36 protein-coding genes and 2 tRNA genes are annotated in these 48462 nt (G+C 67.6%); 21 read left to right on the plus strand and 17 right to left on the minus strand.

Going from position 1 to position 48462, the window contains the following annotated elements:
- Positions 1–4270, minus strand: a 4270-nt coding sequence (locus EX88_RS0109350) for an Ig-like domain-containing protein (RefSeq protein ID WP_161786096.1), incomplete at its 3' end; no start/stop codon positions are given.
- A gap of 524 nt (positions 4271–4794) precedes the next feature.
- Between EX88_RS0109350 and EX88_RS0109355 the strand changes: the two genes are divergently transcribed.
- From EX88_RS0109355 to EX88_RS0109365, 3 genes are all read left to right on the plus strand, one after another.
- Positions 4795–5088: a hypothetical protein gene (locus EX88_RS0109355; protein ID WP_031371736.1), complete on the plus strand. Its 294-nt coding sequence runs from the start codon at positions 4795–4797 to the stop codon at positions 5086–5088.
- A gap of 278 nt (positions 5089–5366) precedes the next feature.
- Entirely contained in the window at positions 5367–6782 is a 1416-nt protein-coding gene (radA, locus tag EX88_RS0109360) for a DNA repair protein RadA (RefSeq protein ID WP_031371737.1), read from the plus strand.
- Entirely contained in the window at positions 6779–7369 is a 591-nt protein-coding gene (locus tag EX88_RS0109365; RefSeq protein WP_051884826.1) for a hypothetical protein, read from the plus strand. The genes radA and EX88_RS0109365 overlap by 4 nt, the downstream gene beginning before the upstream one ends.
- Before the next feature lie 45 nt (positions 7370–7414).
- On the opposite strand, the gene EX88_RS24455 is transcribed toward EX88_RS0109365, so the two are convergent.
- Positions 7415–7840 carry a glutaredoxin family protein gene (locus EX88_RS24455; protein WP_051884828.1) on the minus strand — a complete coding sequence of 142 codons (426 nt, stop codon included), beginning with the start codon at positions 7838–7840 and terminating at the stop codon, positions 7415–7417.
- A 490-nt stretch (positions 7841–8330) separates the two neighbouring features.
- A complete protein-coding gene (locus tag EX88_RS25865; RefSeq protein WP_152566189.1) occupies positions 8331–8879 on the minus strand; it encodes a hypothetical protein in 549 nt (182 codons plus the stop codon).
- A gap of 44 nt (positions 8880–8923) precedes the next feature.
- On the opposite strand from EX88_RS25865, the gene EX88_RS0109380 reads away from it, so the two are divergent.
- A complete protein-coding gene (locus EX88_RS0109380; RefSeq protein ID WP_200875817.1) occupies positions 8924–10639 on the plus strand; it encodes a hydrogenase maturation protein in 1716 nt (571 codons plus the stop codon).
- Positions 10640–10786: 147 nt separating this feature from the next.
- On the opposite strand, the gene EX88_RS0109385 is transcribed toward EX88_RS0109380, so the two are convergent.
- The 6 genes from EX88_RS0109385 to EX88_RS0109410 all read right to left on the minus strand — a co-directional run bounded on the left by EX88_RS0109385 (position 10787) and on the right by EX88_RS0109410 (position 17524).
- A complete protein-coding gene (locus EX88_RS0109385; protein WP_031371742.1) occupies positions 10787–12367 on the minus strand; it encodes a DHA2 family efflux MFS transporter permease subunit in 1581 nt (526 codons plus the stop codon).
- Positions 12368–12644: 277 nt separating this feature from the next.
- Positions 12645–13838: an efflux RND transporter periplasmic adaptor subunit gene (locus tag EX88_RS0109390; protein WP_031371743.1), complete on the minus strand. Its 1194-nt coding sequence runs from the start codon at positions 13836–13838 to the stop codon at positions 12645–12647.
- Complete coding sequence (locus EX88_RS0109395; protein ID WP_031371744.1) at positions 13835–15370, minus strand: efflux transporter outer membrane subunit; 1536 nt, start codon at positions 15368–15370, stop codon at positions 13835–13837. Before EX88_RS0109395 ends, EX88_RS0109390 begins: the two co-directional genes overlap by 4 nt.
- Before the next feature lie 3 nt (positions 15371–15373).
- Entirely contained in the window at positions 15374–15832 is a 459-nt protein-coding gene (locus EX88_RS0109400; protein ID WP_031371745.1) for a MarR family winged helix-turn-helix transcriptional regulator, read from the minus strand.
- A 204-nt stretch (positions 15833–16036) separates the two neighbouring features.
- Complete coding sequence (locus EX88_RS0109405; protein ID WP_051884831.1) at positions 16037–16702, minus strand: CPBP family intramembrane glutamic endopeptidase; 666 nt, start codon at positions 16700–16702, stop codon at positions 16037–16039.
- Between the two features lie 30 nt (positions 16703–16732).
- A complete protein-coding gene (locus EX88_RS0109410; protein WP_031371747.1) occupies positions 16733–17524 on the minus strand; it encodes a cytochrome C assembly family protein in 792 nt (263 codons plus the stop codon).
- 151 nt (positions 17525–17675) lie between these two features.
- Between EX88_RS0109410 and ffh the strand changes: the two genes are divergently transcribed.
- From ffh to EX88_RS0109440, 6 genes are all read left to right on the plus strand, one after another.
- Positions 17676–19043, plus strand: coding sequence for a signal recognition particle protein (gene ffh / locus EX88_RS0109415; protein WP_031371748.1), 1368 nt, complete (start codon positions 17676–17678; stop codon positions 19041–19043).
- Between the two features lie 306 nt (positions 19044–19349).
- Entirely contained in the window at positions 19350–19607 is a 258-nt protein-coding gene (gene rpsP / locus EX88_RS0109420; RefSeq protein ID WP_031371749.1) for a 30S ribosomal protein S16, read from the plus strand.
- A 44-nt stretch (positions 19608–19651) separates the two neighbouring features.
- Positions 19652–20167, plus strand: a complete 516-nt coding sequence (gene rimM, locus EX88_RS0109425; protein WP_031371750.1) for a ribosome maturation factor RimM — start codon at positions 19652–19654, stop codon at positions 20165–20167.
- 112 nt (positions 20168–20279) lie between these two features.
- Positions 20280–21116: a tRNA (guanosine(37)-N1)-methyltransferase TrmD gene (trmD, locus tag EX88_RS0109430; protein ID WP_081930802.1), complete on the plus strand. Its 837-nt coding sequence runs from the start codon at positions 20280–20282 to the stop codon at positions 21114–21116.
- A 136-nt stretch (positions 21117–21252) separates the two neighbouring features.
- On the plus strand, positions 21253–21660 hold the full coding sequence (gene rplS, locus EX88_RS0109435) for a 50S ribosomal protein L19 (RefSeq protein ID WP_031371752.1): 408 nt from the start codon (positions 21253–21255) through the stop codon (positions 21658–21660).
- A 294-nt stretch (positions 21661–21954) separates the two neighbouring features.
- Positions 21955–22320, plus strand: coding sequence for a hypothetical protein (locus tag EX88_RS0109440; protein ID WP_152566190.1), 366 nt, complete (start codon positions 21955–21957; stop codon positions 22318–22320).
- Positions 22321–22389: 69 nt separating this feature from the next.
- Here EX88_RS0109440 and EX88_RS0109445 read toward each other — a convergent pair whose 3' ends face one another.
- On the minus strand, positions 22390–23943 hold the full coding sequence (locus tag EX88_RS0109445) for an MATE family efflux transporter (protein ID WP_031371754.1): 1554 nt from the start codon (positions 23941–23943) through the stop codon (positions 22390–22392).
- Positions 23944–24080: 137 nt separating this feature from the next.
- On the opposite strand from EX88_RS0109445, the gene EX88_RS0109450 reads away from it, so the two are divergent.
- Entirely contained in the window at positions 24081–24500 is a 420-nt protein-coding gene (locus tag EX88_RS0109450; RefSeq protein ID WP_036148455.1) for an RNA-binding S4 domain-containing protein, read from the plus strand.
- 108 nt (positions 24501–24608) lie between these two features.
- On the opposite strand, the gene EX88_RS0109455 is transcribed toward EX88_RS0109450, so the two are convergent.
- The 6 genes from EX88_RS0109455 to EX88_RS24460 form a co-directional block, all read right to left on the minus strand.
- Positions 24609–25241 carry a DUF937 domain-containing protein gene (locus EX88_RS0109455; protein WP_031371756.1) on the minus strand — a complete coding sequence of 211 codons (633 nt, stop codon included), beginning with the start codon at positions 25239–25241 and terminating at the stop codon, positions 24609–24611.
- Positions 25242–25497: 256 nt separating this feature from the next.
- Positions 25498–27678 carry a catalase/peroxidase HPI gene (gene katG / locus EX88_RS0109460; protein ID WP_031371757.1) on the minus strand — a complete coding sequence of 727 codons (2181 nt, stop codon included), beginning with the start codon at positions 27676–27678 and terminating at the stop codon, positions 25498–25500.
- Positions 27679–28272: 594 nt separating this feature from the next.
- Positions 28273–31410 (minus strand): AAA family ATPase, encoded by a 3138-nt coding sequence (locus EX88_RS0109465; RefSeq protein ID WP_235186227.1) that lies wholly within the window; start codon positions 31408–31410, stop codon positions 28273–28275.
- Between the two features lie 476 nt (positions 31411–31886).
- Entirely contained in the window at positions 31887–34430 is a 2544-nt protein-coding gene (gene mutS / locus EX88_RS0109470) for a DNA mismatch repair protein MutS (RefSeq protein ID WP_031371759.1), read from the minus strand.
- A 195-nt stretch (positions 34431–34625) separates the two neighbouring features.
- A complete protein-coding gene (locus EX88_RS0109475) occupies positions 34626–35336 on the minus strand; it encodes a hypothetical protein (protein ID WP_152566191.1) in 711 nt (236 codons plus the stop codon).
- A 46-nt stretch (positions 35337–35382) separates the two neighbouring features.
- Complete coding sequence (locus EX88_RS24460) at positions 35383–36402, minus strand: M15 family metallopeptidase (RefSeq protein WP_051884833.1); 1020 nt, start codon at positions 36400–36402, stop codon at positions 35383–35385.
- Positions 36403–36949: 547 nt separating this feature from the next.
- Between EX88_RS24460 and EX88_RS0109485 the strand changes: the two genes are divergently transcribed.
- Complete coding sequence (locus EX88_RS0109485) at positions 36950–39478, plus strand: TonB-dependent receptor (RefSeq protein ID WP_031371762.1); 2529 nt, start codon at positions 36950–36952, stop codon at positions 39476–39478.
- Positions 39479–39847: 369 nt separating this feature from the next.
- Positions 39848–40348, plus strand: a complete 501-nt coding sequence (locus EX88_RS0109490; RefSeq protein WP_031371763.1) for a CinA family protein — start codon at positions 39848–39850, stop codon at positions 40346–40348.
- A 174-nt stretch (positions 40349–40522) separates the two neighbouring features.
- On the opposite strand, the gene EX88_RS0109495 is transcribed toward EX88_RS0109490, so the two are convergent.
- Positions 40523–41464, minus strand: a complete 942-nt coding sequence (locus EX88_RS0109495) for a bifunctional helix-turn-helix transcriptional regulator/GNAT family N-acetyltransferase (RefSeq protein ID WP_031371764.1) — start codon at positions 41462–41464, stop codon at positions 40523–40525.
- A gap of 120 nt (positions 41465–41584) precedes the next feature.
- Between EX88_RS0109495 and lexA the strand changes: the two genes are divergently transcribed.
- From lexA to EX88_RS0109535, 8 genes are all read left to right on the plus strand, one after another.
- Positions 41585–42241 carry a transcriptional repressor LexA gene (gene lexA / locus EX88_RS0109500; RefSeq protein WP_031371765.1) on the plus strand — a complete coding sequence of 219 codons (657 nt, stop codon included), beginning with the start codon at positions 41585–41587 and terminating at the stop codon, positions 42239–42241.
- Complete coding sequence (locus EX88_RS0109505; protein WP_031371766.1) at positions 42241–42474, plus strand: hypothetical protein; 234 nt, start codon at positions 42241–42243, stop codon at positions 42472–42474. Before lexA ends, EX88_RS0109505 begins: the two co-directional genes overlap by 1 nt.
- 37 nt (positions 42475–42511) lie before the next feature.
- On the plus strand, positions 42512–43537 hold the full coding sequence (gene recA, locus EX88_RS0109510; RefSeq protein ID WP_031371767.1) for a recombinase RecA: 1026 nt from the start codon (positions 42512–42514) through the stop codon (positions 43535–43537).
- 617 nt (positions 43538–44154) lie between these two features.
- Positions 44155–44664, plus strand: coding sequence for a recombination regulator RecX (recX, locus tag EX88_RS27090; RefSeq protein ID WP_031371768.1), 510 nt, complete (start codon positions 44155–44157; stop codon positions 44662–44664).
- Positions 44665–44828: 164 nt separating this feature from the next.
- Positions 44829–47462 (plus strand): alanine--tRNA ligase, encoded by a 2634-nt coding sequence (alaS, locus tag EX88_RS0109520; RefSeq protein ID WP_031371769.1) that lies wholly within the window; start codon positions 44829–44831, stop codon positions 47460–47462.
- A 144-nt stretch (positions 47463–47606) separates the two neighbouring features.
- On the plus strand, positions 47607–47810 hold the full coding sequence (csrA, locus tag EX88_RS0109525) for a carbon storage regulator CsrA (RefSeq protein ID WP_031371770.1): 204 nt from the start codon (positions 47607–47609) through the stop codon (positions 47808–47810).
- 66 nt (positions 47811–47876) lie between these two features.
- Positions 47877–47969, plus strand: a tRNA-Ser gene (locus EX88_RS0109530).
- Positions 47970–48100: 131 nt separating this feature from the next.
- A tRNA-Arg gene (locus EX88_RS0109535) sits at positions 48101–48177 on the plus strand.
- Positions 48178–48462 lie beyond the last annotated feature (285 nt).

Consider the following 48462-nt stretch of genomic DNA (forward strand, 5'->3'; position numbering starts at 1 on the left):
TCAGGTAGTTCAGGTTGAAGGTCGCGGCCTCGTTGGCGTTGCCGCTCGACACCACCAGTCCGCCGGTCGGCGTCTGGACGCCATAGCCGACGACGCTTCCCGTGGGAGCGGTCGATTGGCCGGCGACTTTCAGCAGCAGCTTTTGTCCCGCGACCACAGGCAGGGTCATTCGCATGACTTGGCCGTGGCGTGGAATCGTCACGGTCTGCGGCTGGTCGAGGCTCAAGGTTCCGGAGAGTTCGCGGCTGAGGGTCGCGGTGGTGCTGAAGGGGTTGTAGCGGTCGGGGTCCTGCCAGTACGGCTCCAGGGCGACCAGATAACGGCCGGCCGCGAGGTCCTTCAGACGCATGCTGCAGGGACCTTGCATGACGCAGTAACCCTCGCGCGTGGGGCCGTCGGCCAGCGGAACCACGAAGATCCTGTAGTCGCCCGAAGAGCCGTCGAGCTGGAACTCGCTCAAGCCCAGGTCGAGGTATTCGCCCTGCGCCGCATCGAAGGTGAAATACAGCGACTGACCGTGAAGCTGAGTGGCGAAGTTGACCGGATCGCCGTCGGCGACGATATGGCCGCTTTCTCCGAGCACGAGTTCGATCTTGCCGCTCAACTGCATCGCCTTGGATGGATCGACGAACAGCATGTATTCGCCGGTCACCGCAAGCGCGTCCAGGTTGAAGGTGTAACCCTTTTGCGACCTGCCGGTGCGCTGACTGCCATCGGGCAGATACAAGGTGTAATCGACATCCCCGAACGCCGGCACGGTCGCGACATTGGAGATCGTCAGTGCCAGGTTCTGTCCGGCCACCGCATTGAAACGGTAGCGGCCATTGAGGCCCGGGCGGTTCAAGGAGATCGTGGTCGTGGCGTTCGCGCCCACGCTGCCTTCCAGGTCCGAGCTCAGTGTCGCGAGCAGCGAGCGGGCCGGCGGCGGTGGAGCGCTATCGGAAATCCGGACCGTGTAGATGCCCGCATCCAGGTTCTTGAAGTTCATGCTGCAGCCCGGCGGTGCGCACGACTGCGAATGCAGTTGAGTACCATCCGGCCGGTAAGCATTGAGCAAGGCCGCACGCGATGTCGAGCCGCTCAATTCCGAAATGCCGAGGCCCAGGTTGGCGCCCTGTTGCGCTTCGAAACTCAGGTGGATTTCCTGGCCCGCGGCCTGGGTCGACAGCGGCACGGAATCGCCGTCGACCGTCAATACACCGGTCTTGGGTGTGTGCAGGATCAGTTGCGCGCTGGCGGTTTCGCCTTCGGTGGGGTCGATTCTGATCGTATAGGCGCCTGCGGCGAGACCTGGCAGAAAGAGCGATTGGTCGGCATCGACCGAACGCTGCAGGATCAGGCTGCCATCGGGCTTGTAGACGCTGTAGGCGACGCTGCGGCCAACCGGCTGGGTCGCGTGTTGGTAAACGCCCAAGGCCACGTCCTGTGCCTGGGGCAGGTTGAAGCCGAGCAGGGCGTCCTGGCCAGGGCGGGTAATGGCAAGGGCGAATGGAGCTTCCCCGAGCAGCGACCCGGTGAGCTGGGTACTGGCGGTCGCGCGCAGGCTCAGTTTCTGCTGGCCCAGCGGTTCGACGACGATGCTGTAGTTGCCGCTGGCGAGATTCGTCAGGTTGAGGTCGCAACCGCCCAGCGAAAGGCTGCACTCTTCCGTATGCACGCTGGCGCCGCCGCTGGACAGGACATTGACCTTGACGCGGCCGTTGCCGAGGTCCGGGGCCGACAGTTCGCTGAAGCCGAGGCCGATATTGCCGGTCTGCGGGTTCGACATGCGGAAGTAGAAATTCTGTCCGGCGTTCTGTGCCGCGGCGTCGATGCTGTTGCCATCGAGCGCAAGGCTTTCATTGACGCCGTTCGCCAGCCACAGGTCCATCGACACCGTGGCACCGAGTTCGGTGTCGATCAACACCGAATAGCGTCCGGTCGCCGGCAGGCTGGGCAGATTGAGGGTAGCCGCCGGCGAGCGCGAGCTGTTGGTTTTCAAGGCGATTCCGTCGGGCCGGTACACGGTGATCGCGACCGCCCGGTTGGCCGGGGCGCTGAGCAACTGCGAATACGCCAGTGCCACGGTTTGCCCGGCGCTGGCATCGAACCACAGACGCGCATTCTGACCACGACGATCCAACGCGAACGGCGTCGGGGTCGAAGGCAGGGGACCTGTTTTGTCGTTGCTCAAGGTCGCGGTGACCGAGACCGGGGCCGTGGCCGAATACGAGCCGAGCCGGATGTTGTGCATGCCGGCCGCCAGGCCGCTGAGATTGAAGTCGCAACCACCGTTGGCGACGAAACAATTGCCCAGCGTGCTTTGGCTGCCATCGGGCTTGGTCAGCACTGCGATCGCCGGGTCTCCCGCTGGCGCACCGGTAAGGGCCAGGTTGCTGAAGCCCAAGCCCAGCTTGGTGCCCGCGGTGACGTAGAAATCGACCGCCGCCGATTTGCCTTCGGTCGGCGAGGCCAGGTCCATCGAATCGCCGTCGGCGACCAGCACGTCGCTGAAGCCCTGGGTCAGGGTGAGCTGGACGTTCGCGGTTTCGCCATAGAGCGGGTCGACCAGGACGGTGTAGCGTCCGGTGCTCGGCAGCACGAGGTTGATCGCGGCGGTCGCCGCGGAGATCACGCTGGTCTTGATGGCCGTGCCGGCCGGGTTGTAGACGACGTAGCTGATGTCGCGACCGGCCGGCAGCGTGGCTTGCCCGGCGATGCGCAGGCTGACTTGCTGATTGGCGCTGCCGTTGAACACCGGACGGCCGTTCTGGCCGCGATAGCTCAGGCTCAGCGGATAGGCGGCGCCGGGCTGAAGCAGCGTTCCCGCGTCGCGACTCAGCGTGGCCTTGAACTTGATCGTTGCGGTACTCGAGGTCGGACGCGCGCTCAATACATAGCTGCCCGTGCCGAGTTTGGCCAGGTTGAGCGCGCATCCCGCGTATTGAGCCGTGCAGTTGGTGCTGACCACGGTGCTGCCGCTGCGGGTGACTTTCACGGTCGCCGAGGTGCCTGCGCTCAAGTTCAGCTCGCTGACGCCCAGGCCGTAGTCGCCGGTTTGCGAGATCGTGAACGGCACGGTGATCTCTTGCCCCGGCGTCTGCGACTCGACGTCCACCGGGTTGCCGTCGGGTGCGAGCGTGCCGCTGACCGATGCCGTCGTCGAAGCGGCCGCCATGCGCGGTGCGGTCGCGGCGGAAGCTGCGGGGTGCGGCGATGGGCGCGGGCCGGCCGTCCCGGTTTCAAAATCGATCAGCGTCGTCGCCAGCGATTTGCCGTTGCGCGCGTGCACGCCGTCGACCAACAGCGAATACGCTGCGTTGGGTTGCATCGGTTGCCGCGGCGTCACGAACAGCAAGCGGCCGGCCTCGGCCGGAGTGACCTGGACGGCGGCGAAGCCGCGCGGGCCGAGCAGGGTGACGCTGGCGGCGTTCAATTCCGCCACGCGCAAGGGTTGGTCGAAGCGCAGCGACAGTCGCGAGTCCGGCGCAACACCCTGAGCCAGGTCCTGCGGGAAAGCCGCCATCAACTTGGGGGCCCGGCCGTTGTCGGTGGCCTGGGCAGAAGCTACGCCGGCGGCCTCGAAGCTCTGCCGAGCCGGGTCGTAGCGTTGATCCCGGGCGATAGGGCGGCCTTGGCCGTCGACGCCGCCGGAAAGACGCACACGGCCGTCGTTCTCGATCCGGCTGCGATGGCCGATGCGCGGCGGAGTCGAGAGCCCCTTCGGCACCGATACCGAAGCGCTGCGTTCGTCCCACAGCTCGGCCTGGGCGATGCCGACGCTGCCCGGGGTCCAACCGCCGGTGAGCAGCAGGCGGCCGTCGCTGAGTACGGTGGCGGCATGGCCGGCACGCGGCAGCAGCTTGAGCGGGCCGCTGCTGCTCAAGCTGCGCGATGCCGGGTCGAACCACAGACCGCCTTGATGTACATGACCCTTGCCGTCGACGCCGCCCCAGATCAATACCCGTCCGCTCGGCAGCAGGCTCAGGCTGGCCCAGCGGCGCGGCGAGGAAAGCGGCCAGCGACGCAGGGCTGCGCCGCCTTCGCGGTCCTCCATCAAGACCAATGCGGCGCCGCTGCGCTCAAGCACCAGCCAGCGGCCGTCCGGCAATTGCGCGCGGCCTTCGCGCGCATCGGCCGCCAAGCGGTGAGCGAGCGTTTGCGGCAGTGGCTCCGAAGCGGCCCCGGCGCTGCTCGACAGCAGGGCCGACGATCCCATCGTCAGGGTCAGGGCCAAGGCCGCTGCGCTCCAACGCCAATTCCTGCGAACTTCCTGTTGCTTGGGCCTCATGGCGGGTTCCTTGTGTAGAGACGTTTCGATGGAGGCGGGCAGCCACCTTGGCGATGACGCACGAGCGAACCGAGACGGAACACGGTCGGTCCGAATGCGTGCGTGCATGTCGCGGGTGCTCTCCCCAGAGCGACCCCGGAGAAAACGGGGCCTTGAACTAATGACGGATGGATGGCGGCCGGCATGGGTTCGGATGCCAAGCGAAGCTCGCTGTGCACCGACCGAGCGACGGGTCGCGCCGCTATTTAACCCGAAGCCCGGGCGCGACGGTAGACGGGTGAATGTGCTTCATCCTCGCCGTGGCGTTCAGTTTGAAACGCTTGCGTCGCAATGCCTGAGACCTTGTCTTGTCAAGCTGCAGGGCAGCACGGAGTCCTGCGTTTCTGTCATCAACTTGCATAGATCTTGAATCCAAGATCAGCAACCCGCGGCGCTTCTGCAAATCGCTAATTCCTTCTTCACCTTTTTTTATCGGGCCGATCGACACCATGCGCCGGCTTGCAGCAAATACAGCAAAGGCACTGATGAAAATGCGCGTAGACGTATTCGTGGTGGGTGAGGACGAGGGTTATGTGGTCGCACCTGCCGACAGCTGGTTGCCGCTGGACGAAATGAAGGCCCTCGGCGCCTTGCGCTTCGGTTGGACCATCGACACCTCGATGGCGATGCCGAAGCTGGACTGGCATACGATCGCCAAGGACATCGATGCGCGCGGCTACAGCATCGTCGCCTCGCACGACGTCGGCGGTCTGCTGGCCATCCCGCAGCAGAATCTGCGCGCGATCTATCCCGAACACCACCAGCCCTTCGCGGCCTGAGCTCTCGGCGCCGCGGGGTCTCCTGCGGGCGGTCTTCGGGCGCGTTCGGCGAAGCGAACGCTGGCTCGATCGATTCAGGTGGGGCGGCGAGGCTCCGGCGCCGTTTGGAGCGGCGCGCCTTTGGTTCTGTCGGCTCATCGATCCTCGGCGAAGCCGCGGACCGTGTCGCTTGCCTCGGCGGATCAATGAGTTGCGCGGCCAATCTCGCAGCATGCGACTGCGAGCGGCTACAGTGCGGCTTCGTGCCGCATCGTTGTCAATCGCCACCCATGTCGAATATGTCCAAATCGCCCGGCAAGTCCGCCGCCAAGGCCGCCCGCACCGCCTACGTCTGTTCGGAGTGCGGCGCCGACTACAACAAATGGCAGGGGCAGTGCGGCGAATGCGGCGGCTGGAACACCCTAAGCGAGTTCATCGTCGAACCGGCGGCCAAGGCCGGCGCGGGCGGCGGCGTGGCCGCCAGCCGCCGTTCGAGTTGGGCCGGACGCGTCGATGCGCCCGCGGTGACCGCCTTGAAGGACGTGCGCCATAGCGAGGAATCGCGGGTCAGCACCGGCATCGGCGAGTTCGACCGCGTTCTCGGCGGCGGCCTGGTGCACGGCGCGGTCGTGCTGGTCGGCGGCGACCCCGGCATCGGCAAGTCGACCCTGTTGCTGCAGGCGATCACGCGCATGGCCCAGACCCTGCCGGGTTTGTATGTCACCGGCGAAGAATCGCTGTCGCAAGTCGCCGGCCGGGCCGCGCGCCTCGGCCTGCCGCTCGACGGCGTGCATGCGCTGGCCGAGACCGGCGTGGAGCGCATTCTCGAACACGCCGCCGCGACCAAGCCGGCGCTGATCGTTGCCGACTCGGTGCAGACCCTGTGGACCGAACAACTCGGCGCTGCGCCGGGATCGGTCAGCCAGGTCCGCGAAAGCGCGGCACGCCTGGTGCGCTACGCCAAGGAAACCGGCACCGCGGTGTTCCTGGTCGGCCACGTGACCAAGGAGGGCGGCATCGCCGGCCCGCGCGTGCTCGAACACATGGTCGATGCGGTGCTGTATTTCGAAGGCGAGAGCGGCAGCCGTTTCCGCGTGCTGCGCGCATTCAAGAACCGCTTCGGCGCGGTCAACGAGCTCGGCGTGTTCGCGATGAGCGACAAGGGCCTGCGCGAAGTGCCGAACCCTTCGGCGATCTTCCTGTCGGGCAGCCGCAGCCCGCAGCCGGGCAGCTGCGTGATGGTGACGCGCGAAGGCACCCGGCCGCTGCTGGTCGAAGTGCAGGCCCTGGTCGATTCCTCGCCCTTGTCGAATCCGCGCCGGGTCGCGGTCGGCATGGAGCAGAACCGTCTGGCGATGCTGCTCGCTGTGCTGCATCGCCACGGCGGCATTTCGGTCGGCGACCAGGACGTGTTCGTCAACGTGGTCGGCGGCATCCGGGTGCAGGAAACCGCGGCCGACCTGCCGGTGCTGCTGGCGGTGCTGTCCTCGCTGCGCGATCAGCCCTTGGCCGAGCACACCGTCGCCTTCGGCGAAGTCGGCCTGTCCGGCGAGATCCGCCCGGTGCCGAACGGCGAGGACCGTCTCAAGGAAGCCGCGACCCACGGCTTCAAACGCGCCATCGTGGCCAAGGGCAACGCCCCGCGCGGCGGCCGCATCGGCGAGATGGAAGTGATCGCGGTCGAACGCTTGTCCGAGGCCTTGGACGCGGCGTGAGCGGCAGCGAGCGCGAACTCGGCAAACCCGGCGGGTTCGCCCGCTGGATTTCGATCGTCCTGCATCCGTTCGCGGTGTTCATCGCCTTGACGATGGTCAGCGTGCGGGTGCTCGCGCCGCAGGCGTTCTGGTCGGCGGTGTGCGGGGTCGCGGTGGCGGTGTCGGTGAGCTGGGCTTTCGTGGTCCAGCGTCGCCGGAGCGGGCAGTGGTCGACCGTGGATGCCTCGCATCGCAGCGAGCGGCCGCTGCTGTATGCGGTGTTGCTCGCGGTGCTGGCGATCTGTTGGTGGTGGATGCGCGAACGCGCGGCACCGATGGGGCAGGGGATACTCGCGGTCGCGGCGATGCTGGTCGCAGCGGCCTTGCTCAATCGCTGGATCAAACTGTCCCTGCACATGGCGAGCCTGGCGTTCGCCGGGGTGTCGCTGTTTTCGCTGCGGCCGACGCTGGCAACCGTTGCGCTGTTGCTGCTGCCGTTGTTGGCGTGGTCGCGCCTGAAACTGGCGCGACACACCCTGGCCGAAGTGATCGGCGGAACGCTGCTCGGCGCAGCGTTCGCCTGCGGCCTGCAGGTCCTCGCCGGCTAAGCCGGTGGAGGCCGGGCCGGCGAGGTAAGTCGAACCGCGCCGGCCTCAGGCCGCCGGCTTGGCCGCCTTGCCGTGCGCATTGATCAGTTCGACCAGCTTGGCTTCGTCGTAGCCCTGCAAGCTCTGGTCGCCGATGTACAAGGTCGGCACGCTCTTGATCTTCAGGCCGTCGGCCTCGACCTTGGCATCCTTGTCCTGGTCGATGATGCGTTCGACGAACTTGACGTTCTGTTTCTCGAGCACGGCGCGCGCCTGTTTGCAGAAGGGGCAGGTCGACAACGAATACATCACCACCTCGCCGCCGGCGTTGGCGTAGACCGACGAGTAATCGCCCTGGGTCACCACCGCACCGCCGCCGCCTCCGCCGTTGCCGAGCAGGCCGCTGTTGCGGACCAGGTAGCCGGCACCAACGCCGAGGCCGAGCGCCAGCGCCACGACCAGGATCGTCGTCAGGATCGATTTGAAGTTCATTCCATGTCCTCGTAGAGCCGGAGCGTGCGCGGGCCGGCGGTGGCTGTGATGGGGTGATCGCGCAGGCCAGCGAGCGCGGCCGCTGCAGGGCGGATGCGTTCGCCGACAGGCGATGGGGGTATGCGGGTAGCGGCCAGTACGGCGATCCGGGCGGGTGCCGGGCTTCGGGAGCGGTGTAACGGAAGCGATGCGGCCTGCGGAGATAAGCCGGTGGAGGGCGTCAACGTCACTGTTGCTCCTGGTCCGTCACTGGACGCTCGGAGTTATAGCACCGTCGCGATCCGGCGCGATGGCCCGGCCGCTCTGCCGATGTGATCGGCGTTGCTAAACACCGCTCCGGTCGCCAGTTGGAGCGTTCGGCGCGTTCGTGGCGAACGTTCCGACTGCCGCGCCCGGTGCGCCGAAGACGGTCTTCGCTGCGATGCATCACGATCTTGCGCATCGAACGCGGCCGGCAGGCGTGTTGGCGCCTGCCGGCCGCGCGAGCGGCTCAGGGGATCGGGCAACCGCAGGAAATGCCGCAGCTGCGCCAGGTGATCTGGCAATTTTGCGCGGGGTAGCCGGCGTCGATGCAGTAATCGAACTCCGCCTGGCAAGCATCCCAACAGCTCTGGCAACCGCCGGAGCCGATGGCGCTCAACGAAAACGCCATGCCGAAACAGAACGCGCAGATGGCGAACAGCTTGGTGGTCGTGCGCTTCAACATCAGTCCTCTCCTTGAGCCCGTCATGGGCGATGAGGCCGCGATCGCGGCCGTTCCTGGACGCTCCACGAGAACAGGCGGCGTTGCGTCCCCGGCGCCGCGCGTGCAACGGATCCGCCGTCGCCTGGCGAGGATGCCGAATCGGCGCGGCGCGCGCCGGGCAACTGTCAAAACAGACGGTCGTCGCCCGTAGCCAAACGTAGCGTGGCAGCCGCGACGGTCAACGAAAGCACCTGTTTTCCGCAGTTCTTCCTGGAACGGCGATGGCCGTCGAGAATTCGCGATCCCGCTGCGGCGCAGCAGAAATTTGTGATCGCCGCTCAGGAATATGAACATGCGATGGCACAAATTCGACGCTTCGTCGTGACATGGAGCGTGCGATGGCGCTGCGTATCCTGTTCCTGTGCACCGCGTACAACGGCCTTGCGCAGCGCGCCTGGGTCGAGCTGACCGATCTCGGCCATGAGGTCAGCGTGCAAGTCGCCGCCGATGCCGACACGATGCGTGCCGCGGTCGCGCGCGAGCGGCCGCAGCTGATCGTCGCGCCGATGCTCAAGTCGGCGATTCCCGACGACATCTGGACCCACCACACCTGCCTGATTGTCCACCCCGGCATCGTCGGCGACCGTGGGCCGTCCTCGCTGGACTGGGCGATCCTCGACGGCGAACACGACTGGGGGGTAACGGTGTTGCAGGCGGCGGCCGAGATGGACGCCGGCGACATCTGGGCCAGCGCCGGCTTCGCCATGCGCGGCGCGTCCAAGAGCCAGCTGTATCGGCACGAAGTCACCGATGCCGCGATCCGTGCTTTGCTGCAGGCGGTGGAACGCTACGCCGAGGGCGGCTATCGCCCGCAGCCGCTCGACTACGGTAGGGCCGAGGTGCGCGGACGCCTGCGCGCCTCGATGCGCCCCTCCGAACGATCGATCGACTGGCAGCTCGACACCGCGTCGGTGCTGGCGCGCGTGCGCTGCGCCGACAGCTATCCGGGCGCGCGCGCCGAACTGGCCGGACTGCGTTGCCAAGTGTTCGGCGCCCACCCCGAGCGCGCCTTGCGCGGCCGTCCGGGCGAGCTGCTCGGATGGCGCGAAGGCGCGGTCTGTGTGGCGACCGGCGACGGCGCGGTCTGGCTCAGCCATCTGCGCGAGAAGGACGGAATCAAGCTGCCGGCGACCCAGGTGCTCGGCGAGCGGCGCATGCAGGGGGTGATCGAGCGAGCGTCGAGGCCGGCCATGTCGGTCGCCGGGCGGCGCGACCACGGCTACCGGCAGATCCGTTACCGCGAAGTCGGCGCCATCGGCTACCTGCATTTCGACTTCTACAACGGCGCGATGTCGACCGCGCAATGCGATCGGTTACGCACCGCTTTCCTGCAGGCGCGGCAGCGTCCGACCCGGGCGATCGTGTTGATGGGCGGCGCCGACCTGTGGTCGAACGGCATCCACCTCAACACCATTCAGGCCTCGAACGATCCGGCGCTGGAGTCGTGGCGCAACATCCTGGCGATGAACGCTCTGGTGCGCGAGATTGTGCTGACCGACAGCCACCTGGTGATCTCGGCGATGCAGGGCAATGCCGGTGCCGGCGGGGTGATCCTGGCCTTGGCTGCGGACCAGGTGTGGGCGCGGCGTGGCGTGGTGATGAATCCGCACTACAAGAGCATGGGCGGGCTATACGGCTCGGAGTATTGGACCTATCTGTTGCCGCGTCGGGTCGGCGACACCTTGGCCCAGGAGCTGACCGAGGGCCTGCGTCCCATCGGCGCCGCCGGTGCCGAGCGCATCGGCCTGATCGACGCCGCGTTCGGTTCGAGTGCAGCCGATTTCGTCGCCCATGTCGAACAGCGCGCGGAGCGCGCGGCCGATCCGGCGAGTTGCCGCAAGGCCTTGGCGCTCAAGCGTCGCCGCCGCGCCGCCGACGAACGCCGCAAGCCGCTGGAAAGTTACGGTGCCGAAGAGCTCGCGCACATGTACCGCAATTTCTTCGGCGCCGATCGCAGCTACCACGAGGCGCGGCAGCGTTTCGTATTGAAGTGCGCGGCGGAGGTTTGCGAGGCGGCGCCGGTGGCGCAGCCCACGGTGCGGGTGCCGGCCTGAGCCCGGCATCGATACGGCTGCGGCCGTGAGGGAACAAGACGCGAAACGCGACAGGCCGGACGAACCCGGCCTGTCGTTGATAGCATCCGCTGCGGCGTTACCAGTGCGGCAAGGTGCTGGATCGTGGGGTGGAGCGATTCGCCGCGATCAATGTCCGCCGGCTGCGGCCGCGCCGCCGCCGAGCTTGGCGGTGAACGGCGGCTTGGCGAACCAGACGATGACGATCACCGCCAGGAACAGGATGCCGAGCAGGTGGAAGATCTCGTTGAAGCCGATCTGGGCGGCCTGCTGCGAAATCATCTGGTTCAGGCTGACCGCGCCGCGTTGCAGGTCGCCGCGGCCGAGCGTATCGACGGTCTGCAGCACCGCCGGGTCGTAGGCGCCGATGTGCTCGGTGAGTTGTGCATGGTGGATAGTGCTGCGCTGGTTCCAGCCCCAGGTGGTCAACGAGGCGGCGAAGCTGCCGCCGAGGGTGCGCACGAAGGTGGCCAGGCCCGAGCCCGCGGCGATCTCGTGCGGCTCCAGGTCCGACAACAGGATCGTCAGCACCGGCATGAAGAACAGTGCCACGCCCAGGCCTTGCCACAGCTGCACCATCGCGACGTGGTTGAAGTCGACGTCGAGGTTGAAGCCTGAGCGGATGAAGCTGGTGAAGGCCATCGCGATGAAGGCGAAGCTGGCGACCATGCGCAGATCGAAGCGGGTCGCGTACAGGCCGACGAAAGGCGTCAGCAACACAGGCAGGATGCCGATCGGCGCGGTGGCGAAACCGGCCCAGATCGGGGTATAGCCCAGGTTGCGCTGCAGCCACAGCGGCACCAGCAGGCCGACCGCGAAGAACGCCGAGTAGGCCAGCACCATCGCCGCGGTGCCGGCGGCGAAGTTGCGATGGCGGAACAGGCGCAGGTTGACGATCGGGTCGCGCTCGGTCAGCTCCCAGATCACGAACACGGTCAGCGCGATCACCGAGACGATCGCCAGGATCACGATCTTGGTCGAGTTGAACCAGTCTTCGTCGTTGCCCAGGTCGAGCAGGACCTGCAGCGCGCCCACGCCGACGATCAGGGTCATCAGCCCCATGTAGTCCATCTTCGGGCGTTCGAGTTTCTCCGGGCGGCCGCGCAACTGGCTGCCGACCACCAGGCTGGCGAAGATGCCGATGGGAATGTTGATGAAGAAGATCCATTCCCAGCTGTAGTTGTCGGTGATCCAACCGCCCAGGATAGGGCCGGCGATCGGCGCCACCACCGTGACCATCGCCAGCAGCGCGATCGCTTGCCCGCGTTTGTGCGGTGGGTAGATCGAGATCAGCAGCGCCTGGGTCACCGGATACATCGGGCCGGCGACGAAGCCCTGCAGGGCGCGCGCGGTGACCAGCAGGCCCATGCTGCTGGCCAGGCCGCACAGCAGGGACGCGACCACGAACGCCAGCGTCGCCCACATGAACAATTTGCGCTCGCCGAAGCGGCGGGTGAAGAAACCGGTCAGCGGCAGGGCGATCGCATTGCTGACCGCGAACGAGGTGATGACCCAGGTCGCCTGGCTGCTGCTGCCGCCGAGGTTGCCGGCGATGGTCGGCAACGAGACGTTGGCGATGGTGATGTCGAGCACCTGCATGAACGACGCCAGGGCCAGGCCCAGCGTGGTCAGCGCGATGTTCGGCGGGCGGAAGCCCGCTTGCGTGGGCGCTGCGGGGGCGGCGCCGGCATTGGCCGTGGTGGCGGACATGGATCTGCCTGTCTGTTCGGTTGGGCCGCGCGGGCGCGGGACCAAAAGCGGGAACCAAAGCGTCCGATTCCCGCCATTCCGGCGTGTGCCGGAATGGCGGTCTCAGAGCTCGCGGCGCATCGCCGGGGGAGGGGACGAAGCGGCGCCGATGGCGCGGCTGCTTCGATGCGATGCGTCGCGACAGACGAAGAACGACGTGGGGGAGGCGCTTCGTCTTTGCTGCGGGGTAGTTGCGTGACCGGATCGCGCCTGAGATGCGGATCCGGTCGCGCGTTCGTCAACCGTGCTGCGTGCCGGGCAAATTCTCGCGGACGATGTTCGCGATCACCGCATCGGCTTCGGACAGCTGCTTGGCATAGGCTTGCGTGCTCAGCAGCGGCTTTGCCGGCGGCGCGGCGGCGAGCACGGCGCCGCCGCGTTCGCGGATGCCGACGTCGACGTGCATGCTCAGGCCCAGGCGCAACGGGTGTTCGACGAGTTGCTTGGGCTCGACTTCGATGCGCACCGGCACGCGTTGGATGATCTTGATCCAGTTGCCGCTGGCGTTCTGCGCCGGCAACAGCGAGAAAGCGCTGCCGGTGCCCATGCCGAGGCTGACCAGCTTGCCCTGGTAGGTCACGTCGCTGCCGTACAGGTCCGAGTGCAGTTCGACCGGCTGGCCGATGCGCATGTCGGCGAGCTGGGTTTCCTTGAAGTTGGCTTCGATCCAGACCTGCTCCAGCGGCACGATCGTCATCAAGGCGGTGCCGGGCTGGACGCGTTGGCCGAGCTGCACGCTGCGCTTGGCGACGTAGCCGTCGACCGGGGCAAGGATCGCCGCGCGCTGCAGGTTCAGATAGGCCTGGCGCAATTGCGCGGCGGCCGCGGCGACCTGCGGCTGCTTGGCGACGGTGGTGGCGTCGACCAAGGCGCGATTGCGCGCCAGCGAACCGCGCGAAGACGACAGCGCCGCTTCGGCCGCGGCGAGTTCGTCGCGGGCGTGGGCGAGCTCTTCGGCCGAGACCGCGCCGCCGGCGACCAGGCCTTCGCGGCGCTTCACGTCGGCACGCGCCTTCTGCACCGCGACTTGGCGTGCCGACAGATCGGCTTGGCCGGCATCGACGGCGCTGAACAGACCGCGCACTTGGCGCACGGTGTTGGCGAGGTTGGCGGTGGCCTGGTCGTAGGCGACCTGGGCGTCGTTCGGATCGAGCTGGACCAGCACTTGGCCGGCGCTCACCTTCATGCCGTCGTCGGCGCCGATGCTGACCACGGTGCCCAGGGTCTGCGGGGTGATGCTGACGACGTTGCCCTGTACGTAGGCGTCGTCGGTGTCCTGATGCCAACGCAGCACCAGCATGTAGTACAGGCCCCAGGCTATCGCGGCGACCGCGACTACGCTGAGCAGGATCAACAGCGCCTTGCGGCGCTTGCCGTTGGACGGCGGGGCGGCGGCTGCGGCCGCGGCTTGCGGATTGATTTCGGTGGTCATGGCGTGGAGGCCTTGGCGATAACGCTGGAATCGGAAATGACGACGGGGTGCTTCGCGGCGACCGGGTCGGGCGCGCGCAGTTCGAGACCGCCGCCGAGCGCGCGGTCGAGGTCGATCGCCGCGGCCAGGCGTTGTGCGCGCAAACCGGCGAGCTGTTGGTCGAGCTGCAGCAGCGGGCGCTGCGCCGACAGCACGTCGAGCTGCGTGCCCAGGCCGGCGCGGTAGCGGGTGCTGGCGATCTGCCAGGCCTGTTGCGCGGCGTCGCGCGCCTGCTGCGCCGAAACCAACTGCGTATCGAGCGAACGCGAGGCCTGCAGGGCATCGGCGACTTCGCGCAAGGCCGCGACCAGGTTCTGGTTGTAGTTGGCGACGGCGAGGTCGTACTCGGCATCGCTTTCGGCGAGTTGGTTGCGCAGGCGGCCGCCGTCGAAGATCGGCAGGCTGATGGCCGGGCCGCCCTGGATCAGCACGGCATCGCTGCCGAACAGATCCGACAGGCCGCCCGAGGCCAGCCCGAGCATGGCGCTGAGATTCACGCTCGGATAGAACTCTGCTTTGGCGGCCTTGATCCCGTGCGATGCGGCTTCCACGCGCCAACGCGCGGCGACCACGTCGGGACGATGGCCGAGCAATTCGCTCGAGGTCACCGCCGGCACCGCCGGCGATTTCGCGCTGAGTAGGGACGGGCGCGCGATGTCGAGGCCGCGGTCTGGGCCCTTGCCGAGCAAGGCGGCGATGGCGTTGCGGGTGGCATCGATCTGCTGCTGCGCCGATTGCATCTGCTGATCGGCGGCGGCGCTGGCGCTTTCGGCGTTGCGGATCTGCAGTTGATTGTCGAGACCGGCCTTGACCCGCTGGCGGCCGAGGCCGAGCAGATGCTCGGAGCGTTGCTTCTCGGCCTGGGCGACGTCGAACCCGGCATAAGCCTGCGCCAGCGAGACGTAGGCGCGGGCGATGTTCGACGACAGGGTCAGGCGCGCGGCCTGGGACTCCACTTCGGCGGCGCGGGCCTGGCCGAGTGCGGCATGCCAGCGCGCGCGTTTGCCGCCCCACAGATCGGGGCTGTACTTGAAGCTCAGCGACAGCACTTCCACGCCGCTGTATTTGCCGCCGAGCGGTTCGGGGGCGACCGTCTCGGGCAGTTGCAGGCCGGAATACTGGGCGCTGCCGCCGAGGGTGGCCTTGCGCGCGGCATCGGCGAGGCCGGCCTGGGCGACGGCCTGGCGCACGCGCGCGTCGGCGGCGTCCAGGCCCGGCGTGCCGGCCAGGGCTTCGTCGATCAAGCCATTCAATTGCGCGTCGCCGAGCGAGGTCCACCAGTCGCGCTTGGGGAACGTAGCCTCGGATAGCGACGTCTCGGACCGCGGGGCGCCGGCGAAGCTGCGCTGGGTCGCCAGGTCGTCGGCGTCGAGCGCGCGCCCTTCGGGGACGAGGCCGCGGGTGCTGGCGCAGCCGGCGAGGATCAAGGCCGCGGCGAGCGGCGCGAGCACGAGGAGCAGCCCGCGGCGCGGGCGAGTGTCGATGGGTGACATGGTTCAGGAACCGGAAAGGGAGAGGTTGTCGCGAACCTGTTCGAGCAGACGGTAAAGCTGGTCGCGGTCGTCTTCGCTCAGGCCGGCCATCGCGCGTTCGCGCACGCGTCGGCCGCATTGGTCGATATCGCTCCAGATCGCCGAACCGGCCTCGGTCAGGTGGATGTTGATGGCGCGGCGATCGTCGGGATCGGCGACGCGCGCGACCAGGCCGCGGCTTTCCAGCTTGTCGAGCAGGCGCGTCATCGCCCCGGGATTGAGCTGGGCGGCGCGGGCCAGCTCGGTCACGCCGGCGGTGCCGATCGCGAGTTCCTTGAGGGTGATGAACTGGCTGAAGGTCAGATCGTGGCCGGCCTGCGCCAGCTCGCGTTCCATCTGTGCCCACATCGCGTCGCGGACCTGGCGGAACAGCAGGCCGAGGTTCGAGGTCGAGCAGGGCTGGTTCGGATTGGGGGTGGTCATGGCGCCGAATAATCTGCGCCCAGGCAATAGTTGTCAAGGCAAATATTGTTCCGGCAAGCGCCGGTTAAGCCAAGTCGACGAATCGTGCACACAGGCGCTGTCCGCCTCATGCTCGCCGGCAGGTGGCTGATTTGTTGGGTTATTACCTGGCAAGAGCTGGTTCGACGGGGCAGGCGGTGGGGCGCCGGCTGCCGCCGGGAACGCTTAGCTCGGAAGGCTCAGTGCCCAAACATCCAGGACGATATGGGCCACCACCAGTGGCCAGAGCCGGCCGGTGCGGGCGTACAGCCAGGCGTACAGCAAGCCCATCGGCACGATCGAGATCACCCCGACGCTGCCCTGGTAGAGGTGGTAGGCGGTGCGGATCGCGGTGCTCAGGTGGATCGCGGTCCAGGTGCTGCGGCGCTCGCGCATCGCCGTGATCAGATAACCGCACACCAGGGCTTCCTCGTAAAAGCCGTTCACCACCGAGGCCGCGAGCCGCATCGGCCAGCCGATGTCGCTGGCGACCGGCACCGCTTCGTCGACCGGCGGCAGGCTCAGGCCGAACGCGAGCGCCAGGGCCTGCAGCAGCCAGAACAGCATCGCGGTCAGTACGGCCAGGGCCAGGCCCAGCGGCAGGTCGGTTTTCGCCGGTGCCGGGCCGAGCCTGGCCAGGTTCCAGCCGCGCAGCGACAGGAACACCGCGAGCACCGCCAACACCGGGATTTCCAGGCTCAGGATCGAAGCCAGCCCGGCGCCGTCGATCGGTGTCGGCGGTTGCGGGTAGGCGACGGCGGTCAGGCTGCCGAGGACCGGCCAGGCGAACGCCAGCACCAGCACGAAGACGAATTCGTTGCGCGCCGAAAGCGACTTGATCCAGCGGTCCATGCCTGTGCCGGTCGTGAGTGAGGCGGTGACTCAGGTCCTGCGCAGGACCAGTTCGAGGACGAACTTACTGCCGAAGAAGGCCAGCACCAACAGGATCATCGCCGCCAGGGTCCAGCGCACCGCGGTGGTCCCGCGCCAGCCGTAACGCCAGCGCCCCAGCAGCAGGCCGCCGAAGGCCAGCCAGGACAGCACGCTGAGCACGGTCTTGTGCACCAGATGCTGGGCGAACAGGTTCTCGACGAACAGCACCCCGGTCAGCAGGGTCGCGGTCAACAGGGCGAAGCCGACCGCGATGGTGCGGAACAACAGGCTTTCCAGCTCGACCAGCGGCGGCAAGGCGCGTAACCAACCGTGGAACTCGCGCCGGCGCAGGGCGCGTTCCTGCAGCCACAGCATCAGCGCGAACAGGGCGGCGACGGCCAGGGTGGCGTAGGCGAGCAGGGCGAACCAGGCGTGCAACTGCAGGCGCCAGTCCAGCGGCGCGGGGTGCTGGACGTGGCCGGTGAACTGATAGGCGCCGAGCATCAGCGCGGCGAGCGGGAACACCACCACCCCGAGCGCGGCCATGCGCCCGGAGGCGCCGACGATCGCGGTCAGCGCAGCCATGCCCAGGCCGACCAGGGACAGCGCGGCGAAGAAATGCAGGTCGGCGCCGCCGGCGGCGCGCCAGGCGAGAAAGTGGGCGGCGCCGTGCAACAGCACCGCCAGATTGGCCGGCAGCAGCCACAACCGCGCCTGTCGCCCACCGTCGTGGCGCACCGCTGCGATCAGCAACCCGCTGGCGACGAGGTAGAGCGCGACCGCGATGAGAACGATTGTCATCGCGGCAGTGTGGCATAGCGGCATGGCGATCTGCAGCGGCCGGATGGCGGATTCGCGCGCCGGGCTATACTTCGCGGTCTTATCAGACCCATACGGCAAGGCCGCCCGGCATCGTCCCGGTCGCGCCGGCCCCAACGCAGGTAGCGCGCGCATGTTCGAATCCCTGACCCAACGCCTCTCCGGCACCATCGAGCGCCTGCGTGGCCGCGGCCGTCTGACCGAGGAAAACATCCGCGAATCGCTGCGCGAGGTCCGCATCGCCCTGCTCGAGGCCGACGTGGCCCTGCCGGTGGTGCAGGCCCTGATCGAGCGCATCAAGATCCGCGCGGTCGGCCAGGAAGTGTTGAAGAGCCTGACCCCGGGCCAGGCCCTGATCAAGGTGGTGCGCGACGAGCTGACCACGGTCATGGGCTCGCAGGCCGCCGATCTCAATCTCAACGTGCCGGCGCCGGCGGTGATCCTGATGGCCGGCCTGCAAGGCGCCGGCAAGACCACCACCGTCGGCAAGCTCGCCAAGCATCTGCGCGAGCGCCGCAAGAAGAAGGTCATGGTGGTCTCGGCCGACGTCTACCGCCCGGCCGCGATCGAGCAGCTCAAGCAGCTCGCCGAGCAGGTCGAGGTGTTGTTCTTCGCCTCGGACGCGTCGCAGAAGCCCGTGGACATCGTCCGCGCGGCGATCGCCGACGCGCGCAAGTCGTACGTCGACGTGCTGCTGGTCGATACCGCCGGCCGCCTCGCCATCGACGAAGCGATGATGAGCGAGATCAAGGCGCTGCACGCCGCCGCCGCGCCGGTCGAGACCCTGTTCGTGGTCGACTCGATGACCGGCCAGGACGCCGCGATCACCGCCAAGGCCTTCAGCGAAGCCCTGCCGTTGACCGGCGTGGTGCTGACCAAGACCGACGGCGACGCCCGCGGCGGCGCGGCCTTGTCGGTGCGCTACGTCACCGGCCGCCCGATCAAGTTCATCGGCGTCGGCGAGAAGCCCGACGGCCTCGACGTGTTCCACCCCGACCGCGTCGCCAGCCGCATTCTCGACATGGGCGACGTGCTGTCGCTGGTCGAGCAGGTCGAACAGCAGGTCGACAAGGACAAGGCGCAGAAGCTCGCCGAGAAGGTCGCCAAGGGCAAGAAATTCGACCTCAACGACATGAAGGACCAGCTCGAGCAGATGCAGAACATGGGCGGCCTGCACGGCCTCATGGACAAGCTGCCGGGCATGGGCCAGATCCCCGAGTCGGTCAAGAACCAGGTCACCGGCAAGGAAGTGCCGCGCATGGTCGCGATCATCAATTCGATGACCAAGAAAGAGCGCCGTAACCCGGGCCTGCTCAACGGTTCGCGCCGCGCGCGCATCGCCAAGGGCGCGGGCCTGACCCCGGCCGACGTCAACAAGCTGATGAAGCAGTATCAGCAGATGGAAAAGATGATGAGCAAGCTGTCCGGCGGCGGCATGAAGGGTTTGATGCGCGGCATGAAGGGCATGATGGGCGGCCGCGGCGGTATGCCGTTCCGCTGATCGTGCGTCGCGCGTGCCGATAAAAAACGGCGGCCGTTCGGTCGCCGTTTTGGTTTTATGCGGATTCGATGTGCAACGAGTTCGGCCTGAGCCGAGCCGGCGGCCTGACCTCTGCGACAGCCGGCTCAGCTGCAGCCACTACGGGGCTGGAAGCGGCTTTGTTCAGGAATGAGGCCCCGGAAGCCCACGATTCGGCCCGATTCGGGCTTGGGGCAGGGCCCGGGTTTGCCCAAGCCGCGGAATCGGTTAGACTTTCCGGCTTACCCCGTCATTCCGACGGCTGGGCAACACAGGAAAGCAGACCCCATGGTCAAGATTCGACTGACCCGCGGCGGCGCCAAGAAGCGTCCGTTCTACCACATCATCGTCACCGACAGCCGCAGCGCCCGCGACGGCCGCAACATCGAGCGCGTCGGTTTCTACAACCCGGTGGCCGCCGGCGCCGAAAAGCGCGTCGAGCTCAACGTCGAGCGCGTGAAGCACTGGGTCTCCCAGGGCGCGCAGCTGACCGAAAAGGTCGCCGACCTGTACAAGCAGGCCGTCAAGGCCGCTCCGGCCGCCTGAGCCGGCGGGCCGCGCGCCTGGCGCGCGGCCCGATTACCGCACCGATGACAGATTCCACGCGCCGCATCCTGCTGGGCAGGGTGCTTGGCGCTTTCGGTCTTCGCGGCGAAGCCAAGCTCGAGTCCTGGACCGAGCCGCGCGTTGCGATCTTCCGCTACCAGCCCTGGATCGTGCGCGACCCGCAGGGCCGCGAGCGCGAGCTTTCGGGCGTGCGCGGGCGCGAAAGCGGCAAGTACCTGATCGCCAATTTCCCCGAAGTCACCGATCGCGACACGGTCGAGGCCATGCACGGCACCGAGATCTACGTGCCGCGTTCGGCGCTGCCGCCGCCCAAGGCCGGCGAATACTACTGGGTCGACCTGGAAGGCCTGCGCGTGGTCACGACCGAGGGCGTTTCGCTCGGCACGGTCTCGCACCTGTTTTCCACCGGCGCTAACGACGTGCTGGTCGCCCGCGACGACACCCGCGAGCGCATGATTCCGTTCGTACTCCCGCAGTACGTCACTTCGGTCGATTTCGACAACAATACGGTCACGGTCGACTGGGATCCCGAGTTCTAGGAACGAGTGAAGAGGAACGAGGAACGAATGCGTTCCCGTCTCTCTCGCAGCGTTTCGGCAGTTCCCGCATTGCCACTCGTTTTTCTTTACTGGGCACTCGTTCCTCGCTCCCATGCGCATCGACGTCATCAGCCTGTTCCCCGAATTCGTCGCCCAGTGCGCCGCGTTCGGCGTGGTCGGCCGTGCCGGCGAACGCGGGCTGCTGTCGCTGCACGGCTGGAATCCGCGCGATTACGCCGAGGGCAACTACCGCCGCGTCGACGAACGTCCGTTCGGCGGCGGTCCCGGCATGGTGATGCTGATCGAGCCGCTGCGTGCCGCGATCCGCGCCGCGCGCGCGGCCGATCCGACCCCGGCGCGGGTGGTCTATATGAGCCCGCAAGGCGTGCGCCTGGACCAGGCCAAGGTCCGCGAACTGGCCGCCCACGAGCGCCTGATCCTGTTGTGCGGCCGCTATGAAGGCGTCGACGAGCGCCTGATCCAGGCCGAGGTCGACGAGGAAGTCTCGATCGGCGACTACGTCCTGTCCGGCGGCGAACTCGCTGCGGCGGTGATCGTCGACGCGGTCGCCCGGCTCCAGGACGGCGCCCTCAACGACGCCGAGTCGGCGGTCCAGGACAGTTTCGAGGACGGCCTGCTCGACTGCCCGCATTACACCCGCCCGGTCGAGCACGAGCTCGGCGGCGTGCCGGCGGTGCTGATGTCGGGCAACCACGCCCATATCGCGCGCTGGCGCCGGCAGCAGTCGCTGGGCCGGACCTGGCAGCGCCGGCCCGACCTGCTCGACGAGGCGGCTCTGTCCAAAGCCGACCGCAAGCTGCTGGAGGCCTACCGGGCCGAGCTGGCCGCCTCGCAGGCCGCCGCAGAGCCGGGCGAGGGCGGGGCTGGAAGCGTTTCCAGTGCCGATCAGGCCCCGGCCAAGGCTCCCGGCCCGGGTCGGACGGCCTGAGACGGGCAGCCCAAGCTGGCAACCCGATAAAAAATGCCGCTATAATTAGCCGCTTAGCCGTACCCATTTGCTGTACCGATGCCATGACGCGGGTCCACGTGCACTCGCGCAACAACTAATCCAACAGGCCGCACCCATGAACAAGCCCTCTATCCACACCCTGCTGCAGAACTTCGAAGCCGAACAGATCCAGCGCAAGCTGCCCGACTTCAGCCCCGGCGACACCGTCGTGGTCAACGTCAAGGTCAAGGAAGGCAACCGCGAGCGCGTCCAGGCCTATGAAGGCGTGGTCATCGCCAAGAAGAACGGCGGCCTGAACTCCTCGTTCACCGTCCGCAAGATTTCGCACGGCTTCGGCGTCGAGCGCGTCTTCCAGACCCACAGCGCGATCATCGACTCGGTCGACGTCAAGCGCCGCGGTAAGGTTCGCGCCGGCAAGCTGTACTACCTGCGCGGCCTGGAAGGCAAGAAGGCCCGCATCAAGGAAGACCTCGCTGCCTACGCGCGCGCCAAGAGCGCTGCCGCGGCTGCCGCAGCCGAGTAATCCCGTCGCCGCGCCTCACCGCGCAGCGCATCGAACGGCCGCCGTAAGGCGGCCGTTTTCGTTTCCGGCGGCGTCAGGCCGAAGCGAAACGGCGGCGGCTGGAACGGGCCGGTTCTCGCCGGCTTTCGACGTCGCCGCCGCGCTGCTGACGCAGCCGCCGAGCGCGTCCGCGACATAGGCCGCAACGGCCCCGCTTTTCGACCGCTCCCGGAATATACGCCGGGGCCGGTTCGCGCTAGATTCCCGACGCGGCGCCGCCCGCACGATGCCGCCCCCGCGGCAGGAGAGCGCAACGTGAATCCCGGTTTGTCCGAAGGCGATATCTGCACCTATCTGCGCAGCGACGGCGCATGGGGATTCTTCTGGGTGCAGCGTATCGATGCCTTGCCCGACGGCCGCGACGCCTTGTCGCTGCGCAAGTTCGACACCCACACCGCCGAGGAAGTGCTGCGCGAGCACGTCGACGAGGTCGCCGAACTCAAGAGCCTGCGCCTACTCGGCCATTTCCCCATCGTCGGCACGCGCGTGGCCGAGGTCGAGCCGCGGGTGATCGGCCATCTGCCGGTACGCGAGAGCGACCTGGAGGGCTACCGCATCTGGCGCGAGGCCTTCGACAAGGGCGAGGCTGGGGTGTTTACCTTGCCGTTGCAGGACATCTGACCCCGCCCGCGGGCATGGCGGCGCACGAATCTGCAGCGTCTACGCGCCGCAATGCCGACCGGCGCGGCGTCAGCGAACAGGGCGCTCGCGCGCAGGCGTGCCGACGATGTCGATCTCGCCGATCTCGCCGATCTCGTCGGTCTCCTCAGGACTCGCATCGGCCACCGGCGCCGACGGCGACGCGGCGATTTCGGCCGGGGTGGCGATGGTTTGGGCAGCGATCGGCGCGACGACGCGCTCGGGCGCGGCCATCATCCGCGAACGTCGCCAGCCACCCCAGCGGTAGTAGGCGATCGACATCAGCATCGAGCACAGCGCGCTGACCGGGAAACTCCACCACAGCGCATCGGTGCCGATCGCCGGCTGCAGCAAGGTCGCGAACGGCACGCGGATGCCCCATAGCGCGAAACCGAGGATCAACAGCGGCGGCACCACCGCGCCCGTCGCGCGCACCACGCCGGAAATCACGAAGGTCACGCCGAAGAACAGGAACGACCAGATCGCGATATGGTTGAGATGGCGCGCGATTTCGAACGAAGCGCTGCCTTCCGGCAGGAACAGCGCCAGGGTGTAGCGGTCGAACAGGATCAGCGGCACGATCAGCGCGCCGGTCATGAGGAAGTTGAAACCGGTGCCGGTGCGCGCGGTCGCGTCGACGCGGTCCCAACGCCCGGCGCCGACGCTCTGCGCGGCGATCGACGAACAGGCCGCGCCGATCGCCATCGCCGGCATCTGCACATAGGTCCACAACTGCAGCGCGGCGCCATAGCCGGCCGCGGTGCCGGTGCCGTGGGCATTGACCAGGCTGATCATCGCGATCATCGCCAACGAGATCAGCACCATCTGCAAACCCATCGGCACGCCCTTGACGATCAACGCGCGCAACACGGTCGGGTCGATCTTCAGCAGATGCGCGTCCTGGCGGCCGAGCCAGAGCACGTGGCGCTTGCGTCGCAGATACAGCAGCATCGCCATCAGACCCAGGCCCTGGGCGAAGAAGGTCGAAGCGGCCGAGCCGGCGATGCCGAGCGCGGGGATCGGCCCCCAGCCGAAGATCAGCAAGGGGTTGAAGGCGATGTCGAGCACCACCGCCATCAGCAGGAAGCGGAACGGCGTGCGCGAATCGCCGGCGCCGCGCAGGGCCGCCGAGATGAAGGCGAAGGCGTACAGGAACGGCATCGACAGGAAGATCACCCGCAGGTAGTCCTCGGCCAGCGGCAGCGCCGCCGCGGGCGTGCCCATCGCGCGCAACACCGGATCGGCCATGAACCAACCGGCCGCGGCGATCAGCGCCGACAGGCCGATGAAGAAGGTCGCGCTGGTGCCCATGACCCGGCGCGCGCGCGCGGTGTCCTTGGCGCCGATCGCCTGGCCGATCAGGATCGTCGCGGCCATGCCGATGCCGAAGATCGAACCGATCAGGAAGAACATAATGTTGTTGGCGTTCGCGGTCGCGGTCAGCGCGGCTTCGCCGAGATAACGCCCGACCCAGATCGAGTTGATCGAGCCGTTGAGCGACTGCGCGGCGTTACCGGCCATGATCGGCAGCGCGAAAGCGATCATCGTGCGTCCGATCGGACCTTCGGTCAGCAGATGGCTGCCGCGTGAGGGGCTGGGGGCCATGACGGGATCCGTGCGGAGTCGGCGCAGTATGCCGGCTGATCGGTGAGCGGGTCGTCGCCCTACCTGCGTCGGCAGCGGGAACGTCGGCCCGCGGCCCTCAGTTGCCGTGTAGGAACGCAGTGGTATCTTTCGCGCCGATGAGCAAGCAAGAGATTCCTTCGCCACCGCCGCAGGCCTCGGTCCGTCTGGATCTGTGGTTGTGGGCGGCGCGTTTCTTCAAGACCCGCAGCCTGGCGCGGCAGGCGGTCGAGACCGGCAAGGTCGAGATCGGCGGTCAGCGCGGCAAGGCCTCGCGCGCGCTGCGCGTCGGCGACGCCTTGCGCATCGCGCGGGGCGAGGAAATGTTCGAGGTCGCCGTGACCAGGCTCAGCGATACGCGCGGGCCGGCAAGCGTCGCCCAGACTCTGTACGCGGAAACCGAAGCCTCGCGCCTTGCCCGCGAGCAGGCACGGGCGATGCGCGTGGCCGAACGCAATGGCTATCGCGCGCCGGAGACCAAGCCCGACAAGCGCGCGCGGCGCTTGATCAAAGCCCTGGGCGATATCGACGCTCTGTGAGTTGCGCGCGTGTCGCCGTTCGATAACGGCGAATCGATGGCGGCGAAAACGAAAACGGCTGCGCCTGGGCGCAGCCGTCGTCGATACATCGGGAAAACCAGCCTGGATTCAGCGCTGGCCGCCGCCGAGCAGGCCGCCGCCGATCTTGAGCAGATCGCCCAGGCCCAACTGGCCGTCGCCGTCCTGGTCGAGCACCGCGCCGAGCAGGCCGCCGCCGAGGCCGCCCTGCTGGGAAATACGCTGCTCTTCCTGGCCGAGCACCTGGCCGAGCGCCTGCGGCGATGCCGCCTGGTTGCCGCCCGACATCATGCGTTGGGCGAGATAGGACAGCACGATCGGCGCCAGTACCTTCAACAGCGTATTGGCCTGGCTGCCGCCGAGACCGGTGGCCTGGCCGAGACCTTCCGCCGCGGTTTCCTGGCGGCCGCCGAAGATGTGGCCGAGGATGCCGGCGCCGTCGGTCTGCCGGCTTGCGCCGCCGCCGCCGAGCACCGCACCGAGCACGCTGCCGATGTCGAGACCGCTGCCGGCGCCGGCGTGGTCGCGTTGCAGCGCGCCGAACAGCGCCTCGGCGCCCTGCGGCTGGCTGGCGTTGCGGCCGAGCGCGCCGAGCAGCAAGGGCAGGGCGGCGCTCACCGCGTTCTGCGTCTGCGGTTGCGACAGCCCGAGCTGGCTGCCCAGTTGCGCCAGCGGCTGGCCCTGGAGTTGGTTGAGAAGGTCGTCGGTCAGCGAAGCGCTCATCGGGGTCGGTCCGTTGCAAGGAACCCAGATGCTAGCGCCGGCCGGTGAGCTTGGGGTGAGATTCGCGGGTTTTTTTCGATAGCACACTTACCCGCCGATAAGCGGGCGATAGAAGGGCGATAAACGAAGATTCATGCGCTCCATGGCGATCCGTCGCTCGGGCCGCGAGGCGCCGACTCGCGCAGCTACCGGCTCGGAAACGCAACGGGCCGGCCATCCGGCCGACCCGTTCGAGTGGAAGCCGTGCTGGCCAGGCTCAGGCGAGGTCGAAGCGATCCGCGTTCATCACCTTGTTCCAGGCGGCGACGAAGTCGTGGACGAACTTCTCCTGCGCGTCCGAGCTCGCATACACCTCGGCCAGCGCGCGCAACTGCGAGTGCGAGCCGAACACCAGGTCGACGCGGGTCGCCGTCCACTTCAGTTCGCCGCTCTTGCGGTCGCGCCCTTCGAACACGTCCTTGGCGTTCGAAACCGGCTTCCACACCGTGCTCATGTCGAGCAGGTTGACGAAGAAGTCGTTGCTCAGCGCATCGGCGCGATGGGTGAACACGCCGTGCCGGCTCGGGCCGACGTTGGTGCCGAGCATGCGCAGGCCGCCGACCAGCACGGTCAGTTCCGGTGCGCTCAGATCGAGCAACTGGGCCTTGTCGATCAGCAACGATTCGGCGCTGACCTCGTACTTGCCCTTGAGGTAGTTGCGGAAGCCGTCGGCGATGGGTTCGAGCACGGCGAAGGAATCGACGTCGGTCTGCGCGGCCGTGGCGTCGGTGCGTCCCGGAGCGAACGGCACCTTGACCGGATGGCCGGCGTTCTTCGCCGCCTGCTCGACGCCGGCGGCGCCGGCCAGCACGATCAGGTCGGCCAGCGAAACCTTCTTGCCGCCGGATTGCGCGGCGTCGAAGTCTTGCCGGATCGCTTCCAGGGCCGACAGCACCTTGGCGAGTTGCGCCGGCTGGTTGACCTCCCAATCCTTCTGCGGGGCCAGGCGGATGCGCGCGCCGTTGGCGCCGCCGCGCTTGTCGGAGCCGCGGAAGGTCGAGGCCGAAGCCCAGGCGGTCGAGACCAATTGCGAGAGCGGCAGGCCCGAAGCCAGGATCTTGCTCTTGAGCGCGGCGATGTCCTGCTCGTCGATCAGCGGATGGTCGACGGCCGGAACCGGGTCCTGCCAGATCAGTTCTTCGGCCGGGACTTCCGGGCCGAGGTAGCGCGCGCGCGGGCCCATGTCGCGATGGGTCAGCTTGAACCAGGCGCGGGCGAAGGCGTCGGCGAGTTGATCCGGGTTTTCCAGGAAGCGGCGCGAGATCTTTTCGTAGGCCGGATCGAAGCGCAGCGACAGGTCGGTGGTCAGCATGGTCGGCGCGCGGCGCTTGTTCGGGTCGTGCGCGTCGGGAATGGTGCCAGCGCCGGCGCCGTCCTTCGCGATCCACTGGTGCGCGCCGGCCGGGCTCTTGCTCAGTTCCCATTCGTAGCCGAACAGGTTTTCGAAGAACTGGTTGCTCCACTGCGTCGGCGTGCTGGTCCAGGTGACTTCCAGGCCGCTGGTGATCGAATCGCCGCCGAGACCGCTGCCGAAGCTGCTGGCCCAGCCCAGGCCCTGCTGTTCGAGATCGCCGCCTTCGGGCTCGCGGCCGACGTGCGATTCGGGACCGGCACCGTGGGTCTTGCCGAAGCTGTGGCCGCCGGCGATCAGAGCGACGGTTTCCTCATCGTCCATGGCCATGCGCGCGAAGGTCTCGCGGATGTCGCGAGCCGCCGCGAGCGGGTCGGGGTTGCCGTTCGGGCCCTGCGGATTGACGTAGATCAGGCCCATCTGCACGGCGCCGAGCGGGTTCTCCAGGACGCGGTCGCCGGAGTAGCGCTTGTCGCCGAGCCAGGTGGTTTCGGTGCCCCAGTAAACGTGTTCTTCCGGCTCCCACACGTCGGCGCGGCCGCCGGCGAAGCCGAAGGTCTTGAAGCCCATCGACTCCAGGGCGACGTTGCCGGTGAGGATCATCAAGTCGGCCCAGGAAATCTTGTTGCCGTACTTCTGCTTGATCGGCCACAGCAGGCGGCGGGCCTTGTCGAGGTTGCCGTTGTCCGGCCAGCTGTTGAGCGGGGCGAAACGCTGTTGGCCGGCGCCCGCGCCGCCGCGGCCGTCGAAGGTGCGGTAAGTGCCGGCGCTGTGCCAGGCCATGCGGATGAACAAGGGGCCGTAATGGCCGAAGTCGGCCGGCCACCACTCCTGCGAGTCGGTCATCAGCGCGTGCAGATCGTTCTTGACCGCGGCCAGGTCGAGGCTCTTGAAGGCTTCCGCGTAGTCGAAGCCCTCGCTCATCGGGTCGGCATGCGGGGTCTGTTGGTGCAGGACCTTGAGGTTGAGCTGGTTAGGCCACCAGTCGCGGTTGGAGGTGCCGCCACCGGCGGTGTGATTGAAGGGGCATTTGCTTTCGTTTGACATGGCTACGTGCCTTTGAGGATGTGGATCCGGCGACTGGGGACGTGGGGCTGGGTGGCGCAACGATGTGCGCACGGGCCGCCCTGGAGCGGCTCGTGCAAGTTCTTCAGGAGGGGGGCGACGGATCGGTCGATCGATCGTCGTGCGATGAAAGCGATCCGTGCGAGTGCGCCGAGGCAAGATGCGGACGTTCGCGTACCGGACCGTCGAGGGCGATGGTCGGCGACATCGGGTGTGGTTCGTCCTGTTGGCTCATCGCTGGCGTTCCGTGTCACGAAGGGACGAGGGAACGATAGGCCGGGACCATCCGCATGTGAAATCGATCCTTTCGACTTATCCGATAGGGAACGGCTATGGACGGCGATGCGCGACGGCGGCACCGCCGTTCCATCCAAGACGGATCATGGAAGGCTTATCGCTGCGAGGCCGTGACCGCCTGACGGATTCGGAAGGGTCGTACAGCCGGCCGATTCGATCGCGGCCGACGGCCGGGAGGAGCAGGAGCGACTCGAGCCGCGACCGCGTGGGCACGGCCGGTGATGCTCTCGCGGCTTGCGCCGCTCCTACCCATGAGATGTGCGGCGCATCAGGCGCCCATCAGCCGCCCTGCATGACGTCGAACTCGCCGCCGAGCACGCGGTCGAGGCGGCCGCTGCGCCAGCCGCGCACGCCGTCGCGGACCAAGGGCGAGGGCGACTCGCGGTAACGCCGGCTGATGCGCCGCTCGCCTTCGGCCGCGGCCTGGGCGACGCGCGCACGGCCCGGCAGGTCCGGTGCCACCTGCACCGACAACGAGACGCGGCGGGTGACGCCGTCCTCCTGGTCTTCGAGCACGTGCAGGCCGGACTCGGCCTGCAGCAGGTCGAAGGCGCCGAAACCGCTCACCGCCAGCCAGGCCTTGCAGCGCTCGGCGTCCTGGCGCAGCACTTCCACGCGCATGTTGCGGCGCTGCGCCCAGGCCAGGTACATCGCCAGCAGGCGCTGCCACCACAAGCGCAGGTCGGGGCCGTGGCGCAGGTGCGCGGCTTCGTCGGTATCGATTTCGATCAAGGCATCCTGCGGGCGCTGTTCGCGAACGGCGTCGACCGCCAGGCCGAGCAGGAACAGCAACTGGGCGATGCGGCCGGCGAATTCGTCGTTGCCGCCGTCCTCGCGCAAACGATGGTGCATGCGATGGGCGGTATCGAGCGCGCTCTCGATGCGGTCGCGACGTTCGATGCGGTCGAGCACCAGATGGCGGTCGCCGGCGTTCCAGAAATCGGCCTCGGCCATGCGCGCGTAATCGGCTTCGCGCGCCGAGACCCAGTCTTGCGAGGTCACGGTGAGGTCGAGCTGCTGCAGGCGGGCATCGAGCCGCGCCACCGACGCCGCCGCAGCCGACGGCGCATGCACCAGATCGCGCAGGTCGCCGGCGTCGGCGGGCGCGGCGACTTCGGCCACGGCGCCGTCGTTGCGCCGCGACGCGTCGGGATCGATGAACTGCACGTCGAGCTGGTCGCCGGCGCTGCGCACGAACAGGAACTGGTCGCCCTGCGGAGCGCGGTGTTCGACGATGCTGCGCGCCAGGGGGGCGAGCAGGTAGTGCTCGATCGCGCGGCGCAGCGGCCGCGCGCCGAGGTCGGGGGTGAAGCCGCGGTCGAGCAGGAACTCGATCGCCGAGGGCTCCCATTCCACCGCCCAGTCGCGATTGCGCAGGCCGCGCCGGGTCAGCACGCGCTTGAGCTCCTTGTGCAGGATCTCGCGCATCAGGCTGCGGTCGAGCGGATTGAACAGCACGATGCGGTCGAGACGGTTGAGGAACTCGCGGCGGAAGGTCTCGAACAGCGCCTTCTCGACCGCGTCGCGCGAATAACCGCCGCGCGCCGAGGTGAAACCCGGGCCGGCGCTGCGCGAAATGGTCGAGCCGACGTTGCTGGTCAGGATGATGATGCTGTGGCGGAAGTCGGCGGTGTGGCCGCTGCGGTCGCTCAGGCGCGCATCGTCGAACACCTGCAGGAACAGGTCCCAGACTTTCGGATGGGCCTTCTCGAACTCGTCCAGCAACACCACCGAGAACGGCTGCTCGCGGATGCGCGAGGTCAGCGAACGCACGCCGCTCTGGCCGCCTTCGTCGGCGGTCAGGCGCCAGGCCGAGTCCTCGGACTGGAACTCGCTCATGTCCAGACGAAGGAGGCGTTCGTCGCTGCCGAACAAGAGCTCGCCGAGCGCTTTGGCCAGTTCGGTCTTGCCGGTGCCGGTGGGGCCGGCGAACAGGAACACGCCGATCGGGCGGCTGCTGTCGATCAGCCCGGCCTTGAGCATGGCGATGCGGTCGAGCAGGGCGTCGACGGCTTCGTCCTGGCCGATCACGCGCTGACGGAAAAACGCGCGCAGACGGTCGAGGTCGAGGCTCTGGCGGTCGTCGATGACGTCGAGCGGCAGGCCGCTGCGCTGGGCGATGGTCGCCAGCAGGCGCTCGGCGTCGAGCGGCAAGGCCGGCGGCGTTTCCGCCAGCGCGCTCTGCAGCGCATCGTTGAGCAGGCGCAGCAGGCGGCCGGGTTCTTGCTGCTCGGGGAAATACTGGGCGGCCATGCGCGCGCCCTCTGCCAGCGCGCGCGGGTCGGCGACCGGGCGACCGAGGCGTTCGCCTTCCAAACGCGCCCACTCGGCGGCGATCGCCTCCAGCGCATCGGCTTCGGTCGGCAACAGCGGCACGATTTCGACGTGGTGCTTGATGACCGGACGCGCGATCAGCAACTGCGCCAACTGGCGCGGGGTGATCTCGCCGATCACCCGCAACTGGCCGCGCTCGATTGCCGGCAGCACCAGGTCGAGCAGGCCGCGCGGGTCGCGCGAGTGCGAGCCCTTGGCGAGCAGGTCGAAGAACTCCGGTGCGCGCCACACCGCGCGCTTGCGGTTGAGCACGCCGAGCATCTCGCGCACCCGCTCTTCGAGTTCGCCGATATAACTCTGGCCGGACAGGATCTCGGCCGCCGAGGCCTCGAACACCAGCCAACCTTCGGCCTGCAGACGCTCGGCCAACAGGTCGATCAGCACGGTCTTGCCGACGCCATGTTCGCCGGAGACCAGCACCGAGGCGGCGTCGTCGCCCGACAGCAGTTCGTGCAGGCGTTCGAGTTGGCGGGCGAGGGCGTCGTGGACGATGCGCGCCTGCGCCTTGGCGCTGGCGTTGACCCGGCCGAAGGCGCCTAGCACGCGGCTTTCGCGGCGCGCATTGGTGGCGTGTTCGGCCTGCTCGATCAGCGGTTCCAGCAGCGGCGACTGGAAGCGCTTCAGGGTGTCGCGTAACTGCGTCGCGGCGTGCTCCTCCAGTTCCTCCAGCACCGGCGCGGCCGGCGCCGGCCCGAATTGTTCGGCCCATTGCAGGTAGTCGCGCAGTTGCTGGCGCACCGGGGCGAAGTCCCACCACCACGGCTGGGCATGGCGCAGCAGCTTGGGCAGCTCGCTGGCGTCGGGGCGGGTGCGCAGGTACTCGACCAGGAAGTGCAGCGGGTAACCGCCGAACTGGCCGACGTGCTCGAACACCGGGTCGAGCGCGACGTCGCTGCGGTGCGGCAGGGCCTTGGTGATCATCGATTGCAGTACGTAGCCGGTGCCGCTGAGCTGGCGCACCAGGTCGGCGGCGCTGAAGGCTTCGCTCGCGACCAGATCGACGCCTTGGTGGAACTCGGGCAGGGCGAGCAGGTCCTGCGGACGCTGGATGCGTTCGTCGACCGCATCGATGGAACGGACCAACCGAAGTAATCGATCCTCTGGTGCTTCGGCCGTTTCCGAAGTCGATTCAATCGGTGCTTCGGCTTCGTTTTGGATTTGCTCGACAGCCGGCGTGTTTTCCGTATCCGCCCGCGGCGTATCCGTCGAGGCAGCGACGATCGCCGCCTGCGGCCGATACAGGCGCGCGAGAATCAGGCCGGCGATCAGGCCGACGACGAGTAATAGGGCTTCCACATGCGCTCCGGTGTCCGTTCCGGGCATTAGTTTAGCGGTTCGTCCGATAGGGACCGTGCGCTATGACTGTCGGCGGCGATGCCGTTCGATGCCGCTATCGATCTCTCAGTCGTTGTCCCCGCGAAGGCGGGGATCCAGAGACTTCAGAGTGATGCCGCGGTAGAGCCCTGGATCCCCGCCTTCGCGGGGATGACGGGATTATCGGGGCGGACCGCGGCGGGCAACCAAGCGGCACCCGTCTGCGTCGTCACCGCACTCTGCGCTCAGGCCAGCGCCTTGATCCGGTACAACGCTTCCAGCGCCTGCTTCGGCGTCAGTTCGTCCGGATCGACTTCGGCAAGCGCATCCAACGCGGCGGACGAGGTCGCGAACAGGCCGAACTGCTGCGGCTGGTCGAGCGCAGCGGTGGCGAACGAGGGCTTGGGCGTCTCGCGACCTTGTTGTTCCAGCTCGATCAAACGCCCGCGCGCCTGCTTGACCACCGACTTCGGCAGGCCGGCCAACGCGGCGACCTGCAAGCCGAAGCTGCGATCGGCCGGGCCGTCCTTGACCGCATGCATGAACACCAGTTGGTCGCCGTGCTCGACCGCGTCCAGGTGGACGTTGGCGATGCCGTTGCCGGGCTCGGCCAATGCGGTGAGCTCGAAGTAATGCGTCGCGAACAAGGTGTAGGCGCGGTTGCTGTGGGCCAGGTGGCGCGCGCAGGCCTCGGCCAGGGCCAGGCCGTCGTAGGTCGAGGTGCCGCGGCCGATCTCGTCCATCAGCACCAGCGACTGGTCGGTGGCGTGATGCAGGATGTAGCTGGTCTCGCTCATCTCGACCATGAAGGTCGACTGGCCGCGGGCGAGGTCGTCGCCGGCGCCGATGCGGGTCAGGATGCGGTCGATCGGGCCGATCAGCGCGCGCGAAGCGGGCACGAAGCTGCCGATGTGGGCGAGCAGCACGATCAGCGCGTTCTGGCGCATGTAGGTCGACTTACCGCCCATGTTCGGGCCGGTGATCACCAGCATGCGGCGGCCATTGTCCTCATCGAGAATCAGGTCGTTGGGCTCGAACGGGTCCTTGCGCACCGCCTCGACCACCGGGTGGCGGCCGCGTTCGATGCGCAGGCCGGGCGTGTCGCCGAGTTCCGGCTGCGACCAGTCCAGCGCCTGCGCGCGTTCGGCGAAACCGCACAGCACGTCGAGCTCGGCCAGGGCCGCGGCGCAATGCTTGAGCGGCTCCAGGCGTTCGTTGAGGGCATCGAGCAATTGTTCGTACAGCAGCCGCTCACGCGCGAGCGAGCGCTCGCGCGCCGACAACACCTTGTCCTCGAACTGCTTGAGTTCCTCGGTGATGTAGCGCTCGGCGTTGCTGAGCGTCTGCCGCCGGGTGTAGTGGGTCGGCGCCTTGTCGGCTTGGCCCTTGCTGATTTCGAGGTAGTAACCGTGGACGCGGTTGTAGCCGACCTTGAGCGTGGCGATGCCGCTGCTGGCGCGTTCGCGCGCTTCCAGGTCGACCAGGAACTGATCGGCGTTGGTCGACAAGGTGCGCAGCTCGTCGAGCTCGGCGTCGTAGCCGGTGGCGAATACGCCGCCGTCGCGGGCCAGCACCGGCGGCTGCGGCACGATGGCCTCGGCCAGCAGATGCGCGTGGGCGTCGTGTTCGCCGAGTTCGGCGCCCAGCGCGTTGAGGCGCGGCGCATCGAGCGGCGCCAGAGTGGCGCGCACGTCCGGCAACAGGCCGAGGCCGTCGCGCAGAGTCGACAGGTCGCGCGGGCGCGCGCTGCGCAGGGCGATGCGCGAGAGGATGCGTTCCAGATCGCCGAGCGCGCGGAAGCGTTCGCGGATGTCGTCGCCGGCGCGGCTTTCGATCAAGGTCGCGACCGCCTGGTGGCGATGACGCAGGACGCTGCGGTCGCGCAGCGGGCGGTGCAGCCAACGCCGCAGCAGGCGCCCGCCCATCGGCGTCACGGTGCTGTCGAGCACGCCGAGCAGGGTGGTGCGGCTGTCGCCGTCGACGCGGCTGTCGAGTTCGAGATGGCGGCGGGTGGCCGCGTTCATCGCGATCGCGCCGTCGCCGGATTCGATCGCGATCGAAGTCAGGTGCGGCAGGCGTTGCTTCTGGGTTTCCTCGACATAGCCGAGCAGGGCCGCGGCGGCGGCGATCGCCAGCGGCTTGTCTTCCAGGCCGAAGCCGCTGAGATCGTGCAGGCCGAAGAAACGCAGCAACTGGCGGCGGCCGCTGTCGACGTCGAACAGCCACGGCGGACGACGGCGCATGCCGTTGCGTTCGGCCACGAACGGCGGCCAGCCGTCTTCGTCGGCGACCAACAGTTCGGCCGGCTCCAGCCGGGCCAGTTCGGCTTCCAGCGCGTCTTCGCTGGCGACTTCGTTGACCAGGAAGCGGCCCGAGGCCAGATCGGCCCAGGCCACGCCGTAAGCGTGCTTGCCGCGAGCGACCGCCAGCAACAAGGTGTCGCGGCGTTCGTTGAGCAGGGCCTCGTCGGTGACCGTGCCCGGGGTGATGATGCGCACCACCTTGCGTTCGACGATGCCCTTGGCCAGGGCCGGGTCGCCGATCTGTTCGCAGATCGCCACCGACTCGCCGAGCGCGACCAGGCGGGCGAGATAGCCTTCGGCCGAATGGTGCGGCACGCCGGCCATCGGGATCGGTTGCCCGGCCGAGTTGCCGCGCTGGGTCAGGGTGATGTCGAGCAGTCGCGCCGCCTTGCGGGCGTCGTCGTAGAACAGCTCGTAGAAATCGCCCATGCGGAAGAACATCAGTACGTCCGGATGCTCCGCCTTGGCGGCGAAGAACTGGCGCATGAGCGGGGTATGGGCGTCGAGATTGCGGGCGCTGGAGGAGTCTGGGGCGGACACGAAATACCGGGTGTTCTGATGCGGGAGGAGCCGGCGCGCTGGGGCTGCAGGCGGGCGCACAGTATGCCAGCCGGGCTGAGGGCCCGCGCCGCGCTGGCCTGTGTTGCCGGGGCGGGACTGGCCCGCGTGCGATGCGCACGCTCAGCGGCCGTTCGCGGTCCGATACAGCAGCAATCGTCCGGCGTCCTCGCCGACCCACCAATGGCCGTCGTGCGACACCGCGACCGGCTTGGCCGAGCTGTCGGCCGGGGCGACGAATCCGGCCGGCACGGCGCGCGGCGGTTGCGTGCGTTTGCCGGCGACGCCGCCCGGGTCGCTGGCGGCATCGGCGACGCCGGCCGGTAACGGCTCGGCCGGATAGCGGGTGAGACCGCAGTGCAGGTCGATCCAGACCGGATGGCGCAAGGGCCCGACGCCGTCGGAATGGCCGTAGCCGGCGGCAGCGAGGCCGTCGCCCGCGGTGCCGAGCGCGCGGCTGAGGTCGGCGGCTTCGCTGCGGCAGCCGAGGCCGCCGTCGCGCCAGCGCTCGGCATGGTCGCCGACCAGCCACAGGTCGCCGTCGGGCGCGTAGGCGAGGTCGGCGATCTCGCTGTCGCCGGCGAAGTCGGCGACGCGGTCGGTGTGCAGGTCGAGCACGTGCCAGCGTTTGCCGTCGCTCCAGGCGAGCAGCGGCCGGCTCGGGTGAAACGCGACCGCGCCGGCTCCGGCGAGCAGACGCGGCGGTGCGGCTTCGGCGGTGGCCGACGCGGTGGGCGATGCAAGGGCAGGGCGTGCGGCGCCGGCCCGGCAGGCCGGCAACAGGGCGACCGCACAGGCGAGCGCGAGACAAAGGCGGTGCGCGTGGCGACTCATGTGCGGACCAGTCTAGCCATCGCGAGGCGAGGCGCCGCGGCCTGGGTCACGGTACCTGGCCGATGCCCATGCGATCCCAGACCGCCTCCAGCCCGCCCTGGCGATGGCTTTGCATCATGTTGCGCGCATCGCCGGCGTCGAAGCCGGGGTGGTATTCGACGTGCGGACGGTCGGTAAACCCTTGCCAGTTGCCGCCCCATTCCAGGCCCTGGGCGACGGCGATTTCGCCGTAACGGTCCCAGTTGTTGGTCTCGGCCCAGCTCGGCCGGCCGTTGGCGTCGTTGAAGACCAGGTCGACCGCGACACCGTAGTTGTGCCAGGACTGGCCGGCGCGCGCGTTGGTGACCCGGTTGCCTGGCGCGGTGCGGCCCTGCGCGTACAGCGTGTCCTGTTCGGCGAAGGTGCGATAGGCGGTATCCACGCGCATGTTCATGCCTTCGCGGCGCGCCTGCTCGATCACGGCAGTGACGCGATTGGCGACTTCCTGATTCAGGTTGGGATCGGCGAGGCGGCCGCGCGGATCGGCGGCATGCAGATCGACCAGGGTCCGGGTCTGCGCGCCGATTTGTTCGGTCAGTTGCACGCGGGTGCCGATGTTGTCGTAGACGCTGCGCGCGGCGGCTTCGTTGGCGAGCTGGACGGTGCCGTCGTTGCGGATCGTGCCGACGGTGCGGCCCTCGGCATCGAGCAGATTGCCGTTCTGGATGCCGTAGGTGACGCCGTCCAGGGTCAGGGTGCCGGCGTCGGGCGTCAACGAGGACGGTGTCGCCTGCGGGTTCAAGCTCACTTCCGCTGCGCCCTGCAGATAGGTCGCGGTCGCCGCGTTCGGCGCGCTCATGAAGGAATTGAGCGATTCGACTTTCTGTTCTTCGCTGAGCTGGCCGAAATTGCGGTCGGCGACCAACTGGTCGAGCGCGGCGACCGCCTGCGGGTTCTGCGCCAGCTCGGCGCGGATCTCCTCCTCGCGCTCTTCGCTGATGCTCGGCGTGGCCTGGGCCTGGGCCTGGGTGGCCGAGGCGGTGGATTGCGATTCGCTGCTGTGCGATGCGCCATTGACGCTGTCCATGGGCGTAGTCCTTGTTCGGGGGAACGGCCGGAACTTCGCTGCCTGGGCGAGGTTCCACGGAAGGTTCGCCTGCATTGCACGCCGCATGCATCGCTGTCGCCACCTGGGATCGACCCTAGCGCCGGCGGACCGATGACGCAGTTTTCGTGCACGGCTGTGCAGTCGCGTTTGCGCATTCCGACACGACGCTGTCGTGCCCTCGCTTCGCGAACGCGCGAACGTTCGTTCGTTTTTAAGCCGCGAACCACGATGCGACGCGCTTCTGCGCTTTTGCTTGCGTTTGCCTACACAAAGGTGTTGCATCGCCGCATGACGTTCGTTAACAGCGTGCTAATTTCCGCACGCCGATTCGATCCACGCCTTACAGACTCAGGCTGCAATCGCTCACGGATTACGTATCGAACAAGGATGTGATCCGCGCAGGGGACGGCGCGGTATCGCAGACACGGGTCGGACCCCCGGACGCATGCCTTCATCTTGCGCACCCGCCGCACCGGACATCGAAGTCCAGCACGTCCCGAACGTTTTCAAACTTGGGGGAAACCAGATGATCGCTCGTCAGCCGGGTCGCAAGTCCTTGTCTTTGGCCATCGCCTTATCAGTGGCGTCGCTCGCCGCGACCGCACAGGCGCAACAAACCGGTGCTGCCCCCGCCGAAGAGGAGGCCACGACCTTGGCCGGCCTCACCGTGACCGCGCAAAAGCGCGAGGAGGCCATGCAGGACGTGCCGATCTCGATCACCGCCTTGCCCGAGCAGTTACTGCAGGACACCGGCGTGCGCGACGTCAAGGACCTGCAGGTGCTGGTGCCCGGCCTGACCGTGAGCAGCACCCAGAGCGAAGTGCAGACGGTGGCGCGCATCCGCGGCATCGGCACGGTCGGCGACAACGCCGGCCTGGAGTCCTCGGTCGGCGTGGTCATCGACGGCGTCTACCGCCCGCGCAACGGCGTCGGCTTCGGCGACCTCGGCGAGATCGAGCGTATCGAAGTGCTGAAGGGCCCGCAGGGCACGGTGTTCGGCAAGAACACCTCGGCCGGCGTCATCAACGTCATCACCCGCCGGCCGAGCTACGACACCACGGTCGAGGGCGAGCTGACCATCGGCAACTACGGCGCGGTCGGTCTGGCCGGCTCGTTCAATACCGCGATCGGCGAGAACGCCGCCTTCCGCGTCTACGCCGGCAAGCGCAAGCGCGACGGTTTCACCGACGTCGAGATCGGCCGCGGCCCGCGCGGCGAGCGCGAGGACGGCGACCAGAACTTCCACACTTTGCGCGGTCAGCTGCTGTTGGAGCCGACCGAGAACCTCGACATCAACTTCATCGCCGACTACAGCAGCCGCGAAGAGAACTGCTGCGTCGGCCTGACCACGGTGCGTGGCCCGACCTCGGCGATCATCAATGCGCTGGTCGGCGGCACCGGCGTCGCGCCGGTCGCCGATCCGTTCGCGCGCGTGGCCTGGAGCAATCGCCCGACCACCCAGGACATCAAGGACAAGGGCATCTCGGCCGAGGTCAACTGGATTACGCCCTGGTTCGGTGGCGCCACCCTGACCTCGATCACCGCCTCGCGCGACTGGCAGGCCATGAACGGCCTGGATTTCGATTTCACCACCGCCGACCTGATCTACCGCAATCCGGATCCGGACGAATCCTTCACCGGCTTCAAACAGTTCAGCCAGGAGTTCCGCCTGACCGGCGCGACCGACAAGCTCGACTGGATGTTCGGCTTGTTCTATGCCGACGAAGACCTCAAGCGCAACGATTCCTACAGCCTCGGCGCGCACTACGAGCCGTATCTGTCGACCGCGGTGCTGAGCCAGATCGCCGCGCGCTTCCCGGCCGGGCTGATCAACACCGCCAATGCCGCGACCTTCTTGTCGCAGGCTTCGGGCCGCCCGTTCGGCAGCAGTTTCGGCGGGCTCGGTGCGCTCGACCGCTACCAGCAGAACAGCAAGAGCGTGGCCTTGTTCACCAATAACACCTGGCATGCGACCGACGCCCTCGATATCACCTTGGGCCTGCGCTACACCAAGGAGAACAAGGAACTCGACTCGGTCTACAGCAATCCCAACGGCGGCCTCGGTTGCGGCGCGGCGCTGGCCAACCCGACCCGGGTCGGCGCGGCCCTGGCCGCACGCGGCGTGCCGGCCGCGGCGCGCGCGGCGCTGGTCCAGCAGGTGGTCGGCTTCATGTGCCTGCCGTGGGCCAACACCCTGCACAACGGCCGGGTGACCAACCAGGAACGCGACGAGAAGGAATGGTCGGGCACGATCAAGGCGGCCTACCGCTGGAACGAGCACGTCATGGGCTACGCCTCGGCCGCGCGCGGCTACAAGGCCGGCGGCTTCAACCTCGACCGAGTGCAGTCCTCCAACGGCCTGTCCTCGGGCACCGCCGGCATCGCCCCGGTCAACGACACCTCGTTCCCGGGCGAGTTCGTCGACAGCTACGAGCTCGGCGCCAAGACCACCTGGGCCGACGGCAATCTGCTGCTCAATGCGACCTTGTTCCACCAGACCTACACCGACTTCCAGCTCAACAGCTTCCTCGGCACCAGCTTCGTGGTGCGGTCGATCCCGGAGGTGGTGTCGCAGGGCATCGACACCGAGATCCTGTGGCAGACCGGGCTCAAGGGCCTGATGCTGCAGGGCGGTTTGATGTACGCCGACACCAAGTACGGCAACGACCCGCTGCCCGACGCCGACCTGGCCAAGTTGCCCGGCGCGCGGGCGAGCTTCGCGCCGCTGTGGTCGGCCTCGGCTTCGGCGACCTACCAGTGGGACTTCGGCGCCTCGCTGGTCGGTCGCTTCAACATCGGCGCCAAGTACTCGTCCGACTACAACACCGGTTCCGACCTCGACCCGGAGAAGGGCCAGGAGGCCTACACCGTGGTCAATGCGCGCCTGGGCATCGGCGCCAAGAACCGGCGCTGGATGGTCGAAGCCTGGGCCATGAACCTCACCGACGAGGAGTACAAGCAGGTCGGCTTCGACGCCCCGTTGCAGACCGGTTCCTGGAACGCCTTCCTCGGTGCCCCGCGCACCTACGGGGTGACTTTGCGGGTCATGTACTGAGCAATGCGGGAGCGGCGGCGACGCCGCTCTCTTTTTGCTGATCGCTCCAGTCTTTTGTAGGAGCGGCGCAAGCCGCGACTGTGCCGCCGCATCTACGTCGCCACCGGATGCAACCCCGCGTCCCGTGTCGCGGCTCGCGCCGCTCCTACCCCAAAGCGGTGCGGCGCGGCTCAAGGGTAGGAGCGGCGCAAGCCGCGACCGCGCCGCCGCAACTACGTCGCCACCCGATGCAACCCCGCGTCCCCGTCGCGGCTCACGCCGCTCCTACAGGGATACCGCGCCGCGCATAGGGCGGCCTGCGCGCCAATCGGCCGTCGATCCCGACCGTCCAGGCAAAGCCACGTCCGCGACGCCCGTTATAGTGGCGCCATGACGCCCGATACCAGCGACTCCGCCCTGCGTGGCCTCGCCGAACGACTCGGCGAGGCGGCGCGCCTCAACCACCACATGCTGGTCACCGCCGAGAGCTGCACCGGCGGCTGGATCGCCAAGACCCTGACCGACATCGCCGGCTCCTCGGCCTGGTTCGGCTGCGGCATCGTCGCCTACAGCTACGAGGCCAAGCAGTCGCTGCTGAGCGTGCGCCCGCAGACCCTCGAGCAATACGGCGCGGTCAGCCGCGAGACGGTGATCGAAATGGTGTCCGGCGCGCTGGCCAATACCGGCGCGACCATCGCGGTCGCGGTGACCGGCATCGCCGGCCCCGGCGGCGGCACCGACGACAAGCCGGTCGGCACCGTCTGGATCGCCTGGAAACGCCGCGGCGGTTACCCGATGGCCGAGGTCTTCCATTTCGACGGCGATCGCGAAGCGGTGCGGCGCAAGACCGTCGCCGCGGCGCTGCACGCGATGCAGTCGCTGACGAGCTGATGCGGCAGCGGGCGCTTCGGCACTCGTGGTCGCCAGGCGCGACCCGGTCCGGCTAGCGTGGCGAATCCGCCGACTCGGTCGCCGCGCCGGTTACGCCGATCCATCGGTGGGTCGGCTTCGACCCGGCCAGATCTGTCCCGCTCGATCCGTCTCAATCAGATCCGTCCCGCTCGATCAATCCAACGCGCGCGTCCAGACCTGGCCGACCAGGTCATGGCCGAAGCTGTGGTGCGGCGCCTGTTCGATCAGGCTGAAGCCGCAGCCTTCGTAGATCTTGCGTGCCGAGCTCAGTACGTCGTTGGTCCACAGCAGCATCCGCCGATAACCGGCGTCGCGCGCGAAGGCGATGCAGGTTTCGACGAGACGTCGGCCGACGCCCAGGCCGCGTGCGCGCGGGTCGACCAACAGACAGCGCAATTGCGCGGTCGCGGCATCGTCCTCGTTGCGGACCACGAACACGCAGCCGATGCGCTCGCCGTCGAGTTCGGCGATCCAGCAGCGCTCGTATTGCGGGTCATGGCGGGTCGCGAAACGCGCGAACAAAGTGGCGACCAGGGCTTCGAACTCGCCGTTCCAGCCGTACTCGTCCGCGTACAGCCGGCCGTGGCGTTCGATCGCCCAACCGATGTCGCCGATCCGGTGCTCGCGCACCAGCAAGCACTGCGCAGCCGGCAGCGACGGCGTCGATAAGGCCTGTTCGGCCTCGCGGATTGCGCGCAACAAGCGGTCGCGATCCAGCGTCGACAAGGCCGACAGCATCGCCGCGGTCGACTCGTGCGAGCTGCGGTCGAGCGCGGCGAAGGCTTCGCGGCCTTTCGCCGACAGAGTCAGCACGAAGCTGCGCGCGTCCTGCTCGGAGCGGGCCTTGTCGATCAGACCGTCGCCGGCGAAGCCCTGCAGAATGCGGCTCAGATAGCCCGGGTCGAGGCCGAGCACCTCGCCGATTTCGCGCGCGGCGACCGGCTCGCGCTGGGCGAGTTCGAACAGCACCCGCGCCTGGGTCAGCGGGAACGCGCTGTCGAGCAGGTCTTCCTGCAGCACGCCGATCCGGCGGGTATAGAAACGGTTGAAGGCGCGGACGGCATCGACGTCGGCGGTCTCGGCAGCACCGGTCATGAAGGGGCTCGTAGAGATAGGCAGGACGAAGGCCAGACTAGTTAGATGTTTGACTTTGTCAATTAAATGCTTGGCGAAGACACTTGCCCTCGTGGTTTGTTAGTAGTAATACTACTAACCATGAGCCTGACCGACACCCAGCAAGCCATCCTCGCGATGATCGCCGAGCGCATCGACACCGAGGGTTTCCCGCCGTCGCAGACCGAAATCGCCAAAGCCTTCGGCTTCAAGGGCGTGCGCGCGGCGCAGTACCACCTCGATGCGCTCGAGACCGCCGGCGCGATCGAACGCATGCCGGGCCGGGCGCGCGGCATCCGCGTGTTGCAGCCGCCGCCGCAGGCGCAGCGCGAGCTGGGCCTGATCTCGATGGGCGGGATCTCGGCGAACGAGGAGGCGATCCGCCTGCCGGTGCTGGGCCGCGTCGCCGCCGGGGCGCCGATCGGCGCGGACGCCGGCGCCGACAACTACGTCCTGCTCGATCGCAACATGTTCTTTCCGTCGCCGGATTACCTGCTCAAGGTCAAGGGCGATTCGATGCGCGACGAAGGCATTTTCGACGGCGACCTGATCGGCGTGCACCGCACCCGCGACGCGCGCTCGGGCCAGATCGTGGTCGCGCGCATCGACGACGAAATCACCGTCAAGCTGCTCAAGATCGGCAAAGACCGCATCCGCCTGCTGCCGCGCAACCCCGATTACGCGCCGATCGAGGTCCAGCCCGATCAGGATTTCGCGATCGAGGGCCTGTACTGCGGCCTGGTCCGGCCGAATCGCTGATGGCACGCGCCAAGCCCGATCCCAATGTCGATCGCTATGGCTCGGTGCGCGCCTGCGCCGCCGTGCCGGCCGCACAAGCCGCCCTGCAAGGCCTGGACGAGTCGATTTCCGCGGCGTTTTCGCGGGGAAATCCGACTCCCGCGCAAGCCGCCGCCCGGCTGACCGCCGCTGCGGCGAGCGATAATTTGCTTCCAGGCGACGCGGTCTCAGCCTCTGCGATCCGCCTCCTCTAACTTCCCTCTCACCACGACACGACTTAAGGACACCACCATGGACGAGAACAAAAAGCGCGCCCTTTCCGCCGCTCTTAGCCAGATCGAAAAGCAGTTCGGCAAGGGCTCGGTGATGCGCATGGGCGACCGCGCCGTCGAAGCCGCCGAAGTCATCGGCACCGGCTCGCTGATGCTCGACATCGCCCTCGGCATCGGTGGCCTGCCCAAGGGCCGTGTCGTCGAAATCTATGGTCCGGAGTCCTCGGGCAAGACCACGCTGACCCTGCAGGCCATCGCCGAGTGCCAGAAGAAGGGCGGCACCGCGGCCTTCATCGACGCCGAGCACGCGCTCGACCCGATCTACGCCGGCAAGCTCGGCGTCAACATCGACGATCTGCTGGTCTCGCAGCCCGACACCGGCGAGCAGGCGCTCGAAATCGCCGACATGCTGGTGCGTTCGGCCGCGGTGGACATGGTGGTGGTCGACTCGGTCGCCGCGCTGACCCCGAAGGCCGAAATCGAAGGCGAAATGGGCGACCAGCTGCCGGGCCTGCAGGCCCGTCTGATGAGCCAGGCGCTGCGCAAGCTGACCGGCAACATCAAGCGCTCCAACACCCTGGTGATCTTCATCAACCAGCTGCGCATGAAGATCGGCGTGATGATGCCGGGCCAGAGCCCGGAAGTGACCACCGGCGGCAACGCGCTCAAGTTCTATGCCTCGGTGCGCCTGGACATCCGCCGCATCGGCGCGATCAAGAAGGGCGACGAGATCATCGGCAACCAGACCAAGATCAAGGTCGTCAAGAACAAGCTGGCGCCTCCGTTCAAGCAGGTCCTGACCGAGATCCTCTACGGCGAAGGCATCTCGCGCGAAGGCGAACTGATCGACATGGGCGTGGAAGCCAAGCTGGTCGAGAAGTCGGGCGCCTGGTACAGCTGCGGCGACGAGCGCATCGGCCAGGGCAAGGAGAACGCCCGCCAGTACCTCAAGGAGAACCCCGAGCTGGCCGCCCGTCTCGAAGCGACCCTGCGCGAGAAGTACGTCCCGAGCGACGCTCCGCGCGACGAAGCCGTCGAGGAATGATCGTCCGGCTCTGAATGGTTCCGGCTCTGAACGGTTAAGGCTCTATGACGTCGGATCGGCACGACGATCGGCGTCGCGAAGGCGGCGCCGTGGACCCGGACGGGCAGGGCGGACAGCCCATGCCCAAATCCGGCCGCGACACGCAGCTTCGTGAGGAGCTGCGCGCGCGGATGCGTGCGATCGAAGCCGGCAATGCGGCGCCGAAGTCGGCCCTGGGCCCGGCGGCGACCCGTCCGCAGCCGCTTTCGTCGCCAGACGAAGCTGCGGATGCCGATGCAGATATAGAGCCGGATGAAGGGCCGGCTGAGGAGCGCACCACGTCCGAGCGCTCAACTTCTGAAACCGGCCGGCGCGGCGGGTTTTCCGGCGGCTTTGGCTCGAAGCGCTCGGCTTTGAAGCCGTCGGCTTCGAAACGGTTCGGCTCCAAAGGCTTCGGTTCGAAACCGTTCGCCTCGAAATCGTACGGAAACGGCGGCTTCGGCGGCGAGGCCGACCGTCCGGAGCGGTCCGTTCCGGGCGGCTCGGCCTGGCCCGAAGCCGACCGCTTCGAGGCGCAGCTCGCCCTGGGCGGCGCCGATCCGCTCGATCCGGCCTCCGCGGAAGATCGACCCAGTGCACTGTTCGACGAAAGTCTAAGCCGCTCCGACAGCTCGGGCCGGGGCCAGCGCCGGCGGGCGCCGCGCGAGCAGAACCCGACCCAGCGGGCCCTTGGCCTGCTGACCCGCCGCGAGCATTCGCGCAAGGAATTGACCCGCAAGCTGACCTCCCGCGGCCTCGACGCCGGCGAGGTGGAAACCGCGGTCGCCCAGTTGGCCGAGGCCGGTTGGCAGAACGACGTCCGCTTCGCCGAAAGCATGGTCAGAAGCCGCGCCGGCAATGGTTATGGGCCCTTGCACATACGTGCTGAATTGGCCACCCACGGCCTCGACAGCCAGACCATCGCCGACGCCCTGGCCAGCTACGAAGGCGACTGGCTGCAGAACGCCCGCGACCTGGTCCGGCGCCGCTATGGCGAGGACTTCGCCGCCGACCCGGCAAGGCGGCGCAAGGCCGCCGATCTGCTGATGCGGCGGGGCTTCGACGGCGATACGGCTCGTAATGCGAACCGTTCCGGCTCCGACGACTGAACGGTCGGACATATTTGCCGTACGGCCTTGCACATAAGGCCCCCGGGCCTGTTAGGCTACGCGGCTTTCGGGTCCCGGGTTGCCTGTTCCAGTCGATGCCTCCATCGTGGTGGCATGGGTTCGGTCGAGCGGCACCGCTCCCGACCAGGCAAATAATCCCAGGCATGAAAACCACCACTGAAATCCGCAGCGATTTCCTCGAGTTCTTTCGGGGCAAAGGTCACACCATCGTGCCGTCGGCACCGTTGGTGCCGGCCAACGACCCGACGTTGTTGTTCACCAACTCGGGCATGGTGCAGTTCAAGAACGTATTCCTCGGCAGCGAGAAGCCGGGTTACGTGCGCGCGGCCGACGTCCAGCGTTGCCTGCGTGCCGGCGGCAAGCACAACGACCTCGATCAGGTCGGCTACACCGCACGTCACCACACCTTCTTCGAGATGCTCGGCAACTGGTCGTTCGGCGACTACTTCAAGGAAGACGCCATCGTCTGGGCCTGGGAGCTGTTGACCCAGGTCTGGGGCCTGGCGCCGGAACGCCTGCTCGTCACGGTTTATCACACCGACGACGAGGCCTACGCGCTGTGGAACCAGAAGATCGGCGTGCCGGCCGAGCGCATCGTCCGCATCGGCGACAACAAGGGTGCGCCGTTCGCCTCGGACAACTTCTGGCAGATGGCCGACACCGGCCCCTGCGGCCCCTGCACCGAAATCTTCTACGACCACGGCGACCACATCGCCGGCGGCCCGCCGGGTTCGCCCGACGAGGACGGCGATCGCTTCATCGAGATCTGGAACCTGGTCTTCATGCAGTTCGACCGCCAGCCCGACGGCAGCCTGCTGCCGTTGCCGGCGCCGTGCGTCGACACCGGCATGGGCCTGGAACGTCTGGCGGCGGTGCTGCAGGGCGTGCACGGCAACTACGACATCGATCTGTTCCGCCACCTGATCGCCGCCGCGGCGCGCTTCACCGGCACCGACGATCTGCAGAACAAGTCGCTGCGAGTGATCGCCGATCACATCCGCGCCTGCTCCTTCCTGATCGTCGACGGCGTGCTGCCGTCCAACGACGGCCGCGGCTACGTGCTGCGCCGGATCATCCGCCGCGCGCTGCGCCATGGCTGGATGCTGGGGCAGAAGAAGCCCTTCTTCCATCTGATGGTGCCGGCGCTGGTCGAGGTGATGGGCGACGGCTATCCGGAGCTGGCGGCCAAGCGCGAATTCGTCGAACGCGCGCTGTTGGCCGAAGAAGAACGCTTCTCGCAGACCCTCGATTCGGGCATGCGCATCTTCGACGAAGTGGCCGAGCGCTCGACCGGGGTGATCCCGGGTATCGACGTGTTCCGTCTCTACGACACCTACGGTTTCCCGACCGACCTGACTGCCGACATCGCGCGCGAGCGCGGCCTGACCCTGGACATGGAGGGCTACGACGCCGCCATGGCCAAGCAGAAGCAGGGCGGCCGCGAAGGCGCCGACTTCGGCAGCAAGACCACGATGCCGGCGGAACTCGCCGCCAAGCTCGCCCCGACCGAATTCCTCGGCTACGACCGTCTGACCGAGGGCGGCCTGGAAGTCGTCGCCCTGCTGCGCGACGGCATGCCGGTCGACCAGATCGTGGCCGGCGACAACGCGGTCGTGATCCTCGAGCGCACCCCGTTCTACGCCGAAAGCGGCGGCCAGGTCGGCGACGTCGGCGAGCTCGACGAAGCCGGCACCCGTTTCCTGGTCCGCGACACCCAGAAGTTCGCCGGCCAGTTCCATGGCCACATCGGCGAGCTGACCGCCGGCACCCTGAAGCGCGGCGACCGCGTCCTGGGCGCCGTCGACGAGGCCCGCCGCGCGGCGACCGTGCTCAACCATTCGGCGACCCACCTGCTGCATGCGGCCCTGCGCCGCCTGCTCGGCGACCATGTGACCCAGAAGGGCTCGCTGGTCGCTCCGGACCGCCTGCGTTTCGACTTCTCGCACTTCAACCCGATGACCGACGCCGAGCTCGCCGAGATCGAGCGCCAGGTCAACGCCGATGTGCGCCGCAACTACGAGGCCGAAGTCCACCAGATGGGCATGCAGGAGGCCCTGGAGTTCGGCGCGATGGCGCTGTTCGGCGAGAAATACGGCGACCGCGTGCGGGTCCTGCGCATGGGCGAGGCTTCGACCGAGCTTTGCGGCGGCACCCACGTTTCGCGTACCGGCGACATCGGCCTGTTCAAGATCGTCTCCGAGAGCGGCGTCCAGGCCGGCGTGCGCCGGATCGAGGCGCTGACCGGGCAGGGCGCGCTGGACTATGTGGCCGAAGAAGAGCAGCGTTTGGAGCAGGCCGCGCGCCTGCTCGGCGGCAATGCGGCCGACGTGGCCGACAAGCTGCGGGCCCTGCTGGACCGGCAGAAGAAGCTGGAACGCGAGCTCGAATCGATCAAGGCCAAGGCCGCCTCCGGCGCCGCAACCGACCTGGCCGCCTCGGCGGCGCAGATCGGCGGGGTGCGGGTGGTCTCGACCCGGTTGGAAGGTTTTGACGCCAAGGCGTTGCGCGAGGCGGTGGACAGCCTCAAGCAGCAGCTCGGCGATGCGGTAATCGTGCTGGCGGGAGCCAGCGACGGTAAGGCGGCTTTGGTCGCCGGAGTGAACGGAAGCGCGGCTGGCAAGGTCAAGGCGGGGGAACTGCTCGCCCACGTTGCCAGTCAGATCAACGGTAAAGGCGGCGGCCGCCCGGATATGGCGCAGGGCGGCGGTGACGACGGCCCTGCGTTGTCGAAGGCTCTTGCGGGCGTGGCGCAGTGGGTTGAGAGTAGGCTTGTATGAATGGCGAACAGTGACTTCTATCGCTTGCGACCGGGTTTGACCGGTCGCTAAGATGGTTCACGTTTGTGTACAAATTGAAGCATTCTTCCTGATGGAAAAGAATGCCAACGCCGGCGCTGCGGTGCCGGCTCGAGGAGGTTTTCAATGCTGATCCTGACGCGTCGCGTCGGCGAAACCCTGATGATCGGCGACTCGGTGACTGTCACCGTGCTCGGCGTCAAGGGGAACCAGGTGCGTATCGGTATTACCGCACCCAAAGATGTCGCAGTCCATCGCGAAGAGATCTATCAGCGCATCCAGCGCGGCGAGGATGCGTCGGACGACTCGGGCAAGAACACCGGCGGCTGATAAAAAAAGTTTGCTGCGAATCGGGTGAGCCGTTATGCTTCCCGCCCGCACCGCGTTAAGTGATGCGGAGAGTTGCCCGAGAGGCTGAAGGGGCTCCCCTGCTAAGGGAGTATAGGGTCAAAAGCTCTATCGAGGGTTCGAATCCCTCACTCTCCGCCAGTTACAAAAGAGCCGCTTCTGGCGGCTTTTCTTTGCAGATCCATCGGGGTTTTCGCAGCCGATGAGGACGCAAAGAGCAAAACAGAAAATGTTGACGAACAGAAAAACGTCCGTCATAATTTTTCAACTCAGCGCCCGTAGCTCAGCTGGATAGAGCACCAGGCTACGAACTTGGGGGTCGGAGGTTCGAATCCTTCCGGGCGCGCCATACAAAGAAGCCCGGCAATCGCAAGATTGCCGGGTTTTTCTTTGCGCGCGATTCTTGTTCGCCGCCGCCTGTTCATGGCCGGTCGTTCGCGTCGTATCAACTCCGCCGCGCTACTGGCCGAGCCCCCTGTAGGAGCGGCGTAAGCCGCGACCGCGTCGTTTGTCGTCGCGGCGGTTCTTGCCGCAAAGCGGTAAGGCAACATCAAGATCTAAAGCTTCCGCCCGCTAAAGCGGCCGGGTTACTTTCTTTTGCTAAGCCCAAAAGAAAAGTAACCAAAGAAAAGGG

The organism is Lysobacter antibioticus (genome assembly GCF_000731095.1).
GTDB classification, from domain to species: Bacteria; Pseudomonadota; Gammaproteobacteria; order Xanthomonadales; family Xanthomonadaceae; genus Lysobacter; species Lysobacter antibioticus_B.

Excerpts from the sequence above, each read along its gene's own strand:
- rimM (WP_031371750.1), top strand. The coding sequence starts at position 19,652 with ATGACAGATTCCACGCGCCGCATCCTGCTGGGCAGGGTGCTTGGCGCT.
- EX88_RS0109505 (WP_031371766.1), top strand. The coding sequence starts at position 42,241 with ATGGCACGCGCCAAGCCCGATCCCAATGTCGATCGCTATGGCTCGGTG.
- katG (WP_031371757.1), bottom strand. The coding sequence starts at position 27,678 with ATGTCAAACGAAAGCAAATGCCCCTTCAATCACACCGCCGGTGGCGGC.
- recA (WP_031371767.1), top strand. The coding sequence starts at position 42,512 with ATGGACGAGAACAAAAAGCGCGCCCTTTCCGCCGCTCTTAGCCAGATC.
- EX88_RS0109495 (WP_031371764.1), bottom strand. The coding sequence starts at position 41,464 with ATGACCGGTGCTGCCGAGACCGCCGACGTCGATGCCGTCCGCGCCTTC.
- mutS (WP_031371759.1), bottom strand. The coding sequence starts at position 34,430 with ATGCGCCAGTTCTTCGCCGCCAAGGCGGAGCATCCGGACGTACTGATG.
- EX88_RS0109355 (WP_031371736.1), top strand. The coding sequence starts at position 4,795 with ATGAAAATGCGCGTAGACGTATTCGTGGTGGGTGAGGACGAGGGTTAT.
- ffh (WP_031371748.1), top strand. The coding sequence starts at position 17,676 with ATGTTCGAATCCCTGACCCAACGCCTCTCCGGCACCATCGAGCGCCTG.
- trmD (WP_081930802.1), top strand. The coding sequence starts at position 20,280 with ATGCGCATCGACGTCATCAGCCTGTTCCCCGAATTCGTCGCCCAGTGC.
- EX88_RS25865 (WP_152566189.1), bottom strand. The coding sequence starts at position 8,879 with ATGTTCATATTCCTGAGCGGCGATCACAAATTTCTGCTGCGCCGCAGC.
- lexA (WP_031371765.1), top strand. The coding sequence starts at position 41,585 with ATGAGCCTGACCGACACCCAGCAAGCCATCCTCGCGATGATCGCCGAG.
- EX88_RS0109395 (WP_031371744.1), bottom strand. The coding sequence starts at position 15,370 with ATGTCACCCATCGACACTCGCCCGCGCCGCGGGCTGCTCCTCGTGCTC.
- EX88_RS0109485 (WP_031371762.1), top strand. The coding sequence starts at position 36,950 with ATGATCGCTCGTCAGCCGGGTCGCAAGTCCTTGTCTTTGGCCATCGCC.
- csrA (WP_031371770.1), top strand. The coding sequence starts at position 47,607 with ATGCTGATCCTGACGCGTCGCGTCGGCGAAACCCTGATGATCGGCGAC.
- EX88_RS0109450 (WP_036148455.1), top strand. The coding sequence starts at position 24,081 with ATGAGCAAGCAAGAGATTCCTTCGCCACCGCCGCAGGCCTCGGTCCGT.
- alaS (WP_031371769.1), top strand. The coding sequence starts at position 44,829 with ATGAAAACCACCACTGAAATCCGCAGCGATTTCCTCGAGTTCTTTCGG.
- rplS (WP_031371752.1), top strand. The coding sequence starts at position 21,253 with ATGAACAAGCCCTCTATCCACACCCTGCTGCAGAACTTCGAAGCCGAA.
- EX88_RS0109380 (WP_200875817.1), top strand. The coding sequence starts at position 8,924 with ATGGCGCTGCGTATCCTGTTCCTGTGCACCGCGTACAACGGCCTTGCG.
- EX88_RS24460 (WP_051884833.1), bottom strand. The coding sequence starts at position 36,402 with ATGGACAGCGTCAATGGCGCATCGCACAGCAGCGAATCGCAATCCACC.
- EX88_RS0109390 (WP_031371743.1), bottom strand. The coding sequence starts at position 13,838 with ATGACCACCGAAATCAATCCGCAAGCCGCGGCCGCAGCCGCCGCCCCG.
- EX88_RS0109405 (WP_051884831.1), bottom strand. The coding sequence starts at position 16,702 with ATGGACCGCTGGATCAAGTCGCTTTCGGCGCGCAACGAATTCGTCTTC.
- rpsP (WP_031371749.1), top strand. The coding sequence starts at position 19,350 with ATGGTCAAGATTCGACTGACCCGCGGCGGCGCCAAGAAGCGTCCGTTC.
- radA (WP_031371737.1), top strand. The coding sequence starts at position 5,367 with ATGTCCAAATCGCCCGGCAAGTCCGCCGCCAAGGCCGCCCGCACCGCC.
- EX88_RS0109490 (WP_031371763.1), top strand. The coding sequence starts at position 39,848 with ATGACGCCCGATACCAGCGACTCCGCCCTGCGTGGCCTCGCCGAACGA.
- EX88_RS0109385 (WP_031371742.1), bottom strand. The coding sequence starts at position 12,367 with ATGTCCGCCACCACGGCCAATGCCGGCGCCGCCCCCGCAGCGCCCACG.
- EX88_RS0109455 (WP_031371756.1), bottom strand. The coding sequence starts at position 25,241 with ATGAGCGCTTCGCTGACCGACGACCTTCTCAACCAACTCCAGGGCCAG.
- EX88_RS0109445 (WP_031371754.1), bottom strand. The coding sequence starts at position 23,943 with ATGGCCCCCAGCCCCTCACGCGGCAGCCATCTGCTGACCGAAGGTCCG.
- EX88_RS0109475 (WP_152566191.1), bottom strand. The coding sequence starts at position 35,336 with ATGAGTCGCCACGCGCACCGCCTTTGTCTCGCGCTCGCCTGTGCGGTC.
- EX88_RS0109400 (WP_031371745.1), bottom strand. The coding sequence starts at position 15,832 with ATGACCACCCCCAATCCGAACCAGCCCTGCTCGACCTCGAACCTCGGC.
- EX88_RS0109410 (WP_031371747.1), bottom strand. The coding sequence starts at position 17,524 with ATGACAATCGTTCTCATCGCGGTCGCGCTCTACCTCGTCGCCAGCGGG.
- EX88_RS24455 (WP_051884828.1), bottom strand. The coding sequence starts at position 7,840 with ATGAACTTCAAATCGATCCTGACGACGATCCTGGTCGTGGCGCTGGCG.